General features: G+C 38.5%; 45 protein-coding genes, 1 rRNA gene and 2 pseudogenes. 21 read left to right on the plus strand and 27 right to left on the minus strand.

Annotated features, from left to right (window positions below; all coding sequences use genetic code 11):
- Positions 1–251: 251 nt before the first annotated feature.
- Positions 252–1484, minus strand: a complete 1233-nt coding sequence (gene tyrS, locus G9371_RS17270; RefSeq protein WP_000335558.1) for a tyrosine--tRNA ligase — start codon at positions 1482–1484, stop codon at positions 252–254.
- A gap of 61 nt (positions 1485–1545) precedes the next feature.
- On the opposite strand from tyrS, the gene G9371_RS17275 reads away from it, so the two are divergent.
- Positions 1546–2673, plus strand: coding sequence for an anhydro-N-acetylmuramic acid kinase (locus G9371_RS17275; protein WP_001274588.1), 1128 nt, complete (start codon positions 1546–1548; stop codon positions 2671–2673).
- A gap of 127 nt (positions 2674–2800) precedes the next feature.
- Positions 2801–3646, plus strand: a complete 846-nt coding sequence (locus G9371_RS17280; protein WP_029423845.1) for an alpha/beta fold hydrolase — start codon at positions 2801–2803, stop codon at positions 3644–3646.
- A gap of 57 nt (positions 3647–3703) precedes the next feature.
- On the opposite strand, the gene erpA is transcribed toward G9371_RS17280, so the two are convergent.
- The 4 genes from erpA to G9371_RS17300 all read right to left on the minus strand — a co-directional run bounded on the left by erpA (position 3704) and on the right by G9371_RS17300 (position 7778).
- Entirely contained in the window at positions 3704–4039 is a 336-nt protein-coding gene (gene erpA / locus G9371_RS17285) for an iron-sulfur cluster insertion protein ErpA (RefSeq protein ID WP_000993572.1), read from the minus strand.
- 124 nt (positions 4040–4163) lie between these two features.
- On the minus strand, positions 4164–5168 hold the full coding sequence (locus G9371_RS17290) for a putative solute-binding protein (protein WP_001212536.1): 1005 nt from the start codon (positions 5166–5168) through the stop codon (positions 4164–4166).
- 342 nt (positions 5169–5510) lie between these two features.
- Positions 5511–6518 (minus strand): putative solute-binding protein, encoded by a 1008-nt coding sequence (locus tag G9371_RS17295; RefSeq protein WP_000724999.1) that lies wholly within the window; start codon positions 6516–6518, stop codon positions 5511–5513.
- Between the two features lie 255 nt (positions 6519–6773).
- Entirely contained in the window at positions 6774–7778 is a 1005-nt protein-coding gene (locus G9371_RS17300; RefSeq protein ID WP_029423846.1) for a putative solute-binding protein, read from the minus strand.
- 252 nt (positions 7779–8030) lie between these two features.
- On the opposite strand from G9371_RS17300, the gene abc-f reads away from it, so the two are divergent.
- Together abc-f and G9371_RS17310 are read left to right on the plus strand one after the other, a co-directional pair.
- Positions 8031–9962 carry a ribosomal protection-like ABC-F family protein gene (gene abc-f / locus G9371_RS17305; protein ID WP_002133703.1) on the plus strand — a complete coding sequence of 644 codons (1932 nt, stop codon included), beginning with the start codon at positions 8031–8033 and terminating at the stop codon, positions 9960–9962.
- Positions 9963–10212: 250 nt separating this feature from the next.
- Entirely contained in the window at positions 10213–10770 is a 558-nt protein-coding gene (locus G9371_RS17310; RefSeq protein ID WP_001009202.1) for a VTT domain-containing protein, read from the plus strand.
- A gap of 85 nt (positions 10771–10855) precedes the next feature.
- Here the strand turns inward: G9371_RS17310 and cybC are convergent, their stop codons facing one another.
- The 5 genes from cybC to dnaA all read right to left on the minus strand — a co-directional run bounded on the left by cybC (position 10856) and on the right by dnaA (position 17547).
- Complete coding sequence (cybC, locus tag G9371_RS17315; protein WP_002133704.1) at positions 10856–11248, minus strand: cytochrome b562; 393 nt, start codon at positions 11246–11248, stop codon at positions 10856–10858.
- Positions 11249–11285: 37 nt separating this feature from the next.
- Positions 11286–13754, minus strand: coding sequence for a DNA topoisomerase (ATP-hydrolyzing) subunit B (gene gyrB / locus G9371_RS17320; RefSeq protein ID WP_000093735.1), 2469 nt, complete (start codon positions 13752–13754; stop codon positions 11286–11288).
- 52 nt (positions 13755–13806) lie between these two features.
- On the minus strand, positions 13807–14889 hold the full coding sequence (gene recF / locus G9371_RS17325; RefSeq protein WP_165471290.1) for a DNA replication/repair protein RecF: 1083 nt from the start codon (positions 14887–14889) through the stop codon (positions 13807–13809).
- A 14-nt stretch (positions 14890–14903) separates the two neighbouring features.
- The gene (gene dnaN, locus G9371_RS17330; protein WP_001237350.1) at positions 14904–16052 is read right to left on the minus strand and encodes a DNA polymerase III subunit beta; all 1149 of its coding nucleotides are present in this window, start codon (positions 16050–16052) and stop codon (positions 14904–14906) included.
- A gap of 97 nt (positions 16053–16149) precedes the next feature.
- Positions 16150–17547 (minus strand): chromosomal replication initiator protein DnaA, encoded by a 1398-nt coding sequence (gene dnaA, locus G9371_RS17335; RefSeq protein ID WP_000964768.1) that lies wholly within the window; start codon positions 17545–17547, stop codon positions 16150–16152.
- 669 nt (positions 17548–18216) lie between these two features.
- Between dnaA and rpmH the strand changes: the two genes are divergently transcribed.
- The 5 genes from rpmH to mnmE all read left to right on the plus strand — a co-directional run bounded on the left by rpmH (position 18217) and on the right by mnmE (position 22316).
- Entirely contained in the window at positions 18217–18351 is a 135-nt protein-coding gene (gene rpmH / locus G9371_RS17340; RefSeq protein WP_000831329.1) for a 50S ribosomal protein L34, read from the plus strand.
- A gap of 29 nt (positions 18352–18380) precedes the next feature.
- On the plus strand, positions 18381–18773 hold the full coding sequence (gene rnpA / locus G9371_RS17345) for a ribonuclease P protein component (protein WP_001240377.1): 393 nt from the start codon (positions 18381–18383) through the stop codon (positions 18771–18773).
- 10 nt (positions 18774–18783) lie between these two features.
- Positions 18784–19104 (plus strand): membrane protein insertion efficiency factor YidD, encoded by a 321-nt coding sequence (yidD, locus tag G9371_RS17350; protein WP_000251652.1) that lies wholly within the window; start codon positions 18784–18786, stop codon positions 19102–19104.
- A 5-nt stretch (positions 19105–19109) separates the two neighbouring features.
- Entirely contained in the window at positions 19110–20870 is a 1761-nt protein-coding gene (yidC, locus tag G9371_RS17355) for a membrane protein insertase YidC (protein WP_029423847.1), read from the plus strand.
- A gap of 90 nt (positions 20871–20960) precedes the next feature.
- Positions 20961–22316, plus strand: a complete 1356-nt coding sequence (mnmE, locus tag G9371_RS17360) for a tRNA uridine-5-carboxymethylaminomethyl(34) synthesis GTPase MnmE (RefSeq protein ID WP_029423848.1) — start codon at positions 20961–20963, stop codon at positions 22314–22316.
- Between the two features lie 45 nt (positions 22317–22361).
- Here mnmE and G9371_RS17365 read toward each other — a convergent pair whose 3' ends face one another.
- A complete protein-coding gene (locus G9371_RS17365; RefSeq protein WP_000018128.1) occupies positions 22362–22625 on the minus strand; it encodes a metal/formaldehyde-sensitive transcriptional repressor in 264 nt (87 codons plus the stop codon).
- Between the two features lie 57 nt (positions 22626–22682).
- On the opposite strand from G9371_RS17365, the gene dmeF reads away from it, so the two are divergent.
- Positions 22683–23657, plus strand: a complete 975-nt coding sequence (gene dmeF / locus G9371_RS17370) for a CDF family Co(II)/Ni(II) efflux transporter DmeF (RefSeq protein ID WP_029423849.1) — start codon at positions 22683–22685, stop codon at positions 23655–23657.
- 95 nt (positions 23658–23752) lie between these two features.
- Positions 23753–24451 (plus strand): DsbC family protein, encoded by a 699-nt coding sequence (locus tag G9371_RS17375; protein WP_000592161.1) that lies wholly within the window; start codon positions 23753–23755, stop codon positions 24449–24451.
- 55 nt (positions 24452–24506) lie between these two features.
- Here G9371_RS17375 and G9371_RS17380 read toward each other — a convergent pair whose 3' ends face one another.
- From G9371_RS17380 to G9371_RS17415, 8 genes are all read right to left on the minus strand, one after another.
- Positions 24507–24758, minus strand: a complete 252-nt coding sequence (locus tag G9371_RS17380; RefSeq protein WP_000269732.1) for a GlsB/YeaQ/YmgE family stress response membrane protein — start codon at positions 24756–24758, stop codon at positions 24507–24509.
- Between the two features lie 172 nt (positions 24759–24930).
- Positions 24931–25458, minus strand: coding sequence for a hypoxanthine phosphoribosyltransferase (hpt, locus tag G9371_RS17385; protein ID WP_029423850.1), 528 nt, complete (start codon positions 25456–25458; stop codon positions 24931–24933).
- A gap of 214 nt (positions 25459–25672) precedes the next feature.
- Positions 25673–26998: a guanine deaminase gene (gene guaD / locus G9371_RS17390; protein ID WP_029423851.1), complete on the minus strand. Its 1326-nt coding sequence runs from the start codon at positions 26996–26998 to the stop codon at positions 25673–25675.
- Between the two features lie 56 nt (positions 26999–27054).
- Positions 27055–28110, minus strand: coding sequence for an aromatic ring-hydroxylating oxygenase subunit alpha (locus tag G9371_RS17395; RefSeq protein WP_029423852.1), 1056 nt, complete (start codon positions 28108–28110; stop codon positions 27055–27057).
- A gap of 290 nt (positions 28111–28400) precedes the next feature.
- Positions 28401–29561: a glutathionylspermidine synthase family protein gene (locus G9371_RS17400; RefSeq protein WP_029423853.1), complete on the minus strand. Its 1161-nt coding sequence runs from the start codon at positions 29559–29561 to the stop codon at positions 28401–28403.
- Between the two features lie 21 nt (positions 29562–29582).
- On the minus strand, positions 29583–29948 hold the full coding sequence (locus G9371_RS17405) for a hypothetical protein (protein WP_001256727.1): 366 nt from the start codon (positions 29946–29948) through the stop codon (positions 29583–29585).
- A gap of 188 nt (positions 29949–30136) precedes the next feature.
- Positions 30137–31093, minus strand: a complete 957-nt coding sequence (locus G9371_RS17410; protein WP_000447698.1) for a TerC family protein — start codon at positions 31091–31093, stop codon at positions 30137–30139.
- 318 nt (positions 31094–31411) lie between these two features.
- Entirely contained in the window at positions 31412–32008 is a 597-nt protein-coding gene (locus G9371_RS17415; RefSeq protein ID WP_000051335.1) for an undecaprenyl-diphosphatase, read from the minus strand.
- A gap of 135 nt (positions 32009–32143) precedes the next feature.
- Between G9371_RS17415 and G9371_RS17420 the strand changes: the two genes are divergently transcribed.
- A complete protein-coding gene (locus tag G9371_RS17420) occupies positions 32144–33394 on the plus strand; it encodes a low temperature requirement protein A (protein WP_032050176.1) in 1251 nt (416 codons plus the stop codon).
- 70 nt (positions 33395–33464) lie between these two features.
- On the opposite strand, the gene mpl is transcribed toward G9371_RS17420, so the two are convergent.
- Positions 33465–34838, minus strand: a complete 1374-nt coding sequence (gene mpl / locus G9371_RS17425) for a UDP-N-acetylmuramate:L-alanyl-gamma-D-glutamyl-meso-diaminopimelate ligase (protein ID WP_029423855.1) — start codon at positions 34836–34838, stop codon at positions 33465–33467.
- A gap of 241 nt (positions 34839–35079) precedes the next feature.
- On the opposite strand from mpl, the pseudogene G9371_RS17430 reads away from it, so the two are divergent.
- The 4 genes and pseudogenes from G9371_RS17430 to G9371_RS17445 all read left to right on the plus strand — a co-directional run bounded on the left by G9371_RS17430 (position 35080) and on the right by G9371_RS17445 (position 39249).
- Positions 35080–35442, plus strand: a pseudogene (locus G9371_RS17430) (DMT family protein).
- 183 nt (positions 35443–35625) lie between these two features.
- Positions 35626–36138, plus strand: a complete 513-nt coding sequence (purE, locus tag G9371_RS17435) for a 5-(carboxyamino)imidazole ribonucleotide mutase (RefSeq protein WP_000994663.1) — start codon at positions 35626–35628, stop codon at positions 36136–36138.
- Between the two features lie 9 nt (positions 36139–36147).
- Positions 36148–37269, plus strand: coding sequence for a 5-(carboxyamino)imidazole ribonucleotide synthase (locus G9371_RS17440; RefSeq protein ID WP_000361793.1), 1122 nt, complete (start codon positions 36148–36150; stop codon positions 37267–37269).
- 687 nt (positions 37270–37956) lie between these two features.
- On the plus strand, positions 37957–39249 hold the full coding sequence (locus tag G9371_RS17445; RefSeq protein ID WP_001252443.1) for a lytic murein transglycosylase: 1293 nt from the start codon (positions 37957–37959) through the stop codon (positions 39247–39249).
- A gap of 49 nt (positions 39250–39298) precedes the next feature.
- Here the strand turns inward: G9371_RS17445 and G9371_RS17450 are convergent, their stop codons facing one another.
- The 6 genes and pseudogenes from G9371_RS17450 to G9371_RS17475 form a co-directional block, all read right to left on the minus strand.
- A complete protein-coding gene (locus G9371_RS17450; RefSeq protein ID WP_001985173.1) occupies positions 39299–39685 on the minus strand; it encodes a hypothetical protein in 387 nt (128 codons plus the stop codon).
- Between the two features lie 101 nt (positions 39686–39786).
- Positions 39787–40797: a M57 family metalloprotease gene (locus G9371_RS17455; RefSeq protein ID WP_263855826.1), complete on the minus strand. Its 1011-nt coding sequence runs from the start codon at positions 40795–40797 to the stop codon at positions 39787–39789.
- Positions 40798–40878: 81 nt separating this feature from the next.
- A complete protein-coding gene (locus tag G9371_RS17460) occupies positions 40879–41796 on the minus strand; it encodes a matrixin family metalloprotease (RefSeq protein WP_029423856.1) in 918 nt (305 codons plus the stop codon).
- Positions 41797–42125: 329 nt separating this feature from the next.
- Positions 42126–44066 carry a molecular chaperone DnaK gene (gene dnaK, locus G9371_RS17465; protein ID WP_029424029.1) on the minus strand — a complete coding sequence of 647 codons (1941 nt, stop codon included), beginning with the start codon at positions 44064–44066 and terminating at the stop codon, positions 42126–42128.
- Positions 44067–44219: 153 nt separating this feature from the next.
- Entirely contained in the window at positions 44220–44774 is a 555-nt protein-coding gene (grpE, locus tag G9371_RS17470; RefSeq protein ID WP_001262789.1) for a nucleotide exchange factor GrpE, read from the minus strand.
- A 128-nt stretch (positions 44775–44902) separates the two neighbouring features.
- Positions 44903–45831 (minus strand): annotated as a pseudogene (locus G9371_RS17475) (LysR family transcriptional regulator).
- Between the two features lie 107 nt (positions 45832–45938).
- On the opposite strand from G9371_RS17475, the gene G9371_RS17480 reads away from it, so the two are divergent.
- Complete coding sequence (locus G9371_RS17480; RefSeq protein ID WP_000765234.1) at positions 45939–46805, plus strand: MBL fold metallo-hydrolase; 867 nt, start codon at positions 45939–45941, stop codon at positions 46803–46805.
- 391 nt (positions 46806–47196) lie between these two features.
- A complete protein-coding gene (locus G9371_RS17485) occupies positions 47197–47427 on the plus strand; it encodes a hypothetical protein (protein ID WP_000733015.1) in 231 nt (76 codons plus the stop codon).
- A 175-nt stretch (positions 47428–47602) separates the two neighbouring features.
- On the opposite strand, the gene G9371_RS17490 is transcribed toward G9371_RS17485, so the two are convergent.
- Positions 47603–47929: a hypothetical protein gene (locus G9371_RS17490; protein ID WP_001274778.1), complete on the minus strand. Its 327-nt coding sequence runs from the start codon at positions 47927–47929 to the stop codon at positions 47603–47605.
- A gap of 210 nt (positions 47930–48139) precedes the next feature.
- Between G9371_RS17490 and G9371_RS17495 the strand changes: the two genes are divergently transcribed.
- From G9371_RS17495 to G9371_RS17505, 3 genes are all read left to right on the plus strand, one after another.
- The gene (locus G9371_RS17495; RefSeq protein WP_000123594.1) at positions 48140–49210 is read left to right on the plus strand and encodes an alpha/beta hydrolase; all 1071 of its coding nucleotides are present in this window, start codon (positions 48140–48142) and stop codon (positions 49208–49210) included.
- A 143-nt stretch (positions 49211–49353) separates the two neighbouring features.
- Positions 49354–49911 (plus strand): peptidylprolyl isomerase, encoded by a 558-nt coding sequence (locus G9371_RS17500; protein ID WP_000735167.1) that lies wholly within the window; start codon positions 49354–49356, stop codon positions 49909–49911.
- Between the two features lie 391 nt (positions 49912–50302).
- Positions 50303–50454: ribosomal RNA gene (locus G9371_RS17505) — 16S ribosomal RNA — on the plus strand; the annotation flags it as partial.

The following is a 50454-nucleotide window of genomic DNA, read 5'->3' on the forward strand; positions in this document are numbered from 1 at the left end:
AAAGAATCCAAAGAATCCAAAGAATCCAAAGAATCCAAAGAATCCAAAGAATCCAAAGAATCCAAAGAATCCAAAGAATCCAAAGAAATATTAGAGCAAATACTCTACCTTCACTTTATATTTCTTCTTATTTTTTAATTTATTTTATTCTTAATAATAGTTAGATGGTTCCACGTGGAACGCTTAATTGGTTTTATGGTCTGAAATAAAAAAAGCAGGATTACTCCTGCTTTTCTATCACTACATAACTTTTAGTCAGTGAAAGTTACACGTGCAATTGCTTTTTTCCCAGACTGAATAATAAAAGTCCCGTTTTCTTTTACAGAGAAACTTGCATCTACTACATTCCAGTCTACTTTTACTGCACCGCGTGCAACAGCATCTTTTGCAGCTGCTGCATTTGGATTTAATCCTGCTACGCGAAGAATCGTGGCAATAAAGATTTCACCACCAAACTCACCACGTGAAATAGTTACTTCAGGAGTATCTGCTGGCACCTCACCTTCTGTAATACGGTTACCAGCACTCTTATGAGCATTAGCAGCTGCTTCAGCATCATGGAAGCGTTCAACCAACTCGAGTGCAAGAATACGCTTTACTTCTTGTGGATTACGGCCAGCCGCGATTTCATCTAATAAAGCTTTGATCTCATCTAGAGATTTAAAACTTAATAAATCGAAATAACGTTCGATTAAAGAGTCAGGCATTGATAATACTTTTTGGTACATTGCACCTGGCGCATCAAAAACACCAATATAGTTACCTAAAGATTTAGACATTTTATTTACGCCATCTAAACCTTCTAGAATTGGTACAGTGATACACACTTGTGATTCTTGGCCATAACGGCTTTGTAACGTACGGCCCATGAGTAAGTTAAAGGTTTGGTCTGTACCACCTAACTCAACGTCTGCTTCAAGTGCGATAGAGTCATAGCCTTGAACTAAAGGATATAAGAACTCATGAATTGCAATTGGCTGATGGTTGTTATAACGCTTAGTGAAGTCATCACGCTCTAACATACGTGATACTGTTTGCTGGCTTGCCAACTGAATAAGATCCGCAGCAGACTTTTGGTTAAACCACTCTGAGTTAAAACGTACTTTTGTTTTATTCGGATCTAAGATTTTGAAAACTTGTTCTTGATAAGTTTTAGCGTTAGCTTCAACTTGTTCGCGTGATAACGGCGGACGAGTTGCACTTTTGCCTGTTGGATCACCAATCATGGCTGTATAGTCGCCAATCAAGAAAGTAACTTCATGACCCAAATCTTGAAACGTTTTTAGTTTGTTAATAAGAACCGTATGTCCTAAATGTAAATCTGGAGCTGTAGGGTCAAAACCAGCTTTAATTTTAAGAGGACGATTCTCTTTAAGCTTTTTCAGTAAATCTTCTTCTGAAATAATTTCGTGCGTGCCTCGTTGGATGAGGGCAAGCTGTTCTTCGGCGGGCAAGAAATTTGACATCACAAAACCTAAACACATCAGTTATTCAATTTGTGCGATATACTAACATTTTTTCAGCGTCTTGCAGGGGAAGTTGCATATGAGCGCAATCTATATCGGCGTAATGACTGGCACTAGTATGGATGGTGTGGATATTGTTGCGGCTTCATTTGAGCCACTACAGCTTCATGCCACACTTACAGTTCCATTCGAACCCGAGTTACGTGATGAGCTTATGGCATTAACTTTACCCGATGACAATGAAATTGACCGCATGGGTAAAGCTGATGTTGCTCTAGCCAAAATGATTGGTCACGGGATTAATTCTCTCATTGAAAAGCACCAATTAGATCGTAGTCAAATTAAAGCGATTGGGTCGCATGGACAAACCATTCGTCATCGTCCAGAGCATGGTTTTACGCTACAAATTGGCGATCCAAACATTATTACTGAGATCACTCAAATCCCGGTCGTTTCAGATTTTCGTCGTAGAGATATGGCAGCAGGTGGTCAAGGCGCTCCATTAGTGCCTGCATTTCATCAGGCATTATTTCAACATCCAAGCATTCATCGGGTGATTTTGAATTTGGGTGGCATTGCCAATGTGAGCATGTTGCCTGCCAATAATCCTGACGGCGTATTTGGGTTTGATACGGGACCTGCGAATATTTTGATGGATGCATGGTGTCATCGCCATACAGGCCATCCATACGATGAAAATGGCGATTGGGCAGCTTATGGTCATCCTATTCGCTCTTTACTCGACCGTCTTTATGCTCATGAGTATTTTTCTAAAGAGCCACCTAAAAGTACGGGACGTGAAGATTTCAATATTGACTGGTTAGATGATCAGTTAATCGATTGGCGTAATGATTTAACTTATGATGAGTTAGAAGATACACCTGAAAATATTCAAGCTACCTTATTAAAACTTACTGTACGTGCCATTCAAAAAGCGATCTATCGTTCTAATATGGAAACAGGTGAAGTTTATGTATGTGGAGGTGGAGCTTATAACTCCTATTTGTTAGAACAATTACGTTGGCGCTTACGTAAGCACAATTGGTCAGTTCAAACCACTGATGTTTTAGGACTCTCCCCTACTTGGGTTGAGGCTACAGCATTTGCATGGTTAGCAATGCGTTTTGTGGACGGTTTAAGTGGTAATTTACCTGCGGTAACAGGAGCTTCAGATTTTAGAATCTTAGGCACGATCACGGCGGTATAAAGCTACTTATTCGATTTAATTAGATAGATTCGACCTCATAACACATTTCCTGACCCGAAATGCTGTTATTAAATTGGTCATAAAAATTCATGATAAATGCCAACAAAAATAAGTAAGGCATGTTGTTATGGATCTGACCAAACGTATTCATCAATACACACGTGGGGCTTGGACATTCGATGTAATTGATTCAGGCTCTATAGATGGCCCTCTCGTGGTTTTATTGCATGGTTTTCCAGAAACTGCCCATAGTTGGGAGCAGACTTCGGAATTATTGCATGAGCATCAATTTAGAACACTTGCGATTCATCAACGTGGTTATAGTTTAAATGCTAGACCTCAAAGCCGATTTCAATATTCCTTGAGTGAACTTGTAGAAGACGTAGCAAGTTTAATTAAACAACTTGGTCAACCAGTTTATTTAATTGGGCATGATTGGGGTTCTGTAATTGCGTCTAGTGTAGCTATGAAGTATCCGCAGTATATTCAACATCTCACTTTAGTTTCCGTACCCCATCAAGCTGCTTTTTTAAAAGCCTGCTTAAGTAGCAATCAACTACTAAAATCTTATTATTTTGCAGTTTTTCAGCTTCCTATTTTGCCCGAACTTTTATTTAAGAAAATGCCTAAAGTAGCAAGAAAATTTCTTAAATCATCTGGCATGACCGAACAGCAAATTGAAATATTCGAAACTGAATTTATAAAAGAAAATAGGCTAACTACGGCATTAAATTGGTATCGTGGTTTTTTTTGGGACAAACCTGAAAATCCTTTTAAAACAATAGACGTTCCCACTCTTTTTATTTGGGGTAAGCATGATATTGCAGTAACAAAAAAAAGTGCCATGTTAAATTCAGGTTATTTTAAAAATAATTATAAGGCTATTTTTATGGATGCCTCTCATTGGATTCCTTATCAAAATGCACCTGAACTCGTACAGTACTTTTTAGAATCTCTACATGAACAAGCATAATCTTATAAATAAAAAAACCTCTCATCATAGAGAGGTTTTTTTTATTTAAAATTCTTTTTAAATTGAGAATGAAGAACCACAACCACACGTTGTTGTCGCATTCGGGTTCTGCACAATAAAGCGTGAACCTTCAAGGCCTTCAACATAATCAACCACTGAGCCAACTAAGTATTGATAGCTGAGCGAGTCAACCAGCATCTTTACATCGCCATTTACAAATTCAGCATCATCTTCATTTACGCTTTCGGCGAAATTGAAGCCGTATGAAAACCCTGAACACCCGCCTCCGGTTACATATACACGTAACATGAGATCGTCATTCCCTTCACTATCACGGAGTTGGCGTACCTTATTGGCAGCATTATCTGTCAAAACTAGAGCTTGGGCATTCATGATGATTGTTCCTCGGATTTTGCTGTGCCTTTCAAAATAAAAAAGACCCTATATTGAGTATAGCATAATCAATATAGGGTCTGTCTTCGAAGTTTAAAGCGAATCTTGAGTATTTTTATCAAGATTATTTGTAATTCTCATCTTGTAAGCCACATTCAAAGTTTTTCGCGTCTTGCTTACAACGGAATTGCCATAATAGTTTCATCATCCGTTTATCATACACCCCGCGTTGTGTAAGGTTAATTCGTGATTCACGCATGAGCTTTTGATAACCCGGTTTATCGGCAGCTGGTACTTCCATCCAATATTTTTGCGGAATATCCGCTTTCATTTTACCCAAGATAGTAAAAGCACGCGGTAACTGACCAGCCACCCACTCTCTAGATTTCTGACCAAAACCAGCTGGGAATTTGTCTGGACGAATAATAATATTTCCGGTCACCTGTAAGATTGGATAGTTTACAATTGCCCCTTTTGTACCTAAGCCTTTTTGTAACTCTAAAGGTTTAAAAGCTGCTGCTGGCGCACCAATAATATCGACCTGATGATTGTTAAATTTGGCCCCGAAGTTAGTCACATCTGCACTCACTGCCTGAGCACCCACCTGCTGAACCATAATTTTTTGTGCTTCATCGTAGTCTAATACGGCGATTTTTTTACCGGCAGCTTTCGCTACGGTATTAATACTACGGTCGTTTACTAAAAGGTAAGCATCTCCTACCGGAATAACACCTACTACCTCATAGCGGCCATTGACCATATATTTACTAAAGGTTTGGCTCGCTAAACCTTGCATGACTTTAACAGCAAGTTTGAGATCTGGAATCGCGCCAATTGCATCTAATGATCCCGTAAATGAGTTGAATTGACGTCCGCGCATGCCTGATACACTAATACCATCACATTTGCCCGCTTTAAAATCTTCAGCAATCACTGCTTCATTCTGGTTTACTTTTAGTTCGATATCAGCTCCCCAGTTTTTCGCTGCAAGCTGATAGTCCTTCATGAGTGCATAGACATCGCCATTTTTACCAACAAAGTCAAAAACACATATGGTTTGTTTGGCCTCGGCTGCAAATGAAATTGTTGTGAGTCCCATCGCAAGTAAAAGCGTTTTGGAAAATCGCATATTCTTTTCCTTTCCTTGTAAATTTTTTGTTTTTGGCATCAAGAAATTTCACGCTGGTTGGCATGATTCTCATGAGATATGCTTCATCTAAGATTCACAATTTAGATATTTTTATGATCAATTCTGTTTATCCGAGCTCAATAAAAAATAACGAGTTAAATTCCCTTAGCTCTTTTAATGACTCACTTCCTTGTTCTATTTTCTAATATCTTCATATATCCAGATGAAGTTTTATCCTCAATTTAGATTAGCGTCTTTTTAATGAATCACAATGGCTGAATTGACAGCCTATAGAAAGCAAAAAAGCCTAGAATAAATCTAGGCTTTTAAGTTCAACATGAATTATTCACCAGGCATTGAACATTCAAAGTTAGCTTTGTCTACAGAACAACGTGCTTTTTTCAATACAGACATCATACCTGCATCGTAAATACCGCGTTTAGTTAAATCCATACGGCCATCACGTAACATTTTTTGATATTTCAGTTTGTCTTCAGCACTTAGGTTCATTTTATATTTACCTGGAATTTGTGCTTCTAAACGGTTAATCATTGCAAAGCTTTTTGGTAATTGTTTTACGAACCAATCACGAGACTTTTGACCAAAGCCTGCTGGGAATTTATCAGCACGCAATACTAAATCAGCCGTTACATGTAATACCGGGAAGTTCCACATTACACCGTTTGCACCCAAACCTTTGTTCAATTCTAATGGTTTGTAAGCATAAGCAGGCGCACCTACCATATCTACCTGACCATTATTAAATTTAGCAGCAAAGTTTGAAATATCAGAAAGAACTGCCTGAGCACCTACGCGCTGCACCATAATTTTTTGTGCATCGTCATAACCTAACACGGCGAATTTTTTACCAGCAGCTTTTTCAACTGAGTTGATGTTTTTATCACGTACAAAAATGAACGCTGAACCTAACGGAGAGATACCAGCAACTTCGTATTTTTTACCACCAAGGTTAGTTGTCATTTTTGCAGCATTACGTGCATCTAATACATAAGTAATAGCACGTTGTGCAATTTGGTTATTAGGAACGCCACCAAGCGAGTCGATTGATCCGGCAAATTTGTTATATTGGCGAGCACGCATAGCTGTCATTGCTACGGCATCACATTTACCAGCTTTGAAATCATTATCTGCAACAGCCTCGTCCTGACGAGGAACTAAGTTAATTTCAGTACCCCAGCCTTTTGCAGCTAGAGCCCATTCTTCCATCATTTTATATGAGTCGCCTGCTTTTCCTAAGAGGTCGAATACACACACGGTACTCGCTGCTTGCGCTGAAGCAGAAAAACCAACAACAGAAGCGGCAGCCATAGCAAGTACGATTTTTTTCATTTTCTTCATCCTTCCACGGAACAGATTTTTTGTTTGAAGTTTCCTTTCAAACACAGATATTAATCATGTTTTTTAGAAAAAAATAGAGCTTTTACTCAAATATTTTTATCTCATTGAACCATTGTTTGTTCGATTTAAATTATTTATTAAAATGAAAAATCACTAATTTTCCGTAAGTTATTTTTTATATTCACAATTTTCATACCCATATTCAGCTTTGAAATATCTGTAGGGTTTTTGTGATTAAAAAACAAACTACTCTCCAGTAAGCGTACATTCAAAATTTGTCCGTTCAATGGTGCATCGTGCGCGCTTGAGTACACTCATCATTGTCGCGTCATATACACCTTGTTTTGTTAAGCCAAGGCGACCTTCACGTAATATTTTCTGATATTTCAACTTATCTTCGGCTGAAAAATTTAATTTAATTTTAGGAGGAATCCCGGTTTCTAACCGTTTTACCATTGCGAAGTTGTGTGGCAACTGTTTAATAAACCATTCACGAGACTTCATTCCAAAATTGGCCGGAAACTTATCACTTCTTGCAATTAAATCCCCTGTGACGTTCACCACAGGAAAAGTAAACATGGCTCCATTTGCTCCAATTCCCTTACCAATTTCTAACGGTTTATAAGCATAAGCAGGTGCAGCAATTGCCTCGACTTGGCCACTATTAAACTTTTTCACAAAATCGGTAATCTCAGAAGGAATAGGCTGGGCACCTACACTTTCAACCATAATTTTCTGGGCTGCGTCATATTGCAAAATGGCAAACTTAGTCCCACGTACTTTCTCAATTGAGTTGAGGTTTCTATCTCTTACAAATAAGTATGCTAGTCCAATCTGGACAATTCCAACCACCTCATAGTTTGTTCCATTTTGTGTGGTTAGCATGCGATGTTTATTACGTTGATCCAAAACGTAACTAATCGCCTTTTGAGCAATAGCATTACTTGTCACCCCGCCAATCGCATCAATCGAGCCTGCAAATTTATTATAGTTTCGTGCTCGCATTGAAGTCATATAAGCTGCATCGCATTTACCCTCACGCAGCCTACGATCTACTAGAGCTTCATCTTGAAATGGAATTAATGTAATGTCCGCTTGCCAACTTTTTGCCGCAAGTGCCCATTCTTCCATCATTTTGTAGGATTCACCTGATTTACCCAATAAATCGAATACACATACGTTTTGCCCCGCGTGTGTTGTCCCCATAGCACAGCAAATGACTGCACTTACTATCCCCAATCTTTTTTTCATTTGACTTTCCTTAGTCTGGTTTTATTAGTAGCTCATTTATCAACCAAGTTTTAAATTGTTTTTATTTTAGCCATATTTTTCTAAATTTGGCCTATCTTGCTCAAAATTTGGATATTTTCAGACGAATAGCTTAAATAGAGATAGGTTAAACCATGCAATCTCAGTATTTATAAACTAAAACTCCGAAAGTTTTGTCTTCATGATCAGTTCTCTTTAAAATACAGCATCCCTAACTCACCTCGATAAGACAAGATGATTCAATTTGACCAAGTTTCTTTACGCCGCGGTGGACGTGTTCTATTTCAAAAAGCGTCTATGCAATTACACCCAGGTTGGAAGATTGGTCTAACTGGGGTCAATGGTGCAGGTAAATCAACACTATTTGCAGCATTACTCGGTAGCTTAGGAGCAGATGAAGGCTCGCTTACTCGTCCTTCTGTATGGACTGTGGCCCATATGGCGCAAGAAGTTAAAGCCCTAGACATGCCTGCTATCGATTTTGTCCTTTCTGGAGATGAAGAATATTGGGATATTCAAAATAAACTTGCTCAACCAGAACAATTAACAGACTCGGATTTGGCTAAATTACATGGCCGTTTTGATGAAATTCATGGTTATTCCGCGCCATCTAAAGCAGCTCAGCTGATGGCTGGCTTAGGGTTTCTAGAACATCAATTACGTTTAAACGTTGCTAGTTTTTCTGGTGGATGGCGTATGCGTCTAAATTTGGCGCGTACATTGATGAGTCGTTCTGACTTACTCTTATTGGATGAGCCAACCAACCACTTAGATTTGGATGCAATTTTATGGTTAGAAGATTGGCTCAAAGCTTATGAGGGCACCCTCATTTTAATCTCGCATGACCGAGATTTCTTAGATGCAATTACAGACCATATTCTTCATATTGAGAATCAGGAACTTACTCTTTACACGGGTAACTACTCCACCTTTGAGACCACTCGAAGTGAACGTTTAGCACAACAACAACAAGCTTTTGAAAAACAGCAAGAAGCCCGTGCTCATTTACAAAAGTTCATTGATCGCTTTAAGGCTAAAGCCACTAAAGCTCGTCAGGCACAAAGCCGTATTAAGCAACTTGAACGCATGCAACAACTTGCACCTGCTCATGTAGATACACCGTTTACTTTTAGTTTCCGTGAACCTACCAAAATGAGTTCACCGTTGCTGACCTTAGAAAATGCCAGCATAGGTTATGGCAATAAAAAAATTGCTGAAAAAATTAAACTTCAAATTACGCCAAACTCGCGTATTGGTCTGCTTGGTATGAATGGTGCAGGTAAATCAACATTGATTAAAAGCTTGGTTGGCGATTTACCATTACTGGCAGGTGAACGTAAAGCTTCCGAGCTACTTAACATTGGTTACTTTGCACAGCACCAAATGGACGCTTTAGATGGTCAAGCCAGCCCAATGCTTCAACTCGCTCGGATAGCCGATAAACAAATTAGTGAAGCAACATTACGTTCTTTTTTAGGTAGTTTTGGCTTTAGTGGCGAACGCATGGATACTCCATGTGAAAGCTTCTCTGGGGGTGAGCGCGCTCGTTTGGCCTTAGCACTCATTGTATGGCAGCGCCCAAATGTTTTAATTCTGGATGAACCAACGAACCACTTAGATCTTGATATGCGTCATGCGCTTAGTATGGCCTTACAAGATTTTGAGGGTGCAGTCGTTCTGGTTTCTCACGAACGTCAACTTATTGCCAGCGTTTGTGATGAACTCCTTTTGGTACACGGTGGCAAATGTACCGAGTTTGAAGGTGATTTGCAGGATTATGCTAAATGGCTACGTGAAGCACGCCAGCAACAAATCAATGCTCAGACTGCTGTGGCACAGAATAATTCATCTTCTGCCGCTCCAGCTCCCGCTAAAGTCGATAAAGAAGCACAGCGTAAAGAAGCAGCTCGCCGTCGTGAACAAACTCGACCAATCCGTAAAAATATTGAAAAGGTTGAATCTCAAATTGAAAAGCTTCAACCACGTCTTGCTGAAATCGAAGAAGCTTTAGCAGATACTTCACTATATGAAGCTAATCGTAAGGACGATTTGCTTAAACTGATGAATGAGCAAACCGAACTCAAAGCTAAGCTTGAACAATATGAAGAGCAACTCTTAGAACTCATGATGGAACTTGAGGAAATGGAAGCCTCATTTGAAAATTAAATACCTTGGCCAGTACTCGTATATTTAAGTATCTGTACTGGCTTTTATTTTTATTAGCTTATAAAAATATGAACGATCTCTAATAAAGTTTCATTCAGCTGTTAAATTTTTGAGATAGATTCAAATTTGATAACATATAAAACTTAAGCTACATCTTAAGGGTTGCCATACACAGATAATTTAACTAAATTCTGTAACTTCGTTTTTACCCTTCTTGAGTAGGTATTTAATTCGGGATCAGACAAACTGAATGAATTTTATTGATTTTATTACTAATTTTGAACAATTTTTACCTATTTTGATTCAGGAGTATGGTGCATGGGTTTATGCCATACTCTTTTTGATTATTTTTTCTGAAACCGCTTTTGTGTTTATGTTCTTTTTACCTGGAGATAGCTTACTTTTAACTGTAGGTGCACTGTGCTCGGTGGTTGAACTGATGCATCTTGGTTATATGATTACTCTGCTCACCGTTGCAGCAACATTAGGCTATATCGTCAATTATTCTATTGGCCGCCATTTTGGAAACCGTATTTTTGAAGCAAAATCACGTTTTATTAAAAAAGAATATTTGAATAAAACGAACCGCTATTTCTTGCAACATGGTGGTAAAACTATTCTTTTAGCACGTTTTATACCTTTCGCACGTTCTTTTGCACCCCTCGCTGCCGGCTCAAGCAATATGAGCTATGGAAAATTTTTGATTTACAATGTGGCAGGAGCTATTTTGTGGATCTGTATCCTCTTAACGGCTGGCTACCTATTTGGCCATGCACTCATTCAAGTTACAGATTTTGTAGAGAATTAATATATTTGGTTAAATAAATTTATATAGCCAAAAATAAAGGGAATGAATTAATCATTCCCTTTATCTGATTTAGATCAAAGTAACTTTATCTAAACTTTTTGTGGTTTTCATTACGAATATTTACTAGATTAATTGCTTCAGTTTTGGCTTGGTCCAATTGTCCCTTATCAACAAAAACCGTAACCCGATCAATTTCAGCAACCAACTGATCTAAACCCGCTTGGTACTCCTTTACCTGTACATTTTCAGGGGGTAAACCTTCCAACTTATGAGGTAAAGATAATTTTGAAGATAATACTGCTTGACGCATAATCACAAGCTGCTGTTTAGCGTTATCGATATCTTTTGCTTCAGCAAAGGCTTTAGTGCTCTTCGCTAAAGTTTTCATGTCGGCTTCCAAGTCTGCTGCAAATGCAGAATGACTCACTAAAGCCGCACATGAAATCAGCACACTTGCTAGAATTTTTTGACTCATCATCTTCTCTCCCTAGACTGATTTAGAATCTTGCTATCAATTAAGCATCAATATCCGCATTTAATGCATTTTCTTCAATAAAGGCACGACGTGGTTCAACATCATCGCCCATTAAGCATGAGAACATGCGATCAGCTTCAATTGCATCATCAATAGTCACCTGTAACATATTACGGTTTTCAGGGTCCATTGTGGTTTCCCAAAGCTGCTCAGCATTCATCTCGCCCAGACCTTTATAGCGCTGGATCATCATTCCACGGCGTGAATCTTGCAGAATGTGCTGCCATACCTGATGGAAATTAGCGACTTGAATACGACGATCACCTTTTTGTAAGTATGCGCCATCTTCAATTAACTTGAACCAACTCTTCGAGTTCTTCAATAAACGAGCATATTCCGCAGAATTCAATAAACCTGCGTCAAGTAAGTAAGCATGTGGCAAGTTATGAACATATACGGTTACACGTGGCCAGTAATGCGCAGATTTCTCGCCTTGAGCATTCTCGCGTTCAAATGTTTCAAGCGTAATTTCAGGGCGCAAACTTGGCTGTAGTCTTTGTACAGCTTCACGTACTTGATCCGCCCATTGCTGGACATAAGCTTGATCATGGTTTTGATCTGCTTTAAATGCATCTACTTCGAGTAATGCATCCAGTAAGCTTGCTGGATAACGTAACGTTAAGCGTTGTAAGCTCTTTTGTGAAACTTGATAGTCTTGAATTACTTTTGCCAGCGCTTCACCTGTAATTGCAGGCGCATCAGCACTAATATGTAAAGCAAGCTCATCAATCGCATTTGAAATCAAGTAAGTTTCTAATGCGTCGTTATCTTTAATATATTGCTCTTGCTTACCTTTTTTGAGCTTATACAAAGGTGGCTGTGCAATATAAATATGACCACGTTCCACCAACTCCGGCATTTGACGGAAGAAGAATGTTAATAACAATGTACGGATGTGCGAACCATCAACATCGGCATCGGTCATAATAATAATTTTATGATAACGGAGCTTGTCAGGGTTATATTCTTCACGGCCAATACCACAGCCAAGTGCTGTAATTAATGTACCCACTTCCTGACTAGAGATCATTTTGTCAAAGCGCGCACGCTCAACGTTCAGGATCTTACCTTTTAAAGGTAGAATAGCCTGCATTTTACGGTTACGGCCTTGTTTGGCACTACCACCCGCAGAGTCACCCTCGACAAGATACAATTCAGACAGCGCTGGGTCTTTTTCCTGACAGTCAGCCAATTTACCAGGCAAACCTGCAATATCTAATGCACTCTTACGGCGTGTCATTTCACGTGCTTTACGTGCAGCATCACGTGCGCGTGCAGCATCAATAATCTTGCCTGCAATTGATTTTGCAGCTTGTGGATTCTCAAGTAAGTAAGCAGAGAACTCTTTGTTCATTGCTTGCTCTACCGCTGGTTTTACCTCACTTGATACCAATTTTTCTTTTGTCTGAGACGAGAATTTCGGATCAGGAACCTTAACAGAAATAATGGCTGTTAAACCTTCACGCGCATCATCACCAGTCACATTCACTTTTTCTTTCTTGAGAATATTTTCATTTTCAAGATACTGGTTTAAGCCACGTGTTAAAGCTGCGCGGAAACCTGCTAAGTGCGTACCACCATCTTTTTGTGGAATGTTGTTTGTGAAACAGCGAACATTTTCTTGGTAACTATCGTTCCATTGCAATGCAACTTCTACAGTAATGCCGTTGTCAGCATCGGCTGTGAAATGGAAGATTTCGTTGAGATGGTTTTTACCTTCGTTGATGTATTTTACAAACTCAGATAAACCGCCTTCATAGTCATACACATGCTCAAGGTTAATACGTTCATCACGTAAAACGATACGTACACCAGCATTCAAGAAAGAAAGCTCACGTAAACGGCGTGCTAGAATTTCAACATTAAAAATGGTTTGACTGAATGTTTCTGCACTTGGCCAAAAACGTACAGTTGTTCCGGTATTATCCGTTTCACCAATCACACGCAATGGATATTGCGGATCACCATGATGATATTCTTGCTCATGGATTTGACCAGCACGGTAAATCGTTAAATGCAATTTACTTGAAAGTGCATTAACAACCGAAACACCTACGCCGTGTAAGCCACCTGAAACTTTATAGCTATTATCGTCAAACTTACCGCCTGCGTGCAGAATCGTTAAAATTACTTCTGCAGCAGAAACCCCTTCTTCAGGGTGAATATCGGTTGGAATACCGCGGCCATTATCTGAAACACTGACCGATTCATCCTCGTGAATCGTGACAATAATTTCATCACAGTGGCCAGCTAAAGCTTCGTCGATTGCATTATCGACAACCTCAAACACCATATGGTGTAAACCGGTACCGTCGTCTGTATCCCCAATATACATACCCGGACGTTTACGAACTGCATCTAATCCACGTAATACTTTAATACTAGAGGAATCATAAGCCTTTTCATTGGTTTGTTCTGTTTGAGAGGCTGATTGAGACTCTGAACTCATGGTTTCTCCCTAGCAAATATAGGTTTATTCAAAGATGGGTAACATCAAAAAATTATGGTGCAGCAAGACTAACTTGACCGGATTCAACACTGAATAATTGATATGAAATAGACAGATCATGTAAATGTTTTTTTACCGATGCATGATCTAAAGTTGTCATAAAAACCTGGCTACCAAGTTGGCTTAATCGTTCAATTAAACGTTGTTGTGCGGTTAAGTCTAATTCTGCTGTCAGATCATCTAATAATACCACAGTTTCCTTATTACTCGCATGCAACATTGCAATTTGTGACAGTTTTAAGGCAATAATCAAGAGTTTTTTCTGACCTCTTGATAAAACATCATCCGCATGTCCAAATGGCGTTTTTAAGCGCAAATCTGCCCGATGCGGACCATACTCGGTATAACGTCTCTCGATGTCTTTTTGATGCTGATCCAACAAGTCTTGCATAAGCCCCTGCTCTGTATGAAAACCTGGGCTATATTCCAGTTCAATCTCCAAATCAGGGAGTAATTGGCTTAAGTCATTTTGGAAATAAACATTCCATTGCTCGACAATACTTAAACGCTGTGAGTGCAAAATCTCGCCATAATCACTCAACATTTTGTTCCACGGTTCTAAATCAGCTAATGAAAGATTACGCCGTGTTTTGAGTAAGGTATTACGCTGCTTTAGCGCACGAGAGTAATATTGCCACGCAAAATAAAATTCAGGTTCCACGTGGAACATAAGCCAATCTAAAAGTTGTCTTCTTGGCTTGGCACCATGATCAATAATATCCGTACTTTGTGGATCAATATGCTGTAAAGGAAGTAACTTTGCGAGCTGACCTTGAGTCGCAACGGTATCGCCATTCACTTTCATGAGTTGCTCACCAGAAGCGAGTTTCTGCATACCAATTTTTTCAGTTGCTGACTGAGCAAATACAATCGCGTCGTCAGCTTCATATTGAATATAATTTTTGGGTATATGTGTACGGAATGAGCGACCTGTTGCAAGCAAATGGATCGCTTCTAAAATTGATGTTTTACCTGAACCGTTTGCGCCATAAAAGACATTAAACGGTTGCAACCCATGGAGTGCAACCGTTTTTAAATTACGCACACGTTCAATATTTAAGCGCGTAAGATGCATATAGTTAAACCAGATTAAACACGCATCGGCATAACCACATAGGTCTGGTCAGGATGAGCCGGATCTTGAACCAATACAGACTGATTCGCCTCAGTCATGCTCATATTTACATCATCACCATCTAATACACCCAACACATCGAGTAGGTATTGAGCATTAAATGACATTTCTAATGGGGCACTTTGATATTGGATCGCTAAATCTTCAATTGCTTCATCTTGTTCAGGGTTATTTGCACGAAGCTGTAAAGAATCCTGATTGAAATTTAGGAAAACACCACGCAATTTTTCATTACTTAAAATTGCTACACGTTGTAATGATTGTTTAAATACGTCATGACCAATCAAAACATGTTTATCACCACCACGTGGAATAACACGGCGATAATCAGGGAATTTCCCATCAATCAATTTAGTTGTAAAACGAACTGTAATATCACCTTGTTCTTTATCACGGCTTGGCGTATTAATCGTTACATTTAATAATTCACGGCCAATAAGCAATGTGAGCTGTTCATCTTCAATGCTGAGTAAACGTTGCAATTCGCCCACAGCTTTACGAGGCACAATCGCTTGTACCAACTGAGATGAAGTAGAGGAAGCCAAAATTTCACAAAGTGCTAAACGGTGACCATCAGTTGTTACTGCACGCAATTGATTTTCATCAATTTCTAATAAAGTACCAGTGAGGTAAAAACGTACATCTTGTACAGCCATTGCAAAAGCAGTTTTTTCAAATAAACGCTTTAATTCACGTTGAGTCACCTGTACTTGCGTACCCTGGCTATTCTCAGTGGTTAACAATGGATAATCTTCAGCCGGTAGTGTACCTAGCACAAAACGGCTATTACCAGATTTTAAAATACATCTTTGATCTTCAGTAATTTGTAAATCAATCAATGCAGCTGTAGGCAAAGATTTACAAATTTCCATCAATTTACGAGCAGGAACAGTTGTCTCGCCTGCCTCAAGGCACGCCCCTTCTGATAAAGCGGTGCTCGCTACGAGTTCAACTTCTAAATCGGAACCCGTAATAGTGAGCGCTTGAGCATTAGTCTGAATTTTGACGTTTGAAAGAATATTCAAGGTATGACGACGTTCTACCGCACCGACCACATGCGATAAAACATTGAGTAAACTTTCTTTAGCGATTTTCAAACGCACGATTCATTCCTCTAGCAACTTGGAGCAAACATTTCATTTTTTAGCTGTGTACTATGCTGCACTTACGTAGACTTTGCAACAATGTCTTATTATTTCATTAACTTTGAAGCAAACGTAATAAGTTCTTATAATCTTCATCAAAGATTGGGTCTTCTTCCCGTAAACTGACGACTTTTTCACAAGCATGCATCACTGTACTGTGATCACGCCCACCAAAAGCCATTCCAATTTCAGGAAAACTATCCCCCGTTAATTCACGGGCAAGCCCCATCGCCAACTGACGTGGTCGAGCATAAATTCGGGTACGCTTTGGACCTACCAGCTCTTTTAATGGAATTCGGAAATATTCACTCACTACACGCTGGATATTTTCTACACTAATTGTACGAGCACGGATCGCTAAAACATCTTTTAAAGATTCCCGTACGACATCCAGGTCAATTGGAGCACCTTTAAAACGTGAAATTGCGACAACTTTATTCAGTGCGCCCTCAAGTTCACGTACGTTCGCTACGACTTGTTGGGCAATAAACAACGCACAGTTTCTAGGTAAATCAACGCCACTATTTTCAGCTTTTTTAAGCAGAATTTCGATTCGAGTTTCAATATCAGGTGGTTCAACACCTACTGATAGCCCCCAGGAAAAACGAGAAACCAATCGAGGATCAAGTTCTGTTAATTCTTTAGGATATCGATCAGACGTTAAAATAATTTGTTTGGATTCATCAAGTAAGGCATTAAATGTATAGAAGAATTCAACGAGACTTGCTTCTTTTCCTGCCAAAAGATGAATATCATCTACTAATAACAAGTCTAAAGAACGGCAATTTTTCTTAAACTCTTCTACCTTTCCTTTTTGTAATGAGCTCACAAAATCTTGTACAAAACTTTCTGAAGTCATATACATGACTCTTGCATTCGGCTTCGCTTGCAGTAGGGCATTACCAACTGCTTGCATTAAGTGAGTCTTACCTAGACCTGTCGGACCATATAAAAACAAAGGGTTATGTTGAGAAGCACCTAACTGTGTTAATACTTTTCTACAGGTTTCTGCTGCCATTTGGTTAGAACGGCCTTCAACAAATAGTGAAAAAGTAAATTGTGGATTTAATAGTTTCTTTTTTGAACTCTTAGAACTAACTGCAGTATTAGCAACAGGTTCCGGTTCTCTTTTAACCTTAGCAGGTTGAGGTATAGGGGCAGTTTGTAAAGCTGCTGTAGTTGTTGCAGGCTGTTCACTAGAAGACAAAATACTACCAGGACGAGAATCTACCAAGATTTCAACCTGACGCACCCGCCCTTCTGACAATTGTTCAGCCAATATAGAAATTAACTCTAAATGATTCTCTTGAATATAACGCGTCCAATAAGGATTAGGAGCATAGAGACGTAGTATCCCCTCTACTTCTTCAGCTACTAAAGGGCGAATCCACATCGCAAAGACGTTATCAGAGAGCTCTTGTCGCAAGCGAGTTAAGCAGTCTGTCCAAAGCATGTGTATCCCCTATGTCTGCGTTTTAAATTCAAATCATTTAAAGATTAACCCTTCCTGATGAGAAGGGGTCGCCATTCTACCCAAGTTATCCACATCTGTCATGACGATTTCGTTTGATTTTGCCTAAAAAGAAATCTCTTGTGAATAAATTTAAATTCAAAATCAATTGTGAATAACTTTTTGCACATCCTGTGGATAAATTATCACACAAACTTATCCACAATCCATAAAGACAATAAAAACAGAGTTATCAACAGTTCAAATATATGTTTTTTAAATTTAAAACTGTGAAATCCACAAGAAAAGTCCACACTAATAAGAATAAATTTAAATTTTAAAATTTGAATTTATTTAATAGGGCTGATCCAAATTGTGGATAACTAAAAAATATGAATTTAAATTCAAATATACCAAATCAAAATCAACTTCACATCAAGGTTTGTTGATAAGTATGTAAATAAGAAGTGTATATCTTAAAAGTCTTAATAAAAATAAACAATTACTTTGTGTATAACTTTTAAATAAGAAAATAGGCTAAATATAAAGAGAAGATAAAAAGTTAAAAATTTGACTTAAATACAAAACTTTCACGGTTTTTCATTGACAGCGTAAACATTGCACAATAAAATCGCGGACCTTTATAGAAAGATCATTTTTGGGAGTTTCGATATGAAACGTACTTTCCAACCATCTGAATTAAAGCGTAAACGCGTTCATGGTTTCCGTGCTCGTATGGCAACTAAAGCTGGTCGTCAAGTATTAGCTCGTCGTCGTGCAAAAGGTCGTCATAGCTTAACTGTTTAATACTGTTACGCTGACCAGACTTGGGTGTGATGGCACTTTACAGTTTTAGCACAGATCTTCGTATACGCTGTGCTGCAGATTATAAAAGTGTATTTGATGGTGCGCTTTTTAAAGTGCATCAACCCCATTTTTTATTTCTTGCAAAATTAACCGAACAGCCTAACAGCCGTTTGGGTATTGTTGTTGCTAAGAAAAAAGTGCGTCGTGCGCATGAAAGAAATCGAATAAAACGTCTTGCTCGTGAGAGCTTTCGTCTACATCAGCCGAAATTTGGGTCAGACATAGATGTTGTTGTGATGCCTAAAGTTGGTATAGAAACGATTACGAATGCTGAGCTATATCAACAATTAGATTTTGCTTGGCAAAAATTACAACGCTTAGCGAAAAAACATTCTAAAGTTGTCCCAACCTCGCAGAATTAAGAGATGACCAATGGTTCGTATTTTGCGTTGGTTCATTCGACTGTATCAAATTGCGATTAGTCCGCTTCTTGGACCCCGTTGTCGTTATATCCCAACTTGTTCCCAATATGCGCTAGAAGCATTACAAACTCATGGTGCAATCAAAGGCGTTTGGTTATCTTCTAAACGTATTTGTCGTTGTCATCCGTGGGGAGGCTCTGGATACGATCCGGTACCGCCTAAAGCAATTCGTTTTATTTCGTTTCATCAAATAGATTCTCAAACGCATCATGTTGCTGTACCCTTTCGTGATCGTTTAATGAAGCAAAATCTCTCTAACCATTTGGGGTAATAGATATGCAACAATGGGCCAGGTTTGCAATTCTCGGGGCCATGTTTGTCACCGCATATTTGCTCATTTTGGCTTGGCAAAAAGATTATGGAAATGCTGCAACTGCACCGCAACAACAAGCGGCGGCTGTAAGTTCACATGAAGTATCTGCTGATTTGCCAAATGCTAAAACTGCAACAGTGGCTTCCGATGTGCCACAAGCAAATATTGCGCAGTCACAAACCACAGATGCAACTGCACCTGTGAATCAACAGCTTATTTCAGTACAAACTGACCTTTATCATCTTTGGATCAATCCAAAAGGTGGTGATATTGTTCGTATTGAATTACTCTCTCACGACAAGAGCAAAGACAGTAATCAACCATTTGTTATGCTTGAAAATGATGCCAAGCGTACTTATGTTGCTCAGTCTGGCTTAATTGGTTTGAATGGACCAGATAGCAGTCGTGGTGGTCGCCCATTATATGCTGTTGAAAAAACATCATATACTTTAGCTGATGCTAAAGGGGTACAAGATCAAAGTGGACATTCTGAGAAAGTTTTAACAGTTCCTATGGTGTTTAAGACACCAGAAGGAGTTGAAATTATTAAAACTTTTACATTTACTCAAGGTCAATATCCAATTGTTGTCAAACATCAAGTTGTTAACCGTAGCCAACAAAACTGGCAAGGTCAGATGTTTGGACAGTTGAAACGTGATAATTCGGAAGATCCAGGTAAGTCTTCTCAGGGTATTTTCACTTTAGGTACGTTCTTAGGTGGTGCATGGGGTACTCCGGATGCTCACTACAACAAACTTAAGTTTGCGAATTTCTCTGAAGAAAAACTCAATACCGAAGCTAAAGGCGGTTGGGTTGCAATGGTTCAGCACTACTTTGTAAGTGCTTGGATTCCAGGAAACCTTAAACTGACTCAAGCAAATGGTCAGCCTTATGTCGCTAAACTTGAATCTCGTCAGTCTGCGGATCATATGAATATTATTGGCTTTACTTCGCCAGTAATTAATGTTCCGGCGGGTACTTCAATGGAAGTCGATGCAAAGCTTTATTCAGGTCCAAAAGTACAATCTGAATTAAAAGATTTAGCGGTAGGTTTAAACCAGACTGTTGACTATGGTTGGTTATGGCCAATTGCGAAGTTATTGTTCCTAGGTCTTCAATTCTTCCATAGCATTGTAGGCAACTGGGGATGGTCAATTATCTTACTTACCATTATGGTGAAGATGATTTTATGGCCTTTATCTTCAAAAAGTTATCGTTCTATGGCGAAAATGCGTGTGATTGCACCAGAAATGCAACGCATGAAAGAAGAATTCGGTGAAGACCGTATGCGCTTCTCGCAAGAAATGATGGCGCTTTACAAACGTGAACAGGTTAACCCGCTTTCTGGTTGTTTACCGTTATTGCTACAAATGCCAATTTTCCTTGCTTTGTACTGGGTACTCATGGAAAGTGTGGAATTACGTCATGCACCGTGGTTAGGCTGGATTCAAGACTTGTCTGCGATGGACCCATGGTTCATCTTGCCATTAATTATGGGTACGACAATGTTTGCTCAGCAAATGTTGAACCCGCAACCTGCAGATCCAATGCAAGCGAAAGTATTCCGCATTATGCCGATTATGTTTACGGTATTTATGTTGTTCTTCCCTGCGGGTCTTGTGTTGTACTGGATTGTGAACAACAGTATTACAATCTTACAGCAATGGTTTATTAACAAAAGCGTTGAGAAAAGTCGTATCAGTAAAGCTGAATCGGCATCTTAATCCTTGAACTTTTGCTGAATCAATCCGCTTAAGATGGTAATCTTAGGCGGATTTTTCTTTGGCTGTATTTTAGGTTTTTAGGTGAATAATATGCATAGTCAAACCACAATTGCCGCAATTGCAACGCCACCAGGGCGTGGTGGAGTGGGCATGATTCGCTTATCGGGACCTAAGGCTTATGATATTGCTCAAAAACTGACGCAAAAAAACTTACCTGAAGCTCGGATGGCGGGTTTCCGTAAGTTTTATGATGCTGATGGAAGTATTATGGATGAAGGCATTGTCTTGTGCTTTCCAAATCCACATTCTTTTACCGGTGAAGATGTTGTAGAACTTCAAGGCCACGGTGGCCCTGTCATTCAAAATGCCTTACTTGGCCGTTTATTTGAGCTTGGGGCAATTGCTGCAAAAGCTGGGGAATTCTCCATGCGAGCTTTTGAAAATGGCAAAATGGACTTGGTACAAGCTGAAGCAATTGCCGATTTGATTGATGCGACCTCTCAAGCTGCGGCTCGTTCGGCAGTCCGTTCTTTACAAGGCGCTTTTTCAACAAAAATTAATACAGTTTTAGAAAAACTGATTCATTTACGTCTGCACGTAGAAGCTGCGATTGATTTTCCAGAAGAAGAAATTGATTTTTTGGCTGATGGCAAAATTTTAGCTTTGTTGGAAGATGTTCAACAATCTGTACATGCCGTTCAAACCTCTGCACGACAAGGGCAATTACTCCGTGAAGGTCTACAGGTTGTTATTGCGGGTAAACCAAACGCGGGTAAGTCGAGCTTGTTAAATGCACTTGCTGGTGTTGAGCGTGCAATTGTGACTGATATTGCTGGTACAACTCGTGATGTTTTACATGAAAAAATTAGCTTAAATGGTTTACCAATCACCTTAACGGATACTGCGGGTCTTCGTGAAACGGGAGATGTAGTCGAGAAAGAAGGCATTCGTCGTGCAATCAAAGAAATTGAGCAGGCCGATTTGTTGTTATTGGTCTACGATTTAAATCAAGGTGATGACCCTTTAAAACTGGCTCAAGAATACTTTGCCGAACATATTGAACCGCGTCGTCTCATGTTAATTGGCAATAAATGTGATTTAACTGGTCAACCTGCCGAAATAAGCGATTATCAAGGGTTCCGTCATATCACAGTTTCAGCAAAACAAGAGATGGGTGTGCAAGGCCTCGTAGATGCGATTACAGCGCATGCAGGATTTCACCCTGAGGAAGATACATTTATTGCGAGAACACGTCATTTAGACGCAATGAAGCGCACTCAGCTCTATTTGGCAGAGGCACGTGAGCAACTTGTTGTATTTAACGCTGGTGAGCTCGTTGCTGAATCACTACGTCTTGCTCAAAATGCTTTAGGTGAAATTACGGGTGACTTTAGTGCCGATGACCTATTAGGCAAAATCTTTGGTTCGTTCTGTATCGGAAAATAATAAAAAACTGGATGATGTAGAGTGCTATGTCATCCAGTACTTTTCTCAGCCGTATCTTTTTAAAACTTTTAAAAATTCATCTAGCTCATTTTGATCGACTTCTGCGCCTTTAAGTACGTGATGATGTAAGTGCTGTTCCATTAATTCACTCATCAAACCGTTTATTGCACCTTTTATGGCTGCAACTTGCTGCAAAATATCTATACATGAAGATTCTGGTTGTTCTATCGCATTTTCAATGCTGTTGATTTGCCCTTTTAGTCGTTTTACACGATTAACAATTTTTTTATCCTGACCAATGTGACTCATCTGTTTTCTCTTGTACAATTTAATATACTGGTAGGGAGTATATTGGGTTTAAATTTTATGCAGGATTATAGTGTATCACGTCATCATCAACATCAGTTTGATGAAGGAAATCCACTTGCACAAAAACGTATTTTGATTGCAACCATTTTAACGGCGTCCATGATGGTACTGGAAGTATTTGGTGGATGGTTCTTCAATTCAATGGCACTACTGGCCGACGGTTGGCATATGAGTTCACATATGTTGGCCCTTGGTTTAGCCTACTTTGCCTATCGTGCAGCCCGTCATTATTCCAATGATCATCGTTTTAGCTTTGGAACTTGGAAAATTGAGATTTTAGCCGGCTATAGCAGCGCAATTTTGCTGATGGTTGTGGCTATTTTTATGGCTTTTCAGTCAGTTCAACGTTTATTTAACCCGGTTGAAATTTTTTATAATGAAGCTATTCCAATTGCAATTTTAGGTTTGGTCATTAACTTGATTTGTGCCTGGTTACTTCATGATGATGGTCACCATCACCATCACCATCACCATCACCATCACCATCACCATCATGAGCATGGGCATCATCACCATGATTTAAACCAAAAAGCTGCATTTTTACATGTGGTTGCAGATGCAGTGACTTCTGTTTTTGCAATTATAGCGCTTTTCGCAGGTAAATATTTTGGATGGGATTTTTTAGATGCACTTTTAGGAATTTTAGGTGCTATTTTAGTTGCAAAGTGGTCTTTTGGCTTAATGAAAGAAACAGGTAAAACCCTTCTAGATGCAGAAATGGACCATCCTGTAGTTGATGAAATTCGGGAAGTAATAGCTAAATTTCCGAAACATGTGGAAATTACAGATATTCATGTCTGGAAAGTCGCAAAAGGTAAATTTTCTTGTATTTTGGTGCTTGAAACTGACGATATCTCTTTAAATGCAGACCAGATTCGTGATGCTTTATCGATTCATGATGAAATTGTGCATATTTCAGTAGAAATTAATACCTTAAAACCTGTTTATGTTCCACGTGAAACATTGGCATAACTGAGTAGAAGTTTGGTTATAACTCGGTAATCAGTTCTGTTTTCACTAACGGAACTGATTAAAATGTTCTCCTCTCCTGCCTCCGAGTCGGTTTTATGATTAAAAAATTAGGAATATTGGCGTTATTTAGTTTAACTACAAGTTTGAGTTTCGCTAATGTAGATACTGTTCGGGAAAATATTAAAAAACAATATCCTAATTTGAAAATTAGTAATATTCAGAAAACCGAAATGCCTGGACTATATAGTGCTAATCTGGACCAGCAAATTATTTATCTTGGTGAAGATGGGCAGCACATGTTTGTAGGCTCTATGATTCGGTTAAAAGACCAAAAGAACTTAACTAAAGATCTGGTTTTAGGACAGAACTCAATTGATTGGAAACAGTTGCCTTTAAAAGATGCCATTAAAACAGTCAAAGGTAATGGCCAGCATGTTTTAGCAGTATTTTCTGATCCAAACTGCCCTTATTGTAAACAGCTTGAGCCTGAACTCGACAAGCTGAAAGATGTGACTATTTACACGTTCATCTATCCTTTAAAACCTCAGTCTATTGTGGTTTCTAGACAAGTTTGGTGTGCACCGAATCAATCATATTCATGGAAAAAATTAATTGAGCAAGGTGTTAAACCAACGGTTGCGAGCTGTACAAACCCGATTGACCGTAACTTGGAATTAGGGAAAAAATTAGGTTTTAATGGCACGCCTACCCTCATTTTTGCTAACGGATTTAAACTCGTCGGAGCACGCTCTGCTGAAGAAATTCAGGCAGTTTGGAAAGAGTTAGGTTTATAAAATGACTTAAAAAAAAGCACCGTTCGGTGCTTTTTTTTAGAATTAAATTTACTACTTAGCTTTTTCGTGCAATTAGGTTATAGATAAAGAGAATAATGACGGCACCAATGACAGAAGCAATAAAGCCCGCTGCTGAATTTTCTCCATAAAGACCAAGTAAGCGACCGCCATAAGTGGCTAGAAGTGAACCTGCAATACCAATTAAAGTAGTAACAATAAAACCTGCTTTATCATCACCTGGGTGTAAAGCACGAGCGATTAAGCCAGCGAAGAAACCAACCACAATAGCAACAATAAGTGACCACATATTTGTTCTCCAGTTGTTTTTTTGATGAAGTTAATGATTTTGCTTCATATTCTATCGTGCGGTAGAGTGATCTATTTTGTCTGTAGCAGATTGCGACTTTTTGTGTCTTTTTTGTTCAAAGCTCAGCCTTTATATAAAAAAATAGCACCTTGCGGTGCCATTTTTATAAAATTTATAGGCCAATCTCACCAATAAATGGTAAGTGACGATATTTCTGGTCGTAGTCTAAGCCATAACCAACAATAAATTTATCTTCAACTTCAAAACCTAAAAATTTAACTTCTAAATCAATTTCACGGCGAGATGGTTTACTCACTAATGTGCATAATTGAATTGAATTTGGTTCGCGAGTCTGCAACATTTCCACGACTTTGCTTAAGGTGTTGCCTGAGTCAATAATATCTTCAACCACAAGCACGTCTTTACCACGAATTTCACCATCAAGATCTTTTAAGATTTTAACGTCTCGACTTGAAGTGGTACCGCCGCCATAGCTAGACACTGTCATAAAGTCGAGTTCATGTGGTTTGGTAATCGTACGGCATAAGTCTGCCATGAAAATAACAGAACCACGAAGTAGACCAATCAGAACCAAGTCTTTGTCACTATTTGCATAGTGAGAATTGATTTGCTCGCCGAGCTCTTTGACTTTTGCTTGAATTTCTTCGGTTGAAATCATGATGCTCATTGCAACAGTCATGGCAGATTCCTACAAGATATAAAAGAAAAAATAAAAAAGGTGTTGACCAGCAACACCTCGAAAATCTGAGTTAATGGTAAAATTTTAAAGCAAAATGACGTTTCATGCACCCTTTGATGGCTGTGAAATTTTATCATTTTGCGGAATATGTCGATCACGCTTTAACGCAATAGCACATATTCCAAATAATAACAAAAACTTAACAATGCCTTTTTTATTTGGCTGTTTCTTTTTGATAAGCACGGTTTCCATAAATATAAGTCGCCTCAATATTACGGTCATCACCTAAAGTGAATAATGCAAACAGTGAATCTTCAACAGATTTAGATTTAGACTGGCGAAGTTCCTGTAATGCTGTTGGCTTTAAGTTTAGTACCACAAAGTCTGCTTCTTTACCGACGTTGAAGTTACCTAACTGATCCTGCAAATCGAGTGCTTTTGCTCCGCCTAGGGTTGCATGATAAAGCGCTTCATAAGCTGAGAGTTTATCACCTTGTAATTGCTGAACCTTATAAGCCTCGTTAACAGTTTGCAGTAAGCTAAACGATGTGCCAGCCCCAATATCTGTCCCTAAGCCTACTTTCACTTGTTTTTCCCAAGTTTTTTTCAATGGAAATAAACCACTGCCTAAGAACAGGTTTGAAGTTGGGCAAAATGCGATAGCCGATTGCGTATCATGCATACATTGCCATTCTTCATCTTCTAAGTGAACGCAATGCGCAAACACAGAACGCTTACCAGTCAGGCCATAATGTTGATAAACATCTAAATAGCCCGCTTGTTCCGGAAATAAAGATTTCACCCAAGCAATTTCATCTTTGTTTTCACTTAAATGCGTATGGACATACACATCCGGAAATTCTTGTTTTAACTGCCCTGCTCTTTCTAATTGCTCAGGTGTAGAAGTCGGCGCAAATCGTGGCGTAATCGCATACAGAGCACGGCCCTTACCATGCCATTTTTCAATGAGTGCTTTAGTGTCGCTGTAAGCCGTTTCTGGCGTGTCACACAGCGCTTCCGGAGCATTACGGTCCATAAGTACCTTGCCGGCAATTAAACGCATCTGAACGCGCTCTGCGGCTTCAAATAAGGCATCAACAGACACGGGATGAACTGTACAGAAAACGAGGGCCGTGGTTGTACCGTGTTTTAAGAGTTCCTGAACAAAGAACTGGGCAATTTCGCTTGCATATGTTTTGTCTTGAAACTGGATTTCAGTTGGGAAAGTATAAGTATTAAGCCAGCTTAAAAGTTGTTCGCCGTAAGCTCCCACCATTTCGGTTTGCGGAAAGTGAATATGGGTATCAATAAAGCCGGGTACAATCAATTGTTCTGGATAATGTTGAACCTCAACTCCAGCAGGTAGATGCTGTTGAGCATCTTCCCATGCACCAAACCATTTGATCTTTCCATGTTCACTAATCAATACACCATCTTCCAAATAACGTACTTGATTTGGAATATCAGCTGGCTCAGAGACAGTTTGTTGAATATCTAAAAAACGACCACGCACAACGGTGGTATTTGCGATCAATGACATGGAAAGCCTATATATTTTCACTTTTTTCGATTGATTGTACCCCAGTTAGCCAAGATTTAAACGGTATAACGTTTACTTAGTCCCCATTCAGCCAAAATCCGTCGATAAGTCGTTGATGAACGGTCTGCTTCAAAATGTGCTTCCATCATTAGATCGAGCGGTAGTTCTTCTGGTTTTTGTGATTCGACCATGTCTTGGTCTTCGGCAAAAATTTGCGCATTAAATGCATATACTTTTTCTAAATCACCTGTTTGGTCAAAGTTACGTGTGAGTGGAACAAATAAACGGGTTTTATTACTTGAGATAGGACAACAGGCATTTAAAATTTTTAAGATCCCACTTTCTGGAAAATCGACAGTAAGCACGGCAGAAAATGGCGGATAAACCTCAAAAGTACGCTTCCACAAAAAGCCTTCTGGTTCGAGATGTTTTAGTTCATGCGGATAATTACTGACATTGCTGATATAGACCGTTTTTAAGCCATAGTTGGTACGTTCAGTGTGATATTTAGGGACGACAGGGTTATCACGATTCGCAAAGGCGTTGTGATGCACCCATGCAAAATGAGCGACATCGATAAACCCTTCAAGCTGACGACCACTAGAACCACCAATATCTACAAAAGGTGGCAAAATCGCTTGATGTTCTGCATCATCCCAAGTATCTAATACAGGAATATTGGCTTTATCAATATCACGACCATGAATACTGGTCCAAATGAGGCCGTATCTTTGCACAACCGGAAATTTGATTAGAGAAAAACGATCAGAAATTTTAGTCAGTTCGGGCTGAGCTGGTATTTGGGTACATTTCCCTTCGGTGTTATAGCGTAGACCGTGATAAGGACAAACAATCTCCTCACCATCCACCCAACCTTTGGTTAAAGGCACGCCACGATGTGGACAAATGTCTCGGACTAGATGAATTTCACCACTTTTTGTTTTATAGAGGGCCATATTGACGTCTAGTAGTGTGACTCGTTGAGGCGCATTGGAGACATCTTGAATACGTGCGACGGGATACCAATGGCTCGATAAAATTTCCCAATCTTTTGCTTCAAAACTGCTGTTACACGGCATGGCAAGGGGAGTTAAAGTTGGAATAGCATTCATTGCATTACTCCTTAAAAAAATTAGGGCTCTGACGAGCCCCTAAAATCTAGGCTTTTTTCTTTTTTGGAGATGCAAAGAGCTTGCCAATATTGAATTTTAAGAAAGTAAACCAGAATAAAAATTTTAAAATACATGGAGTTAAATCATTATATTTTTGAATTTTTGTTCTAATTTAGCTTTAAAAGCCAACATTGATTATTCGCTATATATTTAAAATGCACTGATTGACTGCGTCGAAGGCACAATAAAAAAGCACCTAAACAGTGCTTTTTTAAATCTCTATTCGCTTATTACTCGACAAAATAATGTGCTGCAAAGTGGGCATCATTACCAATGATGTCATAACAATCTTCACGAATAGACATGCCTGCACATTGATGTCCAACCATCCATAAACCAAGAGTAGGTAGTTGTCCTGAAAATAATGGGGTGTCTACCCATTTCTGTACGACATAACCATATTTGTCATAGTCATCAAAATAAAAGCTACCAGAAGCCGCGCCTTGGTCATGGCCGTCTTGTAAAACCCGAATATTGGCCCCTTCCCTTGCCAAAATCGGCTTTTTCACCCATTTGCCAGACAAACTTTGTTGCGAGTCATAGGTATGGGTTTCGACCAATAATGGATGATTGGGATAACACTTCCAAAGCTCAACCAGAATCGCTTTATTTGAAAGTAGCATTTTCCAGCAAGGTTCAATCCACTGTGTTTGTGGGTGGATATATTGAGAAAATGCTTCTTCCCAGATCCATTCCCATGGATAAAGTTTAAATATGTTTTGAATGGGCTGATTATGGAGATCAACAAAATCTTGCCCGTTCCAACCTATGTTCTCCATAGAAAGCTCGGAAACTTGTAGATGAGCTTGGTAAGCGGTATCCATCAAATACTCGAGATTGCCCCAGTCTTCCCTTCCAGCTTCCTGACAGGCAGCAAAATGCACATGGCTACCACGCGGTAAAATTGTCTTCCAGCGTTTAATCAGATCTTCATGAATGCTATTGAATTGGTCTCGGTTTGCAATGCCCGAGACTTGTTCTATCCACAGCCACTGCGCGACAGAAGCTTCAAGTAAACCAGTCGGTGTGTCGGCGTTATATTCCAGCATTTTGATATTTCGCCCATCGTAAGCGAAATCAAAGCGGCCATACAGCATGGGAGCATTTTGTTTCCATGAATGTTCAATATGGTTTATGGCTGTTTCTGGAATTTGAAAGTAAGTAGGATAGTTTCCTCGTTGAATGAGGTCTCCTACTACCGATAAACACATCTGATGCAGTTCATTTGCCGCATCTTCGAGTTGTTCAATCTGTTTAAGGGTAAACTCATACGCAACCCCTTCAGACCAGTAAATTGAGCCATCGAGAGAAGGTAAATTAAAATAATCAAAACCAATATTTTGATGCTCCACTTGCCAGTCTGGTCGTGGAGTAAATATTTTTCTTTTCATATTAAGTGAATGCCTAAAGACTTAGCCGCCGAAAGAGAAACCGCTACGACCAAACCCCCCACGTATTGGGGATGAAGAAGACGCGCTTTTCGCCGTACTTGAAATAATGGGGCGACCTACACTCAAATTGCTGTAAGGATGCAAAGTATTTCCGTGATAAGAAACTTCCCGATTATTTTGATAATACGCAGGCCCTAAATAGCGGCTTCCAACATAGCTAGACCCATGTCCACTTGAGCTATTTTCTTGTTTACATGTTTCATTATTCCAGTCGCGAGCACAGTCATATTGGTTGTTATATACGTCTTGTACTAAAGGACCATCATTATGGCTACATGCCGTGAGTAATAGTGGGACAACGACAAGATTAATTTTTTTAGAACGCATGAGACTCCACACATTTTAATAAATATATTCGGCATAAAATACCGATTAGCTATTATCTATTATGTTTCTGATTAGGAAAGATAAATTTTAGGTTGGCATATGATATTAACCTGTTTTTTTAAAGTACAGTCTCTTTTGAAGATTTAGATAACAAGGCATCTTACATGTAGATGCCTTGTTGTGATGAATTAGGACTGCAATTGCTTTTTGTTGTGTCGTAAAGAGAGGTAAGCAGTGATTGCTAACACTATGACGATAAAGCTTAATGAGATCCAGATTGGCATGTGGAATACATCAAGCAACAACATTTTTGCACCAATGAACAATAAGATAATGCCTAAGCCGTATGGCAAGTAATGCAATTTAGTCGCAGCGCCAGCAAGTAAAAAGAACATTGCGCGTAAACCTAAAATTGCCATTAAGTTCGCCGTTAAAACAATAAACGGGTCGCTAGTTACCGCGAAAATAGCAGGAATAGAATCTACTGCGAAAATCACGTCTGAAGCTTCAACCAAAATCAAAACTAGAAATAACGGTGTTGCCCATAATAAACCGTTTTGGCGTACAAAAAATTTGTCACCTTCAAGCTGTGGCGTAATACGCATATGGTTACGTAACCATTTTAAAAGCTTGATATCTTCAATATTGGTTTCTTCTTCTTGGCCTTTTAAGAACTTAAAGCCTGTATATACCAAGAACGCGCCGAAGATATAAAGTACCCAAGAAAACTCTTGAACGAACCATGCACCAATAAAAATAAAGAGGGTACGCAGTACGATTGCGCCTAATACGCCGTAGAGCAAAATTTTACGTTGTAGCGCAGCCGGTATAGCAAACGCTGCGAAAATCATTAACCAGACGAAAACGTTGTCAATTGCGAGGGACTTTTCGAGTAAGTAACCTGCAAAGTATTCCATAGTTTTTTGGTTTGCTAAGGTCACCCCAACTGTTTGTTGTAGGTAAAGCCATAAACCACCACCAAATAAGGCTGCAACGCTTACCCACGCCACGCTCCAGTAAGCAGCTTGCTTAATTGAGACATCTTGACCTTGTTTTTGCTTAAAGCCCAAGAAGTCAATCAGAAGCATGACAATGACTATGCCAAAGAATGCTACGTACAGCCATAAATTGCCGATTGTTTCCATAAATCCTCCATACATCCGGCAATTGGGCATAAAAAAACCTCGACCAGTTGCCAGATGAATTAAACATCTGTATCAACATGATCAAGGTCTTGCCTACACCATGAATTTCACGATGCTCAGATACCGACTTTTTAATAAAAGTGTATTGACGATATCTGACACATAACATTGCTGTTATGTTTGGAGGAGGCTACTCCCCTTGTCAAACTAAATTCTGTTTTGGATAAAACATATCCAAGTCCACATAGAATGGCAGATTTTTTTGTATTACGCAACTGAACTTCATGTGGTGGTTTTACTACATAAAAGCTCTAGAGGTTATTTAATCAAACCACGGTCTAAAAGCGGTTTGCATATAATCTGGTAAAGGTGAATAAAGAATGCTGTTAAAGGCGTACCATAAACATTCCAGAAGTAATAACCGGCTGTGTTGACTAGTAACGCGACAATAAAAGCACCCAACATATCTAAAGGGAAATGCACACCTAAATAAATACGTGACCACGCCACCACAAATGACAAAAATAAAAGAATAATTCCAATTATTTTGCGCTGAGCAAACAAATAAGACAGGGCAATGGTGCTAAAAATTAGCATATGATTACTTGGAAAAGACGCTGTTGGCGCATGTTCAATAAAGGTGGTGCCCACACCCATCACAAACGGTCTTGGGTGATGGTAAAACAGAGAAATAACGTAACCGACTAAAAGCGATACACAGGTTAAAAAGACAGATTTAATGACCCTATTTTTTAAATCTTGATCGCCATAAAACCATAAAAAAGTAAGTATGAATAAAAGAATATAGAGGAGATCATTAGCAAAAAAGATAGCAAGACGAATGATAAATTGACTCGCATCCTGAGCCCCATTAATGACATGGAATAAGCTAAGGTTGAGTGTTTCTAAAGACATTCATATTCCAAACAAGAACAAAAACGTGAGCTATGATAAAGAATTAAGCTTAAGGTCTTGATAAAGAATTGTCACAAAAATGAAATATAGTTTATTTGTGAGTAAATAATAGACAGTAAGGCTAGATAATTTTTAATGCGTGTTCGGAGCGTTAATATTAAAGTGTTAACGTGTTGGCACTTTATTCGAGAACGTTATTTTATGACTACTCAAGAAAAACAGAAAAAATTAAGTTTGAGGCCCCTATCTCCAAGAGATCCAGAACAGCCGCATAGAGCAGCAACTCCCCTCGAATTATTATTCGATTTAATTTTTGTGGTCGCGATTGCAACAGCTGGTCAGCAGCTACATCATGCAATTATTGAAAATCATCTATGGCATGCATTACCAAGTTACCTGATGGTATTTTTTGCGCTGTGGTGGGCATGGATGAATTTTTCATGGTTTGCCTCGGCTTACGATAACGATGATGCTTTGTATCGCTGCCTTACCTTTGTACAGATTGTAGGGTCATTGGTCATGGCCGCAGGTATTCCTGATGTGTTCCATAGTCAGGATTTTGACATCATTATTGTCGGCTATGTGATTATGCGTTTGGCTTTAGTCACCCAATGGCTGAGAGCCGCAAAACATGATCCTGAACGGCGAATTACAGCGTATCGTTATGCCATAGGTATCGTATTGGTGCAAATTGGCTGGCTTGTTGCTAACTTTGCTCATGCCCTTTCTATTCCTTTATTTTTACTTCTGGTTGTGGTCGAGTTATTTGTTCCTATCTATGCAGAAAAATATTCGCCTACGCCGTGGCATCCTCATCATATTGTAGAGCGCTATGCCCTTCTTACTATTATCGTTTTAGGGGAATCCATCGTAGGTAGCTTCAATGCCATTCGTGATGCGCTTGCGGCTCAATCTATTAATATTCCGGCTGTTTTTTTAATGATTGGCGGATTAATGTTGATGTTTGCAATGTGGTGGGCTTACTTTGACCGCAGTGAACAGCATCATCATGTTAAAGGTGTACGTCCGTTTGTTTGGGGATATGGCCATTATTTTGTTTTTGTGAGTGTTGCTGCCGTAGGTGCTGCGCTTGCTGCTGCTGTGGATGTCACCACCCACCATGCCCATATTTCTGATTTATACATGGGGGTAATTGTCGCGGTGAGTGTGGTGCTTTATACCAGCTGCATATGGATACTTTACGAGTTTCAGTGCTTATCTGGAATTACTAAATGGTTTTATCCTATTACTGCACTCATTATTTTATGTATTCCGTTTATTTGTAATAACGTGGGATATAGCGTGTTTGCGATGGGTATTGTCTATGCGTTACGTTTATTCATCTCGAACAAATTTATGGAAAATATAGAGCCAAAACGGGTTTAAAAAATAATTAAACTAAAAAAACGGGTTTCAATTTGAAACCCGTTTTTTATTGAATCATCTGGAGCGAAAGTTAAGCAGCTTTTGCTTTTAATGCGCTCATAAGTTTTTGATGTAAGCCACCAAAACCACCATTCGACATAATTACAACGGCATCACCCTCACCTGCTTCATTGACAATACGTTCAATAATTTCATCAAGTGAACGGCTCACTTGAGCATGGTTAGTCGCGGCTTCAATCACAGGTTGTAAATCCCAATCTAGGCCTTCTGGCTGATACCAGATCACTTCATCTGCTAAACGTGCAGAATGTGCCAAGCCATCTTTATGGCTACCCATGCGCATAGTATTTGAACGTGGCTCAATAATGGCCCATAAACGACGTTCGCCTAAACGTTTACGTGCGCCATCTAAAGTCGTGTCGATTGCTGTGGGGTGGTGAGCGAAGTCATCATAAACCTCAATACCATTGATCGTGCCGAGTAACTCCATACGGCGTTTTACACCGCCAAAGTTAGACAAAGCTTCACATGCCTTTTCAAGCGAAACGCCTACATGCTGAGCGGCTGCAATCGTTGCCAATGCATTCGCTACGCTATGCTGCCCTGTCATGCTCCATTTCACTTCGCCAACAACATTGCCATTTTCGAGTACTTTAAAATGGCTGCCATCAATTGAAATTAATTCAGCAGACAAAGCTGCTTTTTCATTTGCTTTTAAACTTGTACGAATCACTGGTGTCCAGCAGCCCATTTCAAGTACTTCATCAATATGTGTTTCAGTAATTGGCGCAATAATACGGCCTTCACTTGGAATAGTACGAACCAGATGATGGAATTGCTTTTGAATCGCTGCTAGGTCATCAAAAATATCGGCATGGTCAAATTCAAGGTTATTTAAAATCGCCGTTTTTGGATGATAATGAACAAACTTAGAACGTTTATCGAAGAAAGCTGAGTCATATTCGTCGGCTTCAACCACAAAGTATTTGCCACCGCCTAAACGAGCGCTTTCACTAAAACCAAGTGGAACACCGCCAATTAAAAAGCCTGGGTTTAAACCCGCCTGATCAAGTACCCAAGCGAGCATGGTTGTCGTAGTTGTTTTCCCGTGAGTACCCGCCACACCAAGCACATGTTTACCTTGTAAAACGTGATCAGCAAGGAACTGTGGACCAGAAATATATGGCAGACCTTCATTTAGCATGTATTCGACAGCATCTATACCACGTTTCATGGCATTGCCGACAATAACCAAGTCCGGATGAGGCTGTAAATGACTACGGTCATAGCCCTGCATGAGTTCAATACCTGCATTTTCTAACTGGGTAGACATTGGCGGGTAAACGTTTGAATCGGAACCTGTTACCTTATGTCCTAAATCACGAGCTAAAAGTGCTAAAGAGCCCATAAAAGTGCCACAAATACCCAAGATATGCAGATGCATTGCTCGCCTTCTCCACTGCTTTTGTACACAGTATGAATGTGAATTACTGTGTTTTCATTATTGATAAATTTGCCAGCAACGATAGCAAGGCTCAACTGGAAAAGATAGTCAAAATTCGTTGTTGTTCTATGTGTTTGAGGCGTTCATAAAAGTACAGCTTTATTTTTTAGATTTAAGCTGAATTACAGTTTTATCTTTTATAATATTTTCGATCCATATTAATACTTACATCATCGTGATGATGAAGGATGTGCCTTTGAGCCCAACGGTTTTAGCTTTCGTTCTGTTAATTATTTCTAACTGTTTTATGACACTTGCATGGTATGGGCATCTTAAGTTTTTGCACCACGCACCATTTTGGCAAGCGATTTTATTCGGTTGGACTATTGCCCTGCTTGAATATAGTTTTATGATTCCGGCAACTCGACTCTTGAGTGACTAAGGTTGGACTTTGGGTGAAATGAAAATTACCCAAGAAGTTGTCTCGCTTATTGTATTTGTTCCATTTATGGTGTTGCTATTTAAGCAGCCGTTCAAACTAGACTATGTTTGGGCTATGTTATGCCTGTTTGGTTGTGTCTATTTTGTATTTAGAAGCCAGTAAAATTATATGAAATTGGGTTTTCAGACAGATCGTTGTTAAATCCATCGGAATCATGCTTTTTCCACATAAACTTGGGCTTTGGGGTGAGTGAAAAAACAGCTATAATATTGGCCTCATCTTTTTCTCTCATGCTTGGCTTGGTACAAGTCGAGTTTTTACCATTTTTACGCTTTGGAAATGCCAATGAACGCGGTCGCAACAGATACCCAACCTTTAGTCGGAATTATCATGGGTTCCCAGTCCGATTGGGCAACGCTTGAACATACTGCCAATATGCTTAAACAACTTGGTGTCCCATTTGAAGCGGAAGTGGTATCTGCTCACCGTACTCCGGACCGTTTGTTTGAATATGCAGAAACTGCGCGTGATCGTGGTATTCAAGTGATTATTGCAGGCGCTGGTGGAGCTGCGCATTTACCAGGTATGTGTGCGGCAAAAACTGATTTACCTGTGTTGGGTGTACCAGTTAAATCATCAATTTTAAATGGCGTAGATTCATTACTTTCAATTGTACAAATGCCAGCAGGTATCGCTGTAGGTACTTTGGCAATTGGTCCGGCTGGTGCGACCAATGCTGCGATTATGGCTGCTCAAATCTTAGGTTTAACTCGTCCTGAAATCGCAAAAAATGTTGCAGATTTCCGTGCTGCACAAACTGATAAAGTTGCAAGCAACAATATTCCGGGACAGGTTTAAGAGGCTGAAATGGATAAAACTATCGGTATTTTTGGTGGTGGGCAATTGGGCCGTATGATGGCGCAAGCAGCGTTACCATTAAATATTCAATGTACTTTTTTTGAAGCAAATACAGATTGTCCAGCAGGTGTTTTAGGCCAAGTTTTTTCTAGTCAAGATGAACAAGGTTTAAAGCAGTTTATTGAAAGCGCTGATGTTTTCAGTCTTGAGTTTGAAAATACGCCTGTTGCAGATGTAGATGTGTTAACACAAACTAAAACACTGCACCCTCCCCGTATTGCTTTAGCAACTGCGCAAAATCGTTTGTCAGAAAAAGCATTGTTTGATGAACTTGAGATTCCTGTTGCGCCGTATCGTGCTGTAGATAGCCTAGAAAGCTTGAAAAAAGCTGTTGCTGAGCTTGGTTTACCAATTGTACTTAAGACTGCAACTGGTGGATATGATGGGAAAGGTCAGTTTGTACTTCGTTCAGAAGACCAAATTGATACAGCTTGGGCAGAGCTTGGTCCTGCAAAAAGCTTAGTGGCTGAAAGTTTTGTGAAATTTTCTCGCGAAGTTTCGATTATTGCAGTACGTGGTCAAAATGGTGAAGTGAAGACTTGGCCATTGGCTGAAAACCACCATCACAACGGTATTTTGTCTCACTCAATCGTACCTGCACCGAATAGTGAAGCTCTACAACCTGTTGCTCAAGACTACATTACGCGTTTGTTGAATCATCTTAACTATGTCGGTGTGCTAACTCTCGAGCTATTTGTGACAGAACAAGGCTTGTGTGCAAATGAGATGGCACCACGTGTGCATAACTCAGGTCACTGGTCAATTGAAGGAGCCGTATGTTCACAGTTTGAAAACCATATACGAGCTGTTGCAGGGCTACCATTAGGTTCAACAGACGTTGTTCGACCAACGGTTATGATCAATATTATTGGTCAGCATCCTAAAACTGAAGATGTTTTAGCACTAAATGGCGCTCATCTGCACCTTTATAACAAATCGGAACGTGCTGGCCGTAAGTTAGGCCACATTACGTTAATGCCTGTGGATAGTAATGAATTGACGAATTTATGCCGTCAGTTAGCGAAAATTTTGCCAGAACCACTCGCTTTAACAGATGATATGATCATTTAAATAAGTTAAATTTTCTAAAAAGCGATCTTCGGATCGCTTTTTTTGTCTTTTAAATTTAAAAAATATTAAAATCCTGTTATTTGTTCACTGTGGATAACTTTTGTTGAGCTTTTGAATTTAAATATGGGTCCTAATTTTGAATTTAAAAATGAAATAAGTTGTTTTGAGAGTTTTTGAATTTAAAATAAGTTATCCCCAATACTTAAAGTTTGAATTTAAATCTGGTACTCCGGCTTGTGTTTGTTTTGAATTTAAAAAGATGTATGTCGTCTGAATGATATTTTGAATTTAAAATTGTGCCTGACTTTTAAATTTAAAACGTATATTCATGAGTAGCCAAGGGCTTGTACTTCACAAGAGTTATGAAAAGCATAAAGAATATAGTGTGTGAGGCAGTTTAGATGTGTGGTTTTATGAGTTATCCACAAGTGGATTGGGTTTGGATTTTTAAATTTAAAATGAAGTTTTTGAATTTAAATTAGAGGGCAGATTTTGAATTTAAAAATTAATTCATCTTGTGAGGAAAGTTTTAAATTCAAAAATAGAGGGGAAATTTGAATTTAAAACTCCGAAAATGAATTTAAAGAAGTAATTATGAATTCAAATTTACGATTTCTCTCTGAAAAATTTGAGTCCATAATGGTATGGTACTTACAAATTTAAATTTAAAAATTGAACTAGGATAATATGCGACGTTTTTCTTGTATTGTTGGGTCTGTATTTTTGGCGATGACCCAGGCTCAAGCAGAGCTGGTAATTAATGGTTCTACAATATCTAGTAATGCGACTGTTCCAGTAACGAATAGTGATACTTATACGCCTAATAATAATTTCCAGAGCTGTTTGGCAAATTTACGTTCACAGGCTATTGCTGCTGGTGTTTCAGGTAGCACTTATGATCGCTATACGCAAAATTTAACACCAGATTACTCGGTGATTGATAAGTTAAATTACCAACCAGAGTTTTCGACACCGATTTGGGATTATTTGTCTGGTCTGGTGGATGAAGAACGTGTTGCACTTGGAAAACAAAAACTTGCACAACACCGTGATGTTTTAAATCGTGCTTCTCAAGTGTATGGTGTGCCTGCTGAAACCATTGTGGCAGTATGGGGCGTTGAAAGTAATTTTGGTGATATCTCTGGAAAATATCCTTTATTACAAGCGCTTGGTACTTTAAGTTGTGAAGGGCGCCGGCAAAGTTATTTCCGTACCGAGTTTTTTGCCACAATGCGTATTTTACAGCGTGGTGACTTAACTGAAGATCAACTTAAAGGTTCATGGGCAGGAGCATTTGGTCATACTCAATTTATGCCATCAACTTATGAACGCTTAGCGGTTGATTTTGATGGAGATGGCCGACGCGATTTAGTATCGAGTACTGCAGATGCATTGGCATCAACGGCTAATTTCTTGAATAAAGCAGGTTGGCAGACGGGTATGCCTTGGGGTTTTGAAGTTCAAATTCCAGCAAGCATGTCAATTGATGGAGAAGGACGACGCTCGAAAAAACCATTAAGCAGTTGGAGTGCGCGAGGAGTAACACGGATTGATGGTTCGCCACTAATACAAGGTCCTTTGTCTGGTAGTACGCCAGCCGGTTTAATGGCTCCAGCAGGACCAAGTGGACCAGTATTTTTAGTATTTAAGAATTTTGATGCTATTTATAGTTACAACGCTGCGGAAAGTTACGGGCTGGCAATTGCACATTTGTCTGATCGCTTAAGAGGAGCAGGTCCATTTGTTAGCTCTTGGCCAACTGATGATCCTGGTACTTCACGTGCAGAGCGTCGCGAAATTCAGCAATTTTTGATTAATCGTGGTTATGATATTGGTGCTGTTGATGGATTGATTGGCGATAAAACCCGTGTTGCTATTCGTCAGGAGCAAACCCGTTTAGGTTTAAATCCAACAGGACGGGCAGGGCAACAAATTTTACGTGCATTCCGCCAAGAACAAGCACGAAAAATGATGCAATAAAATATTAAATAAAAAAGGTCTGCATATGCAGACCTTTTTTATTAAACAGCTAAACTATAGATTGATCTAGTTTAACTGCTTCCAATATATCAAAAATAACTGAGGTAACATCTTGGCTTAAATCACGGTCATTAAAGATTTCATAAGCAGTAATTGTGACATCTGTATCACTTGGTAGCTGCTTTTGTTCTTCTTCAATTAGGTGCTCGATAGGCAATAATGTCTGCTTAACTTCCAGATGTAAAATATCTTTATATTCAATATTTTCATCTTCAAGCTCAATTTCTTGCTCATTGAAGTAAGGTAATAAAATAGAATGAAGGTAAGGTTTAAGTTCAATAATATCAAATAGTTCGATATCTCGAGTTTGCTCAATCGTACTAATATGATCATTTACTTCAATCAGGATATGATAATAACTCATCTTGATCTCCATTCTATTTTAGACGGCTCTTACAACCACAATAACATGACTTTGACATGAATTTCGATATATCTATTTATAAAATAGATACATCGTATGAGTTCAGTATCTAATTATTGAGGTAAAGCGCTTAATAGATCACGATCAGCATCAGTTAAAATATTACTTTTTTTATCGCTATCTTTTCGAACTGAGTACATTAAAGCACCCGGTTGATCACTATGTTTTAAGCCAAGTGCATGGCCTAATTCATGAGCAATCGTTAAACGTAAATCATCAATAGAACTATATTCATAGATCATGATTTGTTTACCGTTATAAATACCTTTCTTAAATACATCAGCTTGGGCATTTTGCTTAAACTGATTTAATGATTGATTGAATTCATCATTAATCTGGTTAAAGTGAGTAACCTTTTTATTTAAATCTGCAGCTTGCTGATTATAAGCAGCGATATCTTTCTTTAAAGCAACTGTCTGTTTTTGTAAATCTTTCTGAGTTTTCGAAAGTGATTTTGCAGTGTATTCAGGTGCTAATTTTCCTTCCTTAAACTGCATCATCTGTTGATCAAAATTCTTCAATTTCTCATTTAAGATCTGTTTTTTATTTTCAAGATCCGATTGAGTTTGACTTAAATTCTGCTTCAACTGTTTAATTTGTTGTTGCTCATCAATTACACGTTGTTGGTCTTGTTTGAACTGAGAAGCGATTTTTTGACGCTCTGCTGAACGATTTTGGCTGTCATCGTATACAAGACGAATTTCTAACTTTGCATTTGGGTCATAAGTAAAGTAATTTTTACCTGTACCTTCTTTCCAAATATCAGCAGCTTGCTGTGTAATCTGGATTAATTGCTCTTGACTTAAACCAAAACGAGGGTCAACTTCAGCAATTTTATATGTCAAATGTTGAACATTTTTTTGCTGAACTTGGGTGTGTAGGGGAGTCGCAAGATTAGCATTAGCCTGAAAATTAGAAAAAGCAAAGGCCATGCCTAATAACAAAGAAGTTAAACGCATAATCAAAGGGGGGAGATTTGAAAAAAAACGCATTATAAGAATATAAAATGAAAAATCAATCAAAAAATATACAATTTCGACAAAATAATGAGACTTTCGTCTCATTATTTTTTACCAAATGCCAAATTATTTTTTAGTAAAAATTGAATAGTTTTTATTTTATTTAGTTTATTTAATCAGTTAGTTTTAATGATTTTCGTCATTTGAACCATATAATGTTGCCAATAGATCTAAATCTGAATTTGTTAATTTGAAGTTATGAATATCTTGCTCTCTTAAAAGAGGGTACATCAAAGATTTAGGATCATCGGTGTGTTTTAAACCTAATGCATGTCCAAACTCATGAGCAAGTGTTAGGCGCAGATCATCGAATGAAGTAAAGCCATAAATCTGAATTTGGTTTTGACTAAACAAGCCTTTATGAAAAGTCTTTGAGCCAGAAGTCGTGCTCAAATTAAATTGCTCAATAGATTGATTAAGCAGGTTTTGTTGTTGATTTATTTGCTTAATTTGTCTATTAAGCATTTCTATTTTATTGCTATGTTGAGAAAACTTTGTTTGTAATTCTAACGAAAGCTGGCTTAACTCAGCTTGGCGTTTGTTCAAACTGCTTTGAGTAAATTGCCCATAGTTTCCTTGATTAAAAAGAGATACATCTTTTTGATATTGTTCGAATTTACACTTGAGATTCTCTTTTTCTTTATTCAAAAGAGAGGTTTCCTGATCAATTTGTTGTTTAAATAAAAGAATAGCTTTATTTTTCTCTTTCCATTCTTCCTGCTGCTTTAATAGCTCATTTATACTATTTTTTCTTTCATTTTGAGTAGCTTGTTGGTTGTCCAATACTAAATTAATAGTAAGCTCTGCTTGAGAATCATAAATAAAATAGGTTTTCCCAGTTTCTTTTTGCCAAATTTCAGCTGCTTCTTTACCAATTTGAATAAATTGTTCTTTCGTTAATTCAAAACGTGGATCTATATAATCAATCCTATATTTTAAAGGCTGATTAAAAGAAATATTTGATAAATTGCTTTGAGCAAAAGCAGCTACCTGTAAGCTTATACTGAAGTATAAACTTATTCCCCACCATAGAAATTTTTTCATGGCAAAAATAAAAATATAAATAAATTCTTATTGTTAGGATGTAATCCTTATTCGTCAAAGTGATAAAAATGACCAGAGATAGCGATTGTTTTGTGAACTTGCTAAAGAAAGAGAATAAATAAATACATGTGTTTGGCATTAATGGAAAAATTAATGGATTTCATAACAGTGATTTTAATTTTTTAAAATATCTATAAATAATAAATAGTTAATTTTTATAATTGACTATTATGCCTATTAAGTTCATGGAAATATATAAAAATATTATTGTTACTTTTTGTAAATAATAAAAAACCGCGCCTTCGCGCGGTCTTTTTTAAAGAGACAAATTATTTTTTGTCATCTTTTACTTCAGTGAACTCAGCATCTACAACGCCATCGTCTGCTTTTTGTTGACCAGCATCACCACCTTGGAATGCATTTGGGTCGAAACCTTCAGCACCGCCAGCTTGTTGCGCTTGTTCATAAGCACGTTGAGTGATCGGCATTAAGATGTTTTGTAAAGCTTCTGTTTTCGCTTTGATTGCTTCAACATCATTTTCTTTTGTTGCTGCTTCAAGTTCAGAAACTGCTGTATTTACCGCTGTTTTTTCATCTTCAGTTACTTTGTCACCAAGATCTTTAACAGCTTTGTTTGAGCTTGAAATTAATGCATCAGCTTCGTTACGAGCTTTTGCAAGTTCTTCAAACTTACGGTCTTCTTCAGCATTTGCTTCTGCATCTTTAATCATCGCTTCGATTTCAGCATCAGATAAACCTGAGTTTGCCTTAATCTGGATCGATTGCTCTTTACCAGTGCTCTTGTCTTTTGCAGACACTTTCAAGATACCGTCAGCGTTAATATCGAAAGATACTTCAATTTGTGGCACACCACGTGGAGCAGGTGGGATGTCACCTAACTGGAAGTTACCCAACAATTTGTTTTGTTGGGCCATCTTACGTTCACCTTGGTAAACTGAAATATCTACCGCTGGTTGGTTATCAGCAGCAGTAGAGAACACTTGTGATTTCTTCGCAGGAATCGTTGTGTTTTTCTCAATAATTGGTGTTAATACACCACCCATTGTTTCAATACCTAAAGTTAAAGGTGTTACGTCAAGAAGCAATACGTCGTTCTTGTCACCAGACAATACAGCACCTTGAATTGCAGCACCGATTGCAACTGCTTCGTCAGGGTTCACGTCTTTACGTGGCTCTCTACCGAAGAATTCTTGTACTTTTTGTTGTACAAGTGGCATACGAGACTGACCACCAACTAAGATGACGTCAGAGATGTCAGAAGTCGAAAGACCAGCATCTTTAAGAGCAATCTTACAAGGTTCGATAGTACGAGCAACTAAATCACCAACTAAACCTTCAAGTTTTGCACGAGTTACGTTGATCACTAAGTGTTTAGGACCAGTCGCATCAGCAGTGATGTATGGAAGGTTGATTTCAGTTGCATTCGAAGAAGAAAGCTCGATTTTTGCTTTTTCAGCAGCTTCTTTCAAACGTTGTAACGCAAGTGGATCGTTTTTCAAGTTTACGTTTTGTTCTTTCTTGAATTCTTCAACCAAGTATTCAATTAACGCGTTATCGAAGTCTTCACCACCAAGGAAAGTATCACCGTTAGTTGATAACACTTCAATTTGTTGGTCACCATCAAGGTCCGCGATTTCAATGATAGATACGTCGAATGTACCACCACCTAAGTCGTAAACTGCAACTTTACGGTCGCCTTCTTTTTTGTCCATACCGAACGCAAGTGCAGCAGCAGTTGGTTCGTTAATGATACGTTTAACATCTAAACCAGCGATTTTACCCGCATCTTTAGTTGCTTGACGTTGAGCATCGTTAAAGTAAGCAGGAACGGTAATTACCGCTTCAGTTACTGTTTCACCTAAATAATCTTCTGCAGTTTTTTTCATCTTTTTCAAGATTTCAGCAGAGATCTGTTGAGGTGCTAGTTTTTTATCGTTTACTTCAACCCAAGCATCACCGTTGTCTGCTTTGATGATTTTATAAGGTACAAGACCGATGTCTTTTTGTACTGCTTGATCTTCATAACGACGACCAATTAAACGCTTGATCGCGAATAATGTATTTTTAGGGTTTGTTACTGCCTGACGCTTAGCGCTTTGGCCCACTAAGATCTCGCCATCTTTATATGCAATGATCGATGGAGTTGTACGTGCGCCTTCTGCGTTTTCGATTACTTTTACTTTATCGCCTTCAAGTACAGCAACACATGAGTTGGTAGTACCTAAGTCAATACCAATAATTTTTGCCATTTGGTGTGTTCCTCTAAAATTCTGTTGCAATGTTTTTGCTTGTTATTCGATATGAGAGTCAATCGGTTTTTTTCAAGCATTTTTATGAAAAAAAATCAAAAAACTCTCAAATTCTTGGGCTTTTAGCAAAGAGATGCTTTGCTTTTGCTCATTTTATTGACCAACCATAACCATAGCAGGGCGCAATAAGCGGCCATTTAAGGTATAGCCTTTTTGTAAAACGGTACCGATTTCATTTGCTTTTGCATTTGGATCAATGCCAACAGCTTGGTGTAAATCTGCGTTGAAACCATTTTGAGTATCAGCTTCTACAACGCCAAATTTCTCAAGAGTCGTTAAAAGTGACTTTAAGGTTAACTTAACACCTTCAAGTACAGGCGTTTCTTCATCGCCAGCTGCCTGAATTGCGCGTTCTAAATTGTCGACAGAGTCCAACAATTCTTTTGCAAATTTCTCAAGCACAGTCTCTTTATGCTTTTCAGACTCACGCTGAATACGCTCTACACTTTTTTGTGCTTCGTAAACTGCATTGGCAGTACGAGCTTTTTCAAGCTTAAGATTTTCTTCTAGTTTAGTGATTTGCGCTTGTAAAGATTCAACGGTAACGTCGTTTGCTTGCTCTACACCTTCAGCCTGAGTTTGCTCGTTAGATTGCTCAACTTGCTCATTTTGAATGTCTTGAGCTTGCTCGTTTTGCTCATTAGCCATTGATGATCTCCGTTTAAATGGGTTTTTAAACATGTACAGTCCTTTTTGGCATCAGTATTTACTGTGTAAAACCTGAACTGCCATGCATATGCTGTAATTCATTAATAGGGATGAAGTATGGGCATTGCCTAAAAATTCAAGCGTACACGGCAATTTAAAGCTTTTAATTTTGCGGTTTTAAGTAAAAATCTAAATTTTCGATCATAAAAGCTATAAATTCTTGAGTAATTCGGGGTAAATGTTGTCTAGAAGCATACACGACCGACAAGCTTAACTCCGGAGCCGTAAAATTTTTAAATAAAGCTTTTAAGCGTTTTTCTTTTAAATCTTTCTCAACTAATAATGTAGGCAACATTGCAACTCCCTGTGCATGTAAGCACATATCGTAAAGTGCATTCACATCATTACTTTTAAAAGTGACATTTAGAGGATAGTTTTGAGGTTGTTGTTCATTATCAAAAAGTGTCCAGAATTGATGCTGGCTATGATGTGCAATACATTCGTGTTGAATGAGTTGACGAGGATGGAGTAGGGGGCTGTGCTGTTTTAAATAATCAGGATGAGCACAGAAAACGGATTCAATTTGACAAACTGGCCGTGCAATTAAACCATCTGCGACTTTTTGAGTAATGCGTAGTGCCAAGTCCACTTGTGCATCTATAAGATCCATCGTGCTTTCAGTCAGGTACACATCAAACTGAATATGAGGATGCTGTCTCTTAAATTGCCGAATACATTCCGCAACCCCAAGTTCAAATAGAAATAATCCGCATGTAAAACGGATTGTACCGTTGTGTTGTTCAGGTGCTGCGAGTTCTTGTAAAAGTTGTTGCTGCTGTAAAATATTTTCGCAGTAGAGCAGGGCTTTTTCACCTGCGGGTGTAAGAGATATTTTTCGGGTATTTCTCTGAAATAGTCGAGTTGAGAACGTATGTTCAAGGTGCTCAAGATAACGCGAAACCATTGCACGAGAATAATTAAGATGCTCTGCGGCTTTAGTTAAATTACCGTGTTGTGCAATAGAAACAAAGACCTGAATGGCTTTTAAAGTATCCATATGTCTAGCTATTATTACAATATATGCAACAGTTTATCTTAAATTAGTGCGTTTATCTTACATAAATTGCAATTTAAAGTGTTCTTCATGAAACAGGAGAATACCTAATGAAATTATTTAAATTATCCGCTTCCGCACTTGCTACTGCTACGGCATTAACTATGGCTCAGTCAGCTCTTGCTCAAGATCTGAAAATTCAGAGTTTTCTGGCTAAACCAGAGCACTTTGGTGTCACCTCAACCTTAATAGAAGGCGACAAAGAAGTTTTACTGGTTAATGCACAATTCTCAAAATCTGAAGCATTACGTATTGCTGCAAATATTCTCGATAGCGGTAAAACATTAAAAACTATTTTCGTAAGCTATGGTGACCCGGATTATTATTTCGGCTTAGATGTATTTAAACAGTATTTCCCGAATGTACAGATCATTGCTACGCCGGAAACAGTAAAGCATATTCAGGATACTCAAGCGCTTAAAGTTAAATATTGGGGGCCACAAATGGGTGCAAATGCACCTAGCCAAATTATTGTGCCTCAAGCTTACACTGCTAAAACTTTAAAACTTGAGAATGAGTCAATCGAGATTAAAGGTAAAAAAGAGCTTACTTATTTATGGGTTCCTTCTGCAAAAGCAGTCGTGGGGGGTATTCCGGTATCTTCAGGTATTCATTTATGGATGGCAGATACTCCTAAAACCAAAGATCGTGTGGAAGTCATTCAATCTTTAGAAAGCATCAAAGCACTACAACCTAAAATTGTTGTACCTGCTCATATGGTTGAGGGAGCTCCACAAGGTTTAGATGCTGTTAACTTTTCAATTAGCTATTTAAATAGTTATGAAAAAGCAGCTAAAGCAACTAAAAATGCTACTGAGCTGAGCAAGCTCATGCAGAAGCAATACCCAACGCTTCAAAGTGTTGATAGCTTAGAGCTCGGTGCTAAAGTAGTAAAAGGTGAAATGCAGTGGCCATAATCTAGCGTTTAAGCCATATTAACTTTCAAGAAGCCGTGACAATTCACGGCTTTTTTTACAGAGAAATCGATTTTAAAAGTCAAAAAGCTCTGTAACAATCTACGCAACTTGTATTGCGTTTCTATAAAGGGAAATATTTTGAATATATCTGTCAAATAGAGAAAAAATAAAAAATTGATAAAATTAAACAAGTGCTTATCTATAGTTTCATTTATAAAATAATATAGTTAATTTAAGAAAGTAATTTTAATAAAAAATTGCAGAATTTGTACCGCTATTACTACAAAAGACAACCAATGATACGCACGTTGAGAAAAAAAATTGTGAATTATAGGCAGCGCGAAGATGAACTTTGCATTTAAATGTTTGTCGTAATGAAAGGAAAGCTATCATGAAAAAATTAGGTCTTATCTCTGTAGTACTTGCTGGTGTTGCATTTACAGCTGTTGGTTGTGCATCCGAAGCTGGTTTAAACGCTTCTGGTTCTGCTCAAACAAGTGCTAGCCCATCTGGCGTACAAGCTGGTGTTGGTGTAGATGCAGGTGTTTCTGGTCAAGCTCAACCAGGTCAAGTTGATGCTGGCGCTTCTGGTTCAGTTTCAGGTTCTGCAACTGCTCAGTAATTTGCTGCTAAAAATAAGAGATATGAGTTTATAGAACATATATGTTCAAGATGCCGATACATATATGAAATGAGCTGCTACTCATTTTTCTATAAATTAGAGAGAATTTATATTCCTCAAAAAAAAGCCCCAAGAGACTTATTGCTTTGGGGCTTTTTATATAGAAGTAGTATGTTTAGTCATCATGACGATAATCTCTATGATCATGATCTCGGTCTTCTAAGCGTTTCTTCTCCCATTCACGGTGTCGTTTTTCCCATTCACGACGGTCCTTTTGCTGTTCACGAATATCTTTGCGTTGTTGTTCATATAATCTTTTACGCTCTTCCCAACGTTTGCGTTCCCACTCACTATATCGACGTCCATCGTTACGGTCATAACGATCGTCATCATGATCATGGTAACCATAACCACCGCGATAATAAGGATCATCTGTATAAGCAACACAGCCTACAGTTAAAAGACTGGTTGCTAACAAAGTAACAACTAGTTTTGCTGACATAGCAGTACCTCTTTTTGTCTGTTAACAATAATTGGCAAAAAAGTCCTGTTTTAAACGACAGATTTGTTAATGACATTTGCTATAAATCAGATTAGCGTAGATTGGTTTTTACCTTTGTATCTTGATTGCATGAGTTGTATGCGAATATAGTCAAACAACAAAGAATTCTGTAGAAAATATGAAGGATAAGAGGGATTCAAGGAGACAGGCATGACAGCATTTAATCAAAAAATTCAAACATTGCTAGATAAGGGGCAAGGTCCTGCTGCTCGAGCACTTGATAGGTTACCTCGACTAGCTCAAGAGTCTCTCGCTAAAATTTTAGGATACTCTTATCAATATCCAGATCTCGATTCATTTACGAAATGCATGATGGCTGTGCAAATTAAACAGGGGAGAGTGGGATTTATTGGTTCAGACCCACTTGAATCAAGAAGAGCATTCGATGCACAAATGCAGGCCATACGCCAAAAACCAACTGATATTGAGTTAGTAGAAGATATTCGCTTACCCCTACAAAGCGGAACTATCTTTGCTAGGCATTATCATCCTGCCCCTAATAAAAAACTGCCCTTAATCGTGTTTTATCATGGAGGTGGTTTTGTTGTAGGTGGTTTAGATACTCATGATGAGGTTTGTCGCTTATTAGCAAAATATGCAAAAGTACAGGTGCTCAGTATCGACTATCCTTTAGCACCTGAAGTTTCACCACAACATTTAATTCAATCGTGTGAAGATGCATTAGCTTGGGTTTATCAAAACCGCAGACAATTAAAAATATTAAAAAGTAGAATTGCTGTCGCAGGGGATAGTGCTGGCGGAAATATTAGTACTGTTGTAGCGCAAAGATCAGTAAATAAAGCTTATGCTCCGCAGGCACAATTATTGATTTATCCTACAGTCGACTTCAAAAGTAGACATCCTTCATTTTATGCTTATAACGAAGGGTTAGTCTTAACAAATACTGATATTGACTATGTCACACAGTATTATGCAACTCATCATAATGTAGAACTTGATGATCCAATAATTTCACCTACCTATGGCAATCTAAAGAAAAACCCGCCCGCTTTTGTGATTACAGCGGGGCATGATGTCTTACATGATGAAGCTAAAATATATAGCCATAAGTTAAGACAAAATGGTGTGAAAATGCATTATGAAGAATTTCCGGATCAGACTCATGGCTTTATTAACCTGACTCCGATTTCTAGAAAAGCAAAACGTTATACAATCGAAATTAGTAAAAACTTTAGAAAGTTTTGGGATAAAAATAGTTAAGTAAGCTGATTAATCCATGTTTCACGTGGAACGTGGATTAATATAAAAGCTATATAAAGCTATTAATAAATACTTACTAGAATTGTTTGCCGTAGGCGATTAGATTTAACGGTTAATTATTTATAAAGTTGTTGTAGGGCAATATGAAAAAATTACTGATGTTGTTGTGTTTAGGAGTAAGTAGTCACTCAGTATGGGCGAATACCTTAGTTGAGATGCAAACAAATTTAGGCAACATCGAAATAGAGTTATACGATGATAAAGCACCAATGAGTGTGAATAACTTTAAAGGCTATATAAAATCTGGTTTTTATAAAGAGACCATCTTTCACCGTGTCATTCCAGGATTTATGGCTCAAGGTGGCGGAATGACTGCGAACATGCAGGAAAAGACAACACGAGCACCTATTAAAAACGAAGCGGGAAATGGTATTGCAAATACACGAGGTACTTTGGCGATGGCCCGTACTTCAAATCCTGATTCAGCAACTAGCCAGTTTTTTATAAACGTTGCAGACAATAACTTTCTTAACCGTTCACCAGGAAATCCCGGATATGCCGTTTTTGGTAAAGTGGTCAAAGGAATGGATGTAGTTGACCGTATTGTTCAGGCTCCTACATCAAACTATGGCATGCATCAAAACGTACCAAAACAACCTATAAAGATAGTAGATATAAAAATTAAAAATTCTCAAAAATAAATTAGTCATATAAATCAGTGATTTAATTATTTTTAAAATTTTATTTGGCTGAAAAAGAACCGGTCGAGTGCGCATATTTATAAAAGTGCTTGCGTACCGGTTTTTTTTCCCTATAATGCACTCATCCCGACGCGATACACGAGAATATCTTAGCTTACAGGGTTAAGATGAAGATTTTGTATTGCGTTGAATTCTGTCTCTGATGAGGAGCAGAAAAATCATTAAGAGAATTGAAGAACAACTTGTGTGGATTTTTACTGATTGATTAATCGAAATAATTTTCATTGATTGATTGGTTTAAATTACTCGAAGTTTATTTGAGCGAAATTTAAGTCAGTAATTGATGAGCCAGAATTGGTACCTTGTCTTTAAATAAGGTACAAAATGATTTTAACTGAAGAGTTTGATCATGGCTCAGATTGAACGCTGGCGGCAGGCTTAACACATGCAAGTCGAGCGGGGGAAAGTAGCTTGCTACCGGACCTAGCGGCGGACGGGTGAGTAATGCTTAGGAATCTGCCTATTAGTGGGGGACAACATCTC

It is taken from the genome of Acinetobacter sp. EKM10A (genome assembly GCF_011075215.1).
Classification (GTDB): domain Bacteria; phylum Pseudomonadota; class Gammaproteobacteria; order Pseudomonadales; family Moraxellaceae; genus Acinetobacter; species Acinetobacter baumannii.

Coding starts and splice junctions, on each gene's coding strand:
- tyrS (WP_000335558.1), bottom strand. CDS start 1,484: ATGTGTTTAGGTTTTGTGATGTCAAATTTCTTGCCCGCCGAAGAACAG.
- G9371_RS17275 (WP_001274588.1), top strand. CDS start 1,546: ATGAGCGCAATCTATATCGGCGTAATGACTGGCACTAGTATGGATGGT.
- G9371_RS17280 (WP_029423845.1), top strand. CDS start 2,801: ATGGATCTGACCAAACGTATTCATCAATACACACGTGGGGCTTGGACA.
- erpA (WP_000993572.1), bottom strand. CDS start 4,039: ATGAATGCCCAAGCTCTAGTTTTGACAGATAATGCTGCCAATAAGGTA.
- G9371_RS17290 (WP_001212536.1), bottom strand. CDS start 5,168: ATGCGATTTTCCAAAACGCTTTTACTTGCGATGGGACTCACAACAATT.
- G9371_RS17295 (WP_000724999.1), bottom strand. CDS start 6,518: ATGAAAAAAATCGTACTTGCTATGGCTGCCGCTTCTGTTGTTGGTTTT.
- G9371_RS17300 (WP_029423846.1), bottom strand. CDS start 7,778: ATGAAAAAAAGATTGGGGATAGTAAGTGCAGTCATTTGCTGTGCTATG.
- abc-f (WP_002133703.1), top strand. CDS start 8,031: ATGATTCAATTTGACCAAGTTTCTTTACGCCGCGGTGGACGTGTTCTA.
- G9371_RS17310 (WP_001009202.1), top strand. CDS start 10,213: ATGAATTTTATTGATTTTATTACTAATTTTGAACAATTTTTACCTATT.
- cybC (WP_002133704.1), bottom strand. CDS start 11,248: ATGATGAGTCAAAAAATTCTAGCAAGTGTGCTGATTTCATGTGCGGCT.
- gyrB (WP_000093735.1), bottom strand. CDS start 13,754: ATGAGTTCAGAGTCTCAATCAGCCTCTCAAACAGAACAAACCAATGAA.
- recF (WP_165471290.1), bottom strand. CDS start 14,889: ATGCATCTTACGCGCTTAAATATTGAACGTGTGCGTAATTTAAAAACG.
- dnaA (WP_000964768.1), bottom strand. CDS start 17,547: ATGCTTTGGACAGACTGCTTAACTCGCTTGCGACAAGAGCTCTCTGAT.
- rpmH (WP_000831329.1), top strand. CDS start 18,217: ATGAAACGTACTTTCCAACCATCTGAATTAAAGCGTAAACGCGTTCAT.
- rnpA (WP_001240377.1), top strand. CDS start 18,381: ATGGCACTTTACAGTTTTAGCACAGATCTTCGTATACGCTGTGCTGCA.
- yidD (WP_000251652.1), top strand. CDS start 18,784: ATGGTTCGTATTTTGCGTTGGTTCATTCGACTGTATCAAATTGCGATT.
- yidC (WP_029423847.1), top strand. CDS start 19,110: ATGCAACAATGGGCCAGGTTTGCAATTCTCGGGGCCATGTTTGTCACC.
- mnmE (WP_029423848.1), top strand. CDS start 20,961: ATGCATAGTCAAACCACAATTGCCGCAATTGCAACGCCACCAGGGCGT.
- G9371_RS17365 (WP_000018128.1), bottom strand. CDS start 22,625: ATGAGTCACATTGGTCAGGATAAAAAAATTGTTAATCGTGTAAAACGA.
- dmeF (WP_029423849.1), top strand. CDS start 22,683: ATGCAGGATTATAGTGTATCACGTCATCATCAACATCAGTTTGATGAA.
- G9371_RS17375 (WP_000592161.1), top strand. CDS start 23,753: ATGATTAAAAAATTAGGAATATTGGCGTTATTTAGTTTAACTACAAGT.
- G9371_RS17380 (WP_000269732.1), bottom strand. CDS start 24,758: ATGTGGTCACTTATTGTTGCTATTGTGGTTGGTTTCTTCGCTGGCTTA.
- hpt (WP_029423850.1), bottom strand. CDS start 25,458: ATGACTGTTGCAATGAGCATCATGATTTCAACCGAAGAAATTCAAGCA.
- guaD (WP_029423851.1), bottom strand. CDS start 26,998: ATGTCATTGATCGCAAATACCACCGTTGTGCGTGGTCGTTTTTTAGAT.
- G9371_RS17395 (WP_029423852.1), bottom strand. CDS start 28,110: ATGAATGCTATTCCAACTTTAACTCCCCTTGCCATGCCGTGTAACAGC.
- G9371_RS17400 (WP_029423853.1), bottom strand. CDS start 29,561: ATGAAAAGAAAAATATTTACTCCACGACCAGACTGGCAAGTGGAGCAT.
- G9371_RS17405 (WP_001256727.1), bottom strand. CDS start 29,948: ATGCGTTCTAAAAAAATTAATCTTGTCGTTGTCCCACTATTACTCACG.
- G9371_RS17410 (WP_000447698.1), bottom strand. CDS start 31,093: ATGGAAACAATCGGCAATTTATGGCTGTACGTAGCATTCTTTGGCATA.
- G9371_RS17415 (WP_000051335.1), bottom strand. CDS start 32,008: ATGTCTTTAGAAACACTCAACCTTAGCTTATTCCATGTCATTAATGGG.
- G9371_RS17420 (WP_032050176.1), top strand. CDS start 32,144: ATGCGTGTTCGGAGCGTTAATATTAAAGTGTTAACGTGTTGGCACTTT.
- mpl (WP_029423855.1), bottom strand. CDS start 34,838: ATGCATCTGCATATCTTGGGTATTTGTGGCACTTTTATGGGCTCTTTA.
- purE (WP_000994663.1), top strand. CDS start 35,626: ATGAACGCGGTCGCAACAGATACCCAACCTTTAGTCGGAATTATCATG.
- G9371_RS17440 (WP_000361793.1), top strand. CDS start 36,148: ATGGATAAAACTATCGGTATTTTTGGTGGTGGGCAATTGGGCCGTATG.
- G9371_RS17445 (WP_001252443.1), top strand. CDS start 37,957: ATGCGACGTTTTTCTTGTATTGTTGGGTCTGTATTTTTGGCGATGACC.
- G9371_RS17450 (WP_001985173.1), bottom strand. CDS start 39,685: ATGGAGATCAAGATGAGTTATTATCATATCCTGATTGAAGTAAATGAT.
- G9371_RS17455 (WP_263855826.1), bottom strand. CDS start 40,797: ATGAGACGAAAGTCTCATTATTTTGTCGAAATTGTATATTTTTTGATT.
- G9371_RS17460 (WP_029423856.1), bottom strand. CDS start 41,796: ATGAAAAAATTTCTATGGTGGGGAATAAGTTTATACTTCAGTATAAGC.
- dnaK (WP_029424029.1), bottom strand. CDS start 44,066: ATGGCAAAAATTATTGGTATTGACTTAGGTACTACCAACTCATGTGTT.
- grpE (WP_001262789.1), bottom strand. CDS start 44,774: ATGGCTAATGAGCAAAACGAGCAAGCTCAAGACATTCAAAATGAGCAA.
- G9371_RS17480 (WP_000765234.1), top strand. CDS start 45,939: ATGAAATTATTTAAATTATCCGCTTCCGCACTTGCTACTGCTACGGCA.
- G9371_RS17485 (WP_000733015.1), top strand. CDS start 47,197: ATGAAAAAATTAGGTCTTATCTCTGTAGTACTTGCTGGTGTTGCATTT.
- G9371_RS17490 (WP_001274778.1), bottom strand. CDS start 47,929: ATGTCAGCAAAACTAGTTGTTACTTTGTTAGCAACCAGTCTTTTAACT.
- G9371_RS17495 (WP_000123594.1), top strand. CDS start 48,140: ATGACAGCATTTAATCAAAAAATTCAAACATTGCTAGATAAGGGGCAA.
- G9371_RS17500 (WP_000735167.1), top strand. CDS start 49,354: ATGAAAAAATTACTGATGTTGTTGTGTTTAGGAGTAAGTAGTCACTCA.